Origin of the sequence: Methylomonas rosea, assembly GCF_024505055.1 — a bacterium.
In the GTDB taxonomy this organism is placed as follows: Bacteria; Pseudomonadota; Gammaproteobacteria; order Methylococcales; family Methylomonadaceae; genus Methylomonas; species Methylomonas rosea.
This window is the reverse complement of the sequence record NZ_JANIBL010000037.1, coordinates 1-47,857: the sequence shown is the minus strand read 5'-3', so window position 1 is coordinate 47,857 and position 47,857 is coordinate 1. Positions and strand designations below refer to the sequence as shown.

Annotated in this window: 38 protein-coding genes; 6 read left to right on the top strand and 32 right to left on the bottom strand. The window is 50.4% G+C overall.

Annotated features, from left to right (window positions below; all coding sequences use genetic code 11):
• From NP589_RS12825 to NP589_RS12795, 7 genes are all read right to left on the bottom strand, one after another.
• Window positions 1-509: class I SAM-dependent methyltransferase (locus NP589_RS12825; protein ID WP_256607351.1), on the bottom strand; the 509-nt coding region annotated here is incomplete at its 3' end.
• A 26-nt stretch (window positions 510-535) separates the two neighbouring features.
• A complete protein-coding gene (locus NP589_RS12820; RefSeq protein WP_256607350.1) occupies window positions 536-1,771 on the bottom strand; it encodes an ABC transporter ATP-binding protein in 1,236 nt (411 codons plus the stop codon).
• Between the two features lie 42 nt (window positions 1,772-1,813).
• Window positions 1,814-2,632 (bottom strand): ABC transporter permease, encoded by an 819-nt coding sequence (locus NP589_RS12815; protein WP_256607349.1) that lies wholly within the window; start codon window positions 2,630-2,632, stop codon window positions 1,814-1,816.
• 16 nt (window positions 2,633-2,648) lie between these two features.
• Window positions 2,649-3,266, bottom strand: coding sequence for a tetratricopeptide repeat protein (locus NP589_RS12810; protein WP_256607348.1), 618 nt, complete (start codon window positions 3,264-3,266; stop codon window positions 2,649-2,651).
• 127 nt (window positions 3,267-3,393) lie between these two features.
• Window positions 3,394-4,638, bottom strand: coding sequence for a glycosyltransferase family 4 protein (locus NP589_RS12805; RefSeq protein WP_256607347.1), 1,245 nt, complete (start codon window positions 4,636-4,638; stop codon window positions 3,394-3,396).
• A 53-nt stretch (window positions 4,639-4,691) separates the two neighbouring features.
• Complete coding sequence (locus NP589_RS12800; protein WP_256607346.1) at window positions 4,692-5,648, bottom strand: glycosyltransferase family 2 protein; 957 nt, start codon at window positions 5,646-5,648, stop codon at window positions 4,692-4,694.
• Between the two features lie 37 nt (window positions 5,649-5,685).
• Window positions 5,686-6,924 carry a hypothetical protein gene (locus tag NP589_RS12795; RefSeq protein WP_256607345.1) on the bottom strand — a complete coding sequence of 413 codons (1,239 nt, stop codon included), beginning with the start codon at window positions 6,922-6,924 and terminating at the stop codon, window positions 5,686-5,688.
• A gap of 259 nt (window positions 6,925-7,183) precedes the next feature.
• Here NP589_RS12795 and xrtA point away from each other — a divergent pair, with 259 nt between their 5' ends.
• The 3 genes from xrtA (at window position 7,184) to corA (ending at window position 11,812) form a co-directional block, all read left to right on the top strand.
• Entirely contained in the window at window positions 7,184-8,707 is a 1,524-nt protein-coding gene (gene xrtA / locus NP589_RS12790) for an exosortase A (RefSeq protein WP_256607344.1), read from the top strand.
• A gap of 152 nt (window positions 8,708-8,859) precedes the next feature.
• Window positions 8,860-10,260, top strand: coding sequence for a mannose-1-phosphate guanylyltransferase/mannose-6-phosphate isomerase (locus NP589_RS12785; protein ID WP_256607343.1), 1,401 nt, complete (start codon window positions 8,860-8,862; stop codon window positions 10,258-10,260).
• 274 nt (window positions 10,261-10,534) lie between these two features.
• On the top strand, window positions 10,535-11,812 hold the full coding sequence (gene corA / locus NP589_RS12780) for a magnesium/cobalt transporter CorA (protein ID WP_256607342.1): 1,278 nt from the start codon (window positions 10,535-10,537) through the stop codon (window positions 11,810-11,812).
• A gap of 205 nt (window positions 11,813-12,017) precedes the next feature.
• On the opposite strand, the gene NP589_RS12775 is transcribed toward corA, so the two are convergent.
• Window positions 12,018-13,262 (bottom strand): HlyC/CorC family transporter, encoded by a 1,245-nt coding sequence (locus NP589_RS12775; RefSeq protein ID WP_256607341.1) that lies wholly within the window; start codon window positions 13,260-13,262, stop codon window positions 12,018-12,020.
• A gap of 228 nt (window positions 13,263-13,490) precedes the next feature.
• Between NP589_RS12775 and NP589_RS12770 the strand changes: the two genes are divergently transcribed.
• A complete protein-coding gene (locus NP589_RS12770) occupies window positions 13,491-14,906 on the top strand; it encodes a sigma-54 dependent transcriptional regulator (protein ID WP_256607340.1) in 1,416 nt (471 codons plus the stop codon).
• An 18-nt stretch (window positions 14,907-14,924) separates the two neighbouring features.
• Window positions 14,925-16,145, top strand: a complete 1,221-nt coding sequence (locus tag NP589_RS12765) for a M20 aminoacylase family protein (RefSeq protein ID WP_256607339.1) — start codon at window positions 14,925-14,927, stop codon at window positions 16,143-16,145.
• A gap of 314 nt (window positions 16,146-16,459) precedes the next feature.
• Here the strand turns inward: NP589_RS12765 and NP589_RS12760 are convergent, their stop codons facing one another.
• The 5 genes from NP589_RS12760 to NP589_RS12730 form a co-directional block, all read right to left on the bottom strand.
• A complete protein-coding gene (locus NP589_RS12760; protein WP_256607338.1) occupies window positions 16,460-17,893 on the bottom strand; it encodes an HlyD family type I secretion periplasmic adaptor subunit in 1,434 nt (477 codons plus the stop codon).
• Window positions 17,894-17,897: 4 nt separating this feature from the next.
• Entirely contained in the window at window positions 17,898-20,039 is a 2,142-nt protein-coding gene (locus NP589_RS12755) for a type I secretion system permease/ATPase (protein WP_256607337.1), read from the bottom strand.
• A gap of 146 nt (window positions 20,040-20,185) precedes the next feature.
• Window positions 20,186-30,613, bottom strand: coding sequence for a calcium-binding protein (locus tag NP589_RS21670; RefSeq protein ID WP_305891001.1), 10,428 nt, complete (start codon window positions 30,611-30,613; stop codon window positions 20,186-20,188).
• The gene (locus NP589_RS12735) at window positions 30,610-31,698 is read right to left on the bottom strand and encodes a hypothetical protein (RefSeq protein WP_256607336.1); all 1,089 of its coding nucleotides are present in this window, start codon (window positions 31,696-31,698) and stop codon (window positions 30,610-30,612) included. Before NP589_RS12735 ends, NP589_RS21670 begins: the two co-directional genes overlap by 4 nt.
• A 683-nt stretch (window positions 31,699-32,381) precedes the next feature.
• On the bottom strand, window positions 32,382-33,605 hold the full coding sequence (locus tag NP589_RS12730; RefSeq protein ID WP_256607335.1) for a glycosyltransferase: 1,224 nt from the start codon (window positions 33,603-33,605) through the stop codon (window positions 32,382-32,384).
• Window positions 33,606-34,139: 534 nt separating this feature from the next.
• Between NP589_RS12730 and NP589_RS12725 the strand changes: the two genes are divergently transcribed.
• Window positions 34,140-34,352 (top strand): hypothetical protein, encoded by a 213-nt coding sequence (locus tag NP589_RS12725; RefSeq protein WP_026601140.1) that lies wholly within the window; start codon window positions 34,140-34,142, stop codon window positions 34,350-34,352.
• Between the two features lie 70 nt (window positions 34,353-34,422).
• On the opposite strand, the gene NP589_RS12720 is transcribed toward NP589_RS12725, so the two are convergent.
• The 19 genes from NP589_RS12720 to NP589_RS12630 form a co-directional block, all read right to left on the bottom strand.
• Complete coding sequence (locus tag NP589_RS12720; protein WP_256607334.1) at window positions 34,423-35,169, bottom strand: MgtC/SapB family protein; 747 nt, start codon at window positions 35,167-35,169, stop codon at window positions 34,423-34,425.
• Between the two features lie 45 nt (window positions 35,170-35,214).
• Window positions 35,215-37,485 carry a type II secretion system secretin GspD gene (gene gspD / locus NP589_RS12715; protein WP_256607333.1) on the bottom strand — a complete coding sequence of 757 codons (2,271 nt, stop codon included), beginning with the start codon at window positions 37,483-37,485 and terminating at the stop codon, window positions 35,215-35,217.
• On the bottom strand, window positions 37,475-38,092 hold the full coding sequence (locus NP589_RS12710) for a hypothetical protein (RefSeq protein WP_256607332.1): 618 nt from the start codon (window positions 38,090-38,092) through the stop codon (window positions 37,475-37,477). Before NP589_RS12710 ends, gspD begins: the two co-directional genes overlap by 11 nt.
• The gene (gspM, locus tag NP589_RS12705) at window positions 38,089-38,667 is read right to left on the bottom strand and encodes a type II secretion system protein GspM (RefSeq protein WP_256607331.1); all 579 of its coding nucleotides are present in this window, start codon (window positions 38,665-38,667) and stop codon (window positions 38,089-38,091) included. The genes NP589_RS12710 and gspM overlap by 4 nt, the downstream gene beginning before the upstream one ends.
• The gene (locus tag NP589_RS12700; RefSeq protein ID WP_256607330.1) at window positions 38,664-39,836 is read right to left on the bottom strand and encodes a PilN domain-containing protein; all 1,173 of its coding nucleotides are present in this window, start codon (window positions 39,834-39,836) and stop codon (window positions 38,664-38,666) included. The genes gspM and NP589_RS12700 overlap by 4 nt, the downstream gene beginning before the upstream one ends.
• Entirely contained in the window at window positions 39,814-40,794 is a 981-nt protein-coding gene (locus tag NP589_RS12695; protein ID WP_256607329.1) for a type II secretion system minor pseudopilin, read from the bottom strand. Before NP589_RS12695 ends, NP589_RS12700 begins: the two co-directional genes overlap by 23 nt.
• Window positions 40,787-41,497: a prepilin-type N-terminal cleavage/methylation domain-containing protein gene (locus NP589_RS12690; protein ID WP_256607328.1), complete on the bottom strand. Its 711-nt coding sequence runs from the start codon at window positions 41,495-41,497 to the stop codon at window positions 40,787-40,789. The genes NP589_RS12695 and NP589_RS12690 overlap by 8 nt, the downstream gene beginning before the upstream one ends.
• Window positions 41,497-41,916, bottom strand: coding sequence for a type IV pilus modification PilV family protein (locus NP589_RS12685; RefSeq protein ID WP_256607327.1), 420 nt, complete (start codon window positions 41,914-41,916; stop codon window positions 41,497-41,499). The genes NP589_RS12690 and NP589_RS12685 overlap by 1 nt, the downstream gene beginning before the upstream one ends.
• Window positions 41,903-42,370, bottom strand: coding sequence for a GspH/FimT family pseudopilin (locus tag NP589_RS12680; RefSeq protein ID WP_256607326.1), 468 nt, complete (start codon window positions 42,368-42,370; stop codon window positions 41,903-41,905). Before NP589_RS12680 ends, NP589_RS12685 begins: the two co-directional genes overlap by 14 nt.
• Complete coding sequence (gene gspG / locus NP589_RS12675) at window positions 42,371-42,796, bottom strand: type II secretion system major pseudopilin GspG (protein ID WP_256607325.1); 426 nt, start codon at window positions 42,794-42,796, stop codon at window positions 42,371-42,373.
• Between the two features lie 58 nt (window positions 42,797-42,854).
• A complete protein-coding gene (locus NP589_RS12670) occupies window positions 42,855-44,072 on the bottom strand; it encodes a type II secretion system F family protein (RefSeq protein WP_256607324.1) in 1,218 nt (405 codons plus the stop codon).
• Window positions 44,073-44,159: 87 nt separating this feature from the next.
• The gene (locus NP589_RS12665; RefSeq protein WP_256607323.1) at window positions 44,160-44,390 is read right to left on the bottom strand and encodes a DUF2281 domain-containing protein; all 231 of its coding nucleotides are present in this window, start codon (window positions 44,388-44,390) and stop codon (window positions 44,160-44,162) included.
• A 70-nt stretch (window positions 44,391-44,460) separates the two neighbouring features.
• On the bottom strand, window positions 44,461-44,664 hold the full coding sequence (locus NP589_RS12660) for a hypothetical protein (RefSeq protein ID WP_256607322.1): 204 nt from the start codon (window positions 44,662-44,664) through the stop codon (window positions 44,461-44,463).
• Between the two features lie 15 nt (window positions 44,665-44,679).
• The gene (locus tag NP589_RS12655; protein WP_256607321.1) at window positions 44,680-45,066 is read right to left on the bottom strand and encodes a type II toxin-antitoxin system VapC family toxin; all 387 of its coding nucleotides are present in this window, start codon (window positions 45,064-45,066) and stop codon (window positions 44,680-44,682) included.
• Complete coding sequence (locus tag NP589_RS12650; protein WP_256607320.1) at window positions 45,063-45,293, bottom strand: hypothetical protein; 231 nt, start codon at window positions 45,291-45,293, stop codon at window positions 45,063-45,065. The genes NP589_RS12655 and NP589_RS12650 overlap by 4 nt, the downstream gene beginning before the upstream one ends.
• Window positions 45,294-45,302: 9 nt before the next feature.
• On the bottom strand, window positions 45,303-46,634 hold the full coding sequence (locus NP589_RS12645; protein WP_256607319.1) for a restriction endonuclease subunit S: 1,332 nt from the start codon (window positions 46,632-46,634) through the stop codon (window positions 45,303-45,305).
• Window positions 46,635-46,883 (bottom strand): hypothetical protein, encoded by a 249-nt coding sequence (locus NP589_RS12640; RefSeq protein ID WP_256607318.1) that lies wholly within the window; start codon window positions 46,881-46,883, stop codon window positions 46,635-46,637.
• Window positions 46,884-46,986: 103 nt separating this feature from the next.
• On the bottom strand, window positions 46,987-47,301 hold the full coding sequence (locus NP589_RS12635) for a type II toxin-antitoxin system PemK/MazF family toxin (RefSeq protein WP_256607317.1): 315 nt from the start codon (window positions 47,299-47,301) through the stop codon (window positions 46,987-46,989).
• Entirely contained in the window at window positions 47,289-47,528 is a 240-nt protein-coding gene (locus NP589_RS12630) for an AbrB/MazE/SpoVT family DNA-binding domain-containing protein (RefSeq protein ID WP_256607316.1), read from the bottom strand. The genes NP589_RS12635 and NP589_RS12630 overlap by 13 nt, the downstream gene beginning before the upstream one ends.
• Between the last annotated feature and the right edge of the window lie 329 nt (window positions 47,529-47,857).

Below are 47,857 nucleotides of genomic sequence, written 5' to 3'. Positions count from 1 at the left end.
AATAATTTAATTATATTTTTTTTAGTAAAAAATCGTATGTGGGTATTGTCTAGAAGTCCATATTTTTGATAATCAAATCTCCCGTGAGCAAGTTCCCAGCATATTGCTGAGTGACTAATGTTAGGTATGGATGCAATTACAACACCATTCTCATTAAGAAAAGGAAGTATTTTTTTTAAAGTTGCCAGAGGATCTATCAGGTGCTCTAATACATCAACGAATAGAATGGCATCGAAGTTTTCGTTTTTTAGTGCTAGTGATAAATCAATTTCCTCGATACTTCCAATTATAACGTCTTCGCAATATGGCTTAGCATCTGCTGCAGCTGACGGATCTATTTCGAGCCCTGTAACTCTGCAGCCCAAATTTTCTTTTAAGATTTTAGACTGAATACCGCTAGCACAACCAATTTCAAGTACCTTTGAATTATTTTTTATCCATTTAATAACTTTTTTAGCTGGGTGGTTTTCGTTATCTGGAATTTCATATATATACTTTTTAGAGGTCACTTTTTTCTCTCAATGTAATATGTTGACTAGGCTGCTGCGTATGTCCATGTGCCGGGAAGAGGTACTAATCCCTCATTCCAAGTTTTGTCCGCTAGGTTTTCAGATATTACTTGAAAATGTAGCAGGTTTTCTGCATAAAAAATAGTTCTACTGGCTGATCCTTCAGCGACTCCCGCTCTGATGGAGTACACTCCAGGCATAAATGGAAATGATTCAATCTCAAAGTTAAATTCATATATACCAATATCAAGTTTTTCTATTTTTAGTTGATTTATGCTTTGCTGAGTGGCAAGATAAATAAAGTCAGTGGTGTGAATGCCCACTCCAAACATAGGATGTCGAACTAGATTTTTAACTTCATAAACTAATTTAATGGTAACGGCTTGAGTATGTTTTAATTCTGTAATTGAGTTGCCGGAAGAGTTGATGATTTTAATATCTTTTAGATGTATCTCTCCTGTTGCCCATTCGTTGTTATTTGCCAAGCTTAGTGTTGTAGAACTGTCAATGCTTATTTTTTTATCATTTGCCTGATAAAATTTTGCGCATAAGCTGTTTGCGTCACCGTCACCTATAACTGAGCCTTTACTTAATAATATAACTCTATTACATAACCGTTCAATTTGGCGTATGTTGTGACTAACGAGAAGAACAGTTTTACCTTGGCGCCTAATAAGATCTTCCATTCGATCAAAACATTTCCTTTGAAAAGCTAAATCCCCAACAGCCAATACTTCATCAATAATTAATATATCTGCTTCCATGCTAGTGGCAATGGAAAAACCCAGCTTTACCGTCATCCCGGAGCTATAGCGCTTAACCGGTGTATCGATAAACTGTTCCAATTCGGAAAAATCGATAATTTCATCCAATTTCTGTTGTATGACTTTTTTAGGTATACCCAGGATCGCGCCGTTTAGATAAATATTTTCACGTCCCGTCAGTTCCGGATTGACGCCGGCCCCTACTTCGATCAGCGGTGCTACACTGCCACGCACAATGACTTCACCTTTGGTGGGATTGCTGATATTGGCCAAGTGCTTGAGCAGAGTGCTTTTGCCTGCGCCGTTGTGGCCGATAATGCCAACGACTTCTCCTTCGTCGATATGAAAATTGACGTCGTCAAGTGCTTTGAAAAGTTCACGTTCGTGAACCGGTTGAAAGGCCAGTCTCCTTAAGGTGTTTAAAGCCGTTTCCTTCAAACTGGTGAGGTGGCCGAGCTGGTATTCCTTGGTGAGATGGTTGACTTCTATGATGGCCATATATATTAACTGAGATGTGATTTCGAAAATTTTTGCTGAAGACTATATGACATCGGCGAACCAACTCTCCGCACGTTTAAAAAACCAGTAGCTGAACGGTAGTATCGTCAGAATCAAAATCAGCCCGGGATAAATCACATCGAAATCGGGTTGGGTGGCCCTAATTAAGGCACTTTGAAACCCGTCTATAATCCCTACTAATGGGTTAAGGGTGTATAGAAAATAAAGGTCATTTGACCATGCGCCTGCAGCCTGTTCGATAACTAATTTCTGTTGTACCAAGCTTAGCGGGTAGATGACTGGAGAGCCGTACATTAATAAAGACAACGCTATGGGTATCGCTTGCCCGATGTCTCGGTAGTAAACATTCATGGCTGCACCAAAAAAACTAATTGTTAACGCAACTATCATGGTGTAAAGCACGAAAGCAGGTATCCACACAGCCTGAACTGTTGGCATAACTTGGTAATAAATCATCATCCCCGCCAAAATCGCAAAGCTGATAAGTAACTCCACCAATTTGGTCACCATTGCCGTTAATGGAAATACTTCGCGAGGGAAATAGATTTTCTTAATTAAACTTGCATTGGATGTTACGCTGTTAACACCCTCTGACACCGATTCTTGAAAGAACACCCACGGTATCAGTGCTGCAAAAGTAATAAGCGGATAGGGTAAGCCACCTGTTTCTATGCCGACGAAGCTTTTGACCAAGGTAAATACCAGCATCAGCATGATCGGTTTTAACACCGCCCACAAGATACCTAGGTAAGCTTGTTTGTAACGGATTACAATATTTTTCCAGGTAAGCGCGGCAATTAATTCGCGGTATTTGTAGAGATTTATAAATATATTATGCATATTCCGGATTGAAAATTTATTTTTTGGCTTTCAACTTCTGAATTTTTTCAAGTTTTTTTAATAGTGACTTTTTTTGCGGATTTTGTGTAAGTCCGTCATTAATCGCGTCTTCAGCTTCATCGTATTTGTTTTGTTTTATATAAGTATTTGCCAGCCCAATGTAGGCCGGAACGAATTTGCTGTTTACCTTAATAGCTTTTTGATAGCTGGAGATTGCATCGGAATATTTTCCAATTGCTAAAAAAACATCCCCTCGCTCTTTAGTCAAGAAAGGATAGAGTGCGTAAGATGTGTTATCTCTTTTTAAAGCATAATCGATGTGTTGTATCATGCTCGCCAAGCAGTCATTCTTTTCTGTTCCAGAATAACTATAACAAATAAATTGCTTTGGTTTTGCTTCGCAATAGTGATTAACAAATACGTAGTCGTCACCGTACTCTTTTCGCCAGTCTTTATTCTGGTAAGGCGGTAGTTTGGGTATGCCAACAAAACCTTGGCAAAAGGGAGGTACAAGAGTTGCCGCCAGCATCGGATCAAACGGTTTGGCAAGGGCGTCTTGCCATCGTTCTTTTGCGAAGGATGAATCCATTGCTAAGACTAATGTGAGAGTTAGTATAAACTTAATGTGGCTCATTATATTAAGTGATGATTAAAATAATTTTTACCATAAAATATGGCTCTCGAGTTGCATATTATTCTATTTCGCAAATACCAATAAGGTCCTTGAAGTTAATTTCAAAGTATATTGGATTGTGGTTTTATTAGTTTGTTTGGCGCTTATCAGTCCATAGGTTTTCATAAAGGGCTTGTATTTTATTGGTGTGCGTCTCAACCGAAAAATTCTGCAACGCTATTACCCTGGCGGTGGCGCCAAGCTTTTTTCTCATTTCGGGTGACTCATAAAAAGTGAGTATTGCCTCGGCTAGTGAGTTGGCGTTACCGGGGCTGAACAATAGTCCTGATTCTCCTGCACTGATCATCTCGGCAGCTCCGCCATGAGATGGGCCGATTAAAGGCCGCCCCATCGCCATCGATTCAATTACAACGGTACCTAACGGCTCCGGACTTGTCGAAGCAGAGACCACAATATCCAGGCCATTATAAACGGTTTCCATGTTGGAAATATGGCCTGTAAATATTACTATCTCAGTCAAATTTTCTTCTATTACCCGTTTCTTCAAATCAGTTTCGTAATTAACGTAATCGTTTGGCGTTCCGCCAATTATTAACATCTTCAGGTTTGGAATTTTGCCGATTAATTTTGAGGCTGCGGTCAAAAATATTTCCTGTCCTTTCCAGGGAATGAGCAATCCTACTAAACCTATAACGAAAGCGTTTTGCGGGATGTTGTATTGCTGTCTAAATGCATTTCCGTTGATGTTGATGTCCAGGTTTTCTAGTGCAATGCCATCGTAAACAACACTGATTTTTTGCTGAGGAACGTCCAGATTTTTTTGCATCGCTTCAGCAACCCAATTGGATACGGAAACGAAATGGTCGGGTAGGGCGTAGGTCCATCGGCCTATTCTGGAATCAACCGGATCTCCGCGGACATGGCATATGCTTGGAATTCTTAGAATTTTTGCGACCAAAAGCGCTGCTCGATTGCAAACTGGTTCATTGTTAGCGTGGATCAAATCAGCATCGAAACGCCACGCAGTCCAGAGTAGCTGAACGAAAAAAGGTACAAAATTAAAAATGTCGTCTGCCCTTGCGAGTAGTTGATTTACGAAAAAGCTCAGCGGGGTTAGGTTTTTTAGCCATTGAATAGACGCTGCTTTCGTTTTTAACGACACAATGTCGATGTGCCGGTCCGGTATATGTTTCCACAGCGATTCGTGAGCTATTTCTTGGTATTGCGGGCCGGTTCGGCCTGTGACCACCATAGGCAAAAAGCGGCTGCGATCAATATTTCTGACTAGGTGCCGCAAGCATATTATTGCTCCACCGTAACCGATACCATTTTCCACAAAAATTATTTTTTTTATTTTACTGTTGTTAGTCATGCGAATCAGGTTCGTGAAGTTTATAGGGAAACATTTTAAGAATGCTCTCTAAATCATAAGGACTTTGCTAATTGTTGCTTAATTGCTCTAATGGTCGAGATCAAAGTCTTGGGTAAGAAACTACTTAAAAAAAACACCAAGCTGTTTAGTGAGAATTGCTGATTTAGGCTGGCGGCAAAAGCTTGTGCGGCTTCACGGCGTTTGCCAAAATTAAAATGCCAATATCCCAAAGTCCAATATGCTTCGGCAACCAATTGATCGGGGTTTACGCTTTGTTTTACCAATTGTTGTTTTGCGTAGCAGCGAATGGAATCCATGACTTTGACCAGATCGATCAAGATTCGCTCGTTTGCTTGAGTAGCATTATTGCCGTGTTGCCGGCGCAACATCAAAACATCCGGAAGGCAGGCGATAGGATGAAACGCGGCAATTTTTGCCCACAGTTCCAAATCCTCGCCGAAACGAATCTCGGCATTGAACATGCCTGCTTCAAGCAGAGATTGGCGTTTCACCAAAACCGTACCGGTGGGAATGAAGTTCTTCTTAACCAGCGCTGCAAGGGCGTTGGGAATTGGTTTCCCAGCCAGATGTTGGAAATTTTCCAGCATTTGATGTTTGGCTAATACCGACTGGGTTATTAGTTGGTCGTCATTGTCGATTTCGGTCATGTCTCCGGCAATCAGGTGGAGTTCCGGGTTAGCTTGCAGGGTCTGTATTTGCTTGGCGATTTTGTCCGTTGTCCATTGATCGTCCGCATCCAGAAATGCAATCCAGTCGCCATTTGCCAACTCTATGCCTTTATTCCGCGCGGCGGACGGGCCTTGATTGCTTTGCCTGTGATAAATGATGGTACTGGAAATCTCCTTGACGACTTGTTCGGTGTCGTCGGTCGAACCATCGTCCACCACTATAATTTCATCTACTTTACTGGTTTGCGCCTGAATGCTGTTGATTGCGGCGCGAATGAATTTCGCACTGTTATACGCTGGAATGACGGCGCTGATTTTCATATTTGGCTGCGTAAAGTTTTCGACACTTTCAATGTTTTTATACACTGGTTTTGCAAATCAGCCAGGCCGGAATAATCAAACCGGTACAGTAACCGATCAGCGCTAATTTTCTATGCCGATAGTATAGACGGTATAGAAAAGCGCCGGTTTTACGGTAGGTAGCGGCTAACTTAATTTTTGGCCATTGACGCTGGTTGAAGCGATTGACGATGTTGTCGGTTTTGTTTTGCAAACATTCGCCAAGTTCTGGGGACGCCAAGAAGCGAATGTTGGGCAATTTTTCCCTGATTTGCCGTAAAAGTTGATCGAGTCCGGCAATTGCCTGTTGGCATTCCTCTTGAGAGCGGGTGTAATTGTAGCGATGCGTGGAAATACTGACAGGCAGGGCTTGGCGATATGCAATTTCGGCTTCGGCAAATGCGCTAGCCGGGGTGTTTTTGCCGTCGACAGGCTCGTACATCACGTTGCGGACCAGATACAGTTGTGCAAAACGATTGGTATTTCCAACCCGAATCAGCGGTGGATCCTGAAAATAATGCCCTGTTTCATCGCGCCCGGTACAGCGGTATCCGGCAGTTTGAATGGCGATGATATTTTGCTGTTGCCAACTTTGTTCGATCTCATCGTTCCATAAATAGCAAGGGGCAACCGTGCTGAGGCTGGGATAGCCGAACATGCTGGTGAAGTAGTGCATAGCATCTGCGACCAATGACTTGGCATCTGCCGCGCTAATGGCTTGGGTGGGTAAGTTGCGTCCGTCAACATAATGACCTTGTAGCGGCGAATCGAGTTTTTCCCAATCCCACCAATCCCGAGTCGCACGCGCTATTGCGAGCCGGGGGTCTTGCTGCTGGCACAATTCGGCGAAAGCCTTGCCGTTTAAATGTTCCATGCCGTGCAGCTGCGGTACCAAAGTGTCTTGCTGTATGCCTTGTTGTAGAGCTTGAAAAATGGCTGGGAAGTCTTTGTCCAGCATCCGTCTGTGGTACTGGCCCGTGGCCTCGATCTTCGCGACATCCGGTACGGCTAAGACCATATCCGCAGTGAGTATCGCAGAGCGGTTCTCAGAGTCTTTGTGTTGAGCGAGCATGGAGAGCAGTTGCGTCAAGCGTTCCGCGTGAAAGTCGCCGCCAGGCCCCCAGTCGTCGCTTTCGATTAAAACCGGCGTATCGGCAAAATACGGTTCACGCCATGTGGCGATAAATAAGGATTTCTTCCATAGCCATAACCCCGCGAGGCACGCCAACCAGAAACCCAAAAAAAACAGAATTGCCATAGATTTTGTTTAATAATTAAAAAGCCTGAATATTGTGTCGACCAACGCAGTGAACTTTCATCGTAGCAGAGATTAGCGAACTAGCTGAAAACCACGCCGCAAACTTTAGACCTGGTCGATATATCAGTAGGCTTATGATAGCAGCGGTAAATAGCAATTCGCTAAAATTTGGAATGAGTCTAGGCTCAATAGCATCCAGACCACGCAGGTCTTCATACTCTCGTACCCGTACAAAACTCTAAGCAGCAGAGGAAATAGAATGTTAAAAGTGTTGGCACTACCTGATCACTGGCGTAAACCGTTAATGGGCGTCATGTTGGTCACACTGGTTTCGCTAGCGGTTTTTTTTGAGACTTGGCAGTCAATTGTTGCTATTTGGTCACGGTCGGAAACTTTCACGCATGGCTATTTAGTGGCTCCCGTTAGTCTTTGGTTGATTTGGTTGCGTCGGGATCACTATAGAGATTTACGGCCCGCTTTTAGTACATTAGGTTTGCTTTTTATTGTGGTCAGCGGATTTGGCTGGTTAATTGCCGATTTGGTGCATGTGGCGGTGATTCAGCAATGGGCCGTGGTCGGGATTTTAGTCGGTGGCTTTTGGGCCGCGCTTGGCACTCATGTCATCGTGCAAATGTTATTTCCGATGGTGTTTTTATTTTTGATGGTGCCATTCGGGGAAGCTTTTATTCCGCCGCTAATGGAATACACCGCCACCTTTGTCGTTACGCTGATACGGCTGACGGGAATGAGTGTTTACCGGGAAGGCTTATTTTTTACGCTAACATCGGGTAACTGGTCGGTAGTAGAAGGGTGCAGCGGTTTACGTTATTTGATTTCATCCCTAACCCTTGGTTCGGTATACGCGTATCTAAATTACAGCAGTTATAAGAAGCGCAGCATCTTCATCGCGCTCTCTTTCTTGGTCCCGATTCTGGCTAACGGATTGCGAGCCTATCTGATTGTGATGATAGGCCATTTCAGCGATATGAAACTCGCTGCCGGCGTTGATCATATCGTTTATGGCTGGGTGTTCTTTGGGATTGTCATGTTTGCGTTGTTTTATTTCGGCTCTTTTTGGCACGACAAGGACGCTGGTGGGCCGGCCTCATCTGCCATTGATTCGGCGAGCGACTCCACCCTTACTGATTCCGCAACGATTTACAAATATTATTGGCCGGCCCTAACGATATCTGCTTTATGCATTTTCATTTGGCCCGTTGCTTCGCAAGGCTTATCGGCGCTACAAGCCGCGCACGTAGAGGTGCCCGAGCGTTTTAGTCAGCCCGCTTTGCCTAATTGGCAGCCGGTTGTAGCGCCCGATTGGGGTTGGGAACCTAGTTTTAAGGGCGTGGTGGCGGATGCCAAAGTGTATTTAAGCGATGGTCAAACGATAGCCGGTATGTACTTTGCCAATTTCGGTGATGAAACCCAAGGCGGTGAATTGGTCAATTCGCAAAATTATCTGGTGCCGCAAAAACATCCGGTATGGCGGATACTGCATGATGACGTTATTGCCATGCAGTGGGCAGCCGATAAAAACGGCGATATTGAAGAAGCGGTACTAAGCAGTACGCATCGGAGTTTGTTGGTCGAGCGTTGGTATCGGGTTGGTGACAAAAATACTGCCAACGCCTATTTGGCTAAATGGTGGCAATTGCTGAAACGTTTGTCGGGTGACGCGTCCGCTGAGTTGCTTGTCGTGTTGTATGCCGAAACGCCGGATGGCGATTACGAGCTGGCCAGGCAAAAATTGAAACAACTCGCGGTAGCTTGTTGCAATTAAAAGCTTGGGCCGACGTTATTATGGCAATTTGATGAAAACGTAGGTGCACATTTTGGGCTTAAATCGTGTAAACCAAGGCTTGACCCCAGCAGTCGTCTAAATGTTAGACTAGCTCAACCCATTTTCATTCAGCCCGTAAGGAAAACGACATTATGATCCCGGTAATTTTATCAGGTGGTTCAGGAACACGGCTATGGCCATTGTCTCGTGGTCAGTATCCCAAGCAATTTTTACCCTTGGTGTCCGGCAACACCATGCTTCAGGAAACCATTTTGAGGCTTGATGGCGTTGCCGGCTTACAAGCGCCGATTGCGGTTTGCAATGAAGATCATCGGTTTATGCTCGCAGAGCAAATGCGGGAAATCGGGATCAAACCTGCCGCTATTATTTTGGAGCCGGTCGGCAAAAATACCGCCCCTGCCGTGGCGATGGCCGCATTGAGTGCACGCTCGGAAGACGATGTATTGTTGATTTTGCCAGCTGATCATGTAGTCGGCAATCGCGCTGCTTTCCATCGTGCGGTGGTCCAAGCCGAACTGCTGGCGAAACAGGATCTATTGGTGACGTTTGGAATCGTTGCGACCGAGCCGGAAACCGGCTACGGCTACATCAAACGCGGCGATACCCGTTATGGCGAGGCTTATAAAGTTGCCGCGTTTGTGGAAAAGCCCGATTTGCAAACCGCGCAACGCTATCTGGAAAGTGGCGAATATTTCTGGAACAGCGGCATGTTCGCTTTTAAAGCCGGTTGTTTTTTGCGTGAGTTGGAAAAATATAATCCGGAAATGCTGGAGGTTTGCAGGGAAGCCTTGCGGGCGGCAAAACCGGATCTGGATTTTGTGCGATTGGATAAGCAGATTTTTTCGACTTGCCCGTCCGACTCCATCGATTACGCAGTGATGGAAAAAACCGACCGGGCGGTGGTGATCCCGTTGGATGCGGAATGGAACGATGTCGGTTCCTGGTCCGCACTTTGGGATGTAACCGAGAAAGACGCTGCCGGCAATGCCATCAAAGGTGATGTGTTAACGGTGGATACTTGTAACTCCTATATTCACTCGGCTAACAAATTGGTGGCGGTGATCGGTGTAGAGAATTTGGTGGTGGTCGAAACCGACGATGCGGTAATGATTGCGGCTAAAGATAGGGTGCAAGACGTCAAGGAAGTGGTCGATCAACTGAAAAAATTGAAACGTAGCGAGGCCAGTGTGCATCGTAAAGTGTACAGGCCATGGGGGCATTACGATTTGGTCGATGCCGGTGAGCGCCATCAAACCAAGCGTATCGTGGTGAAGCCCGGTGCAAAATTATCGGTCCAAAAGCATCATCACCGCGCCGAGCATTGGGTTGTCGTCAAAGGCACGGCTTGGGTCGATAAAAATGGTGAGAAAATTTTGGTCACCGAAAATGAATCGATTTATATTCCCTTGGGTGTTATTCACAGTCTGGAGAACCCAGGAGTGATTCCTTTGGAAATGGTGGAAGTCCAATCCGGCAGCTATCTCGGCGAAGACGATATCGTCCGTTACGAAGATCAATACGGCCGCATTTAATTCGGAATTGTTTGCTTATCGCCGCGTCTGTTTGCGCGGCGTGGTGACTTGCATATTGTGTAAATTATCTGTCAGCGACTACTTCAAGCAGATGGTTTGCATCAAGCCATCGTTTGATGTGTCATCAAAATTAAGTGCTTTTGTCTAAATTTACTGAAGTTCGCCGTTCAACGAAGAGCGGCGACGGATTTTTTGTCAGCGTTTTGGTTTAAAGTTAGCCGTTTTATACCCGCCGAATAAAAAATTTGGTGCTTGCTTTATTCCGGAGTTGCTCTTGTCGTTACAAACAATCAACGATTTGTTGAAAAAACATAAGCTTGTCGAAGGTATGCTGAACAATCAGCCCATGCCGCGCCGCAAGCTGATCACCGCTTTGGTACAAAAGCAGCACATGGTGGAGCTGCGTAGTCTGTTGGGGCGGCTGTCTGCTATCGAAATAGGTCAAATTCTGCATGCTCTGGACCTGGAGGATGCGAACTTGGTCTGGCAGCAGGTCGAGGAATCCAGGCAGGACGATGTGCTTTGGGAATTGTCGGATAGCTTGCGCGAGGATTTGGTCGGCGACCGAGAACCGCATTGCGGCGTGGGTCAGATGAGTGCATTCGAGTTGGTCGAAGGTCGCCTCGCCAAGGTGGCGATTACCTGCCGCCACGATTTGTACGCCATCAAGCCGATCTGGATCGATTTATTGGCGCCAAGCAAGGCGCAAAGGCTGCTTATCGGGCAACATTATGGCCTGGAGTTACCCGACCCACTGGATTTGACCGATCTGGAAGCCAGCGCCCGGTTCTACGTCGAGGATCAGCACGAGATTCATATCCATTCGGACTTTTTACTGGATCGCGAAGGTAAGTCACGCAGTGTGCCGGTCGCATTCATATTGCGCGGCGAGATGCTGTTTTCGGTACGTAGTGAAGAATTGCCCGTATTTCGTTTACAGCGTTTACGCGCACGCACGCAGCCGGGCTTTGTCTCGGATTGCAAGGATATGTTGCTGGATTTATACGGTGCCGAAGCCGAGTATTCCGCGGATGCACTGGAGAATATTTACGAACAGTTGGAAATTGTCAGCAAAAAAGTATTAAGCCAGGATATTAGCGACGAAGAAGCTGCGGATATTTTGACGGATATTGCCGAAGAGGAGGATTTGAATGGCCGAATCCGCCGAAATATGCTTGATACTCAGCGCGCCGTGTCGTTTCTGATTCGCCGCAAATTGCTGAATACCACGCAGCTGGAGGATGCGCAGCAAATTCTGCGGGATATAGAATCGCTTAATAGCCACACTGCGTTTTTGTTCGACAAGATCAACTTCCTGATGGATGCCACGGTCGGTTTTATCAATATCAACCAGAACAAAGTGATCAAAATTTTCTCGGTGGCTTCGGTGGCTATGTTGCCGCCCACCTTGATTGCCAGCATTTACGGTATGAATTTTGAGAATATGCCGGAATTGCAGTGGATGCTTGGCTATCCTTTTGCACTCGGATTGATGACTGTCTCGGTATTGTTGCCGTTTATTTTCTTTAAAAGGAAGGGTTGGTTGAGATGAGCGATTGGCAATAACTCTGGGCCATTTAAAGCCCAAATGCAGCCTGCGACAATATGCCACATTTGAATTTGAAATTTTCGCAACTATCATTAACCTAGCTTTTTCGTTCGGTTTGATAGTTAAAAGTTGCGTTATATTTCTTCCTATTGCTTCCAAGGCGGTTATTAAAAATAACCGCCTTTTTTTTGCCTAAAATAAATTTTGGTTAGCGTTTGGGATTGAATTTAATCAGCTTGATTGCGTTTTCATCGCGCTTAATTATTTCAATGATGTGCCCATGTAACTTGACGCTGGTGCCCGGTTCCGGAATGGTTTCCATATATTCGATTACCAGGCCATTCAAGGTTTTCGGACCTTCGGTGGGTAAATCCCAATGAGTGATGCGATTGAGTTCGCGGATGGTTACGCCGGCATCCACCAGGTAGCTACCGTCTTTTTGCATCTTTATATCGGGTTCTTCGGAGACCAATTCGCCGACAATCTCTTGCAATAAGTCGTCGAGCGTTACCAATCCTTGTACGTCGCCATATTCGTCTACCACCAGACCAATACGGAGTTTTTCGGCCTTAAAGATTTGCATTTGTTTATGAATCGAGGTGCTGGCCGGTATGAAGAAAGGCTTGGATAGGCTATTGGTGATATTGTGTTTGTCAAAATCAGGGTCACTGATTTGCGCCAAAATCGTACGTAAATGTAGAAAACCTATCACCCGGTCTATATTTTTTTTGTATACCGGTAGGCGAGTATGTGGGCTGTTTTGTAACTGCTTGATAATATCTTCAACCGATTCTTCCAGATCAATACCGACAATTTCGTTACGATGGGTCATGATGTCGGTAACGCTGGCAGATTCCAGGTCTAAAATACTCAACAGCATATTTTGATAGCGCGTCGGCAAATGATTGGCATCCGAAACGATACTTTTTAACTCGTCTTTATTGAGCGATTCGATAGCCGTATTACTCGTGCTTTTAATGCCGAACGGCCATAATAACAGGCTGGATATAGAGTTAATCATCCATACCAAGGGATAAAATATTTTTAATAATGGAATGTAAATCCAGGAGGACACTAGCGCCAGTAACTCAGGCTTGAGTGCGCCCAAGGTTTTTGGGGTCACTTCGGAAAATACCAGCATGCCGAAAGTCAGCAGGCCGATAGCCGGGGCTATAGCGTTGTCTCCGCTAACGCGGATGGCGATCAAAGTTGTTAAGGAGGATGCCAGGATATTGACAAAATTGTTGCCCAGCAGAATAAGGCCTAGCAAACGCTCCGGCCTTTTCAGGAGTTGATGGGCTTTAATGGCGCCCTTATTATTTTTTTTTACCAAATGCTGCAACCGATAACGGTTCAGCGTCATCAGGGCGGTTTCAGAACCGGAAAAAAAAGCTGAAATGATCAGTAGGGCTGCCAGTATACCGAACAGTATACTCAAGGATATGTCGTTCAAGGCAACAGGGCTCTTGGCTATTAAACATTGGGCTAGTTTCTATGTTGTGGAAAATTTGTCAAGCCGCAAAATTGGATTGCTGATTAGTCAATCGATGTAAACAACATGAACTAAACTATGCAATAGCTTGAAATGGGGCCATTTTGACAATAACCGGATTCGATGCTTAACTTAAAATCAGCAACACCCTTCCGCCTTAAAACAACGTAGTTTGCAGAGATTATACGCATGGCTTTGCCAGAAATTTTGCTCATTGATGACAACACCCACCGCAGTCAGCAAGTGGAAGGTATACTCCGGTTTCTGGAATATCGGGTGGAGACGGTTGCCAGTAGCGATTTCGAAGCGCTGCTCAGAGAGCACGGTGGTTTCGATGCGATATTTGTCGGCTGCGGCGGCGATAAGCAAGCCAGCTTGATCAAAACCGTCACCGAAAGCGTCGGCGATATACCGGTGGTTTTGCTGGTGGACGCGGGTGGGCCGCAAGTGGTTAGCGCCATTCAACAAATGGTCAGCAAAACCTTAGAGTGGCCGACTGTTTACCCGCAATTGATTCAATTACTCGACAGCTTGCCGCAGCCCGCTCAAGCAACTAAAAAATCGCTACCGGATAAGGGTCTGGCGGGTAAAAGCAAAGCCATTCAAAAAACCCGCGCCCAAATTGATCAAGTCGCCAAATCCGACGCCACGGTGTTGATATTGGGCGAATCCGGAACGGGTAAGGAAGTGGTGGCGCAAGCGCTACATCGTGCATCCTCGCGCAGAGACAGGCCGTTCGTGCCGGTCAATTGCGGCGCCATTCCAGGCGAACTGCTGGAAAGCGAATTATTCGGTCATGAGAAGGGCGCATTCACCGGCGCGTTGACTTCGCGGCAAGGTCGTTTCGAAATGGCGGAAGGCGGTACGCTGTTTTTGGATGAAATTGGCGATATGCCGATGCCGATGCAGGTTAAGTTGTTAAGAGTATTGCAGGAACGCACCTTCGAGCGGGTCGGTAGCAATAAAACCATCCATTGCGATGTGCGTATTATTGCTGCGACGCATCGTCACTTGGAACAGGAAATCGCTGAAAAGCGCTTTCGTGAAGATTTATTTTACCGTCTGAACGTGTTTCCGATCGAAGTGCCCGCCTTGCGGGAAAGAGCGGAAGACATTCCTTATTTAATCAACGATTTGGTTGCGCGCATGGAAGCCGCCAACAGGGGAACCGTCAGTTTATTGCCCCGCGCAATCGCCACCTTGATGCAGCACAGTTGGCCCGGTAACGTCCGAGAGCTGTCTAATTTGATCGAGCGTTTAGCTATCATTAGTCCGGATGCTAGTGTCGACGTCGGGGATTTACCTGAAAAATTCCAGGGCTATGAAGTGCCGGAAGGCGTGCAGATTTCCTTGCCGGAGCAAGACATTCACATCGTGCGGCCGGCCGAGCGCGAAGCGCTGGCGATGCCGACTCCTGGCGCGGTCGCGGCCGTACATTTACCAGAACAAGGTATCGATCTTAAGGAATATCTGACCGATCTCGAGAACGAATTGATACGCCAGGCTCTGGAAGAATGCAATGGCGTTGTTGCCCATGCGGCCAAGCTGCTGAATATGCGTAGAACCACTCTCGTGGAAAAGCTGCGCAAAACCGATGCGGCTTAGACCGCTTAATGGCTCCCAATGAATACAATCGATGCAGAATCGTCGTCAGCCGCTCTGATACCGGAAATTGTCGCCAATATTGCCGGCATCCGCGAATTGCGCCGCGATATACACGCCCACCCGGAGTTGTGCTTCGAAGAGGTTCGTACCGAGGAGTTGGTGGCGGCAAAATTGACCGAATGGGGGATCCCGCTTCATCGTGGTTTGGGTAAAACCGGTGTAGTCGGGATTATCAAAGCAGGGAGTTCCGGTAATGCTATCGGCTTGCGTGCCGATATGGACGCCTTACCTATGCACGAGACCAACAACTTTGCGCATGCCTCACGGCACCCAGGCAAAATGCACGGCTGCGGGCATGACGGTCATACGGCTATGCTGTTGGCTGCGGCGCAATATCTTGCAACCCAGCGGCATTTTGATGGTACCGCCTATCTGATATTTCAACCCGCAGAAGAGGGTGGTGGCGGCGCCGATGAGATGATCAAGGACGGCCTGTTCGAATTGTTTCCGATGCAAGCGGTTTACGGCATGCATAATTGGCCTGAATTGCCGGCCGGACAATTTGCCGTCAGTCCCGGACCGGTGATGGCATCCTTGAATACCTTTCGCATCGTCGTCCGCGGCAAGGGCTGTCATGCGGCATTGCCGCATTTAGGATTGGACCCGGTACCGGTGGCGGCGCAAATGATTATGGCGTTTCAAACAATCTTGACTCGCAGCGCCAATCCCTTGGATAACGGTTTGATTTCGGTAACCATGGTGCACGCGGGCGAGGCAACCAATATCATCGCCGATACCTGCGAACTGGCGGGCACGGTACGCACATTCTCCACTCAACTGCTGGATTTGATCGAAACCCGCATGCGGGAGATAGCCCGGCATATTTGTCTGGCACACGGGATGGAATGTGATTTTGAATTTAAGCGTAGCTATCCGCCGACGGTTAATCACGGTCTGGCAGTCGAAACATCCCGTAGCGTAATGACCCGCATTGTCGGCGAGCGCCATGTTCTTGAGCAAAAAGCCACGATGGGTGCCGAGGATTTTGCGTTTATGCTGCAAAAATTACCCGGCAGCTACTGCTTCATCGGCAACGGCTCCGGCGATCATCGTAGTATTGGTCATGGCGCAGGCCCTTGTACCCTGCATAACACCAGTTACGATTTTAACGATGATATTTTGCCCTTGGGAGCGACGTATTGGGTGAGATTGGTGGAAGCGTGTCTGCCAGCTGAATAATAGGTTTCAAACGGCTTTTGCAGGACGTTATTCGGTGTCACACCGTGAAATACATTGGAGGCCCAGTTTAAGTGTGTGACACATGGCCGCTTAAAAAATAAATACCTTATCGACTCAGTTAAAACGCCTTTCGGCTGAGAAAATTGAGTAATAAAGCATCATACTGATGCAAATAGCACATAGACGGTACGGCATCGACCATAGCAATTTCATACCGCCCTGGAACTGCCATAGTTAACGATGCATATTCCGATACCAAACAGCTGGCGGCGCCGATGCGATTGGCTTTTTAGCCACGGCTGAGCCATTCAAACTTACCGCTCCCGCAAACTTTCTCCCACGTGTTCGATCAATGGGCTGAGGAAGTACTCGATCACTCGTCGTTGCCCGGTTTTGACTTCCACCGTCACCGCCATACCCGGTGTTAGGTTGACGGTTTTGTTTTCGACCGCCATGGTAGTGCGCGGCAGTTTGACTCGGGATGAGTAAATCAGGCCGCGCTTTTCGTTGTTGATGGCGTCACTGGAGACATGCGACACTTCGCCGTGCAGGGTGCCGTATTTGGTGTAAGGGAAGGTTTCGATTTTGATTTCGGCTTCCTGGCCTGGATTGACGAAGCCGATGTCCTTGTTTTCGACAAAGGCTTCGATTTCCATCGCTTGGTCGGCCGGGACCACGATCAGCAGCGGTTGCGCCGGGGTGACCACGCCGCCGACGGTGTGAATCGCCAGTTGCTGGACGATGCCGTCCACCGGTGCGGTTAGGGTCAGCAGTTGGCCGCGCTGGCGGGCCTTGATACCGGCCTGGGTGTAGGTTTCGATTTTCTGTTCGCTGTCGTGCAGCCTATCCAAAGCGGTTCGGCGGGCGGCGGCCAGCAGTTCGCTTTGTTGCTTGGCGGCTTCCTGAATCGCGGCGCCAAGTTCCTGTTGCTTTTCCCGCTGCGTCGCCAGTTCGCCTTCCTGCTCTATCCTGGCCTGTTCGCGTTCCAGGTAGTTGTGGCTGGAGACGAATTTTTTGGCTTGTAATTGTTGATAATCCTCAGCCAGTCGGCGGGCAATCGGTGCGGACTGCGCCAGTTTAGCCACAGTGGCCTGCACCGAACGCAAAGCCGCTTGACGGCTGGACTTGTCGGCTTCCAGGCGTTCCAGCTTACTGGTTAGTTCCTGCCATTCGCCATCCAACAGACGTTGTTCGTGTTGGACTTGTGCCGTAGGCATCGCGTCCGGCGCCTGGAGTTGCGGCTTTTGTTGTCTGCCGCTTTGCATGGCTGCCAGACTCTGTAAAAAGGCGCTGTCACGGGCCGCCGTCAGTTGGGCGGTGCGTAAATCGTTGGCAATACTAGCGGTATCGGCATCGGCAGCGGTCGCGTCCAGCTCGATCAGCACATCGCCGGCCTTGATCGCTTGGCCATCGTTGACGTGGATGGCTTTGACCGTGGCGGTTTCCAGTGGCTGGATGGTCTTGACCCTGTCGTTGGGGACAATCTTACCCTGGGCAGTGGCGACGATGTCGATCCGGCCGAAACAGGCCCACAGTACTGCCAACAGCGCAAAGCCGACCAACAGCCAGATCGCCACGCGGGGTGCCGGTGAGACGGGAGTTTCCTGTAAGGCCAGTGCAGCGGGCAGAAAGGCGCTTTCGTGCGCCAGACGAGGAACGCTGTCCAGTTCAGCGCGACGAGCCCAGACGTTTCGGAAGGCTTGTCGGTAGCGATGTAATAGATCCAGGCTTGCTTGAAGTTTCAACATCGTATTATCCCATCTGTAAGCGATTCAGCCGGCTGTAATGGCCCAACTCGTGGGTCAACAGTTCGCTATGGCTACCGGCTTCGACAATTTGGCCTCTATCCATCACCACGATGCGGTTGGCATCGCGTACCGCACTCAAGCGGTGGGCGATGATGATGACGGTACGACCCTGGCAGATGGCTTTCATATTGTTCTGGATGATGCGCTCGGATTCGTAGTCCAGCGCACTGGTGGCTTCGTCGAAGATCAAAATACGCGGATTGCTGATCAAGGCTCGGGCAATGGCGATACGTTGGCGTTGGCCGCCGGACAGGGTGGAGCCGTGTTCGCCGACCATGGTATCGTAGGCTTCCGGCAATTCCAGGATAAAATCGTGGGCGCCGGCCAGTTTGGCGGCGGCGATCACTTGCGGTAACGGTGCGCCGGGATCGGTCAAGGCGATGTTGTCGCGGATGCTGCGGTTGAACAACACGTTTTCCTGCAACACCACGCCGATCTGCCGGCGCAGGGACGAGACGTCGGCCAAGGCCAAATCCATGCCGTCCACCAACACCCGCCCACGTTCCGGTACGTACAGGCGTTGCAGCAATTTGGTCAAGGTACTCTTGCCGGAACCGGAACGGCCGACGATGCCGATAACTTCGCCGGCGGCGATGTCCAGACTGATGCCGCGCAGCACTTCCGAGCCGTCCGGGTTGTAGCGAAACACCACTTGGTCAAACTCGATTTTGCCCTGTATCGGCGGTAAGCTGCTCTTGTTCCCGGCCGCTTCGCCGCGGCTATTGAGAATATCGCCCAGCCGTTGCATGGAGATGCCGGTCTGCTGAAAGTCCGTCCATAGCTGCGATAGCCGCATCACCGGTTGCGCGACGTGGCCGGCCAGCATGTTGAAAGCAATCAACTGGCCGACGCTGAGTTCGCCGTCGATGACCAGGCGGGCGCCCAGCCACATCGTTGCAACAGTCACCAGTTTGCCGATCAAGGTCACACCGGCGTTGGCGAACAGGCCAACACTGGCGGTACGAAACCCGGCTGAGACGTAACCGGCCAGTTGCTTGTCCCAATGCCGTGTCAGTTGCGGCTCAACCGCCATGGCCTTGACGGTACCAATGCCGGAGATGGCTTCCACCAGAAAGGCCTGGTTCTCGGCGCCGCGATTGAATTTCTCGTGCAAGCGGCCGCGCAATAGCGGCGTGTATAACAGCGATAATAAGACGTAACAGGGCAAGGACACCAAGACGATCAAGGTCAGGTCCACGCTGTAATAGGCCATCACCGCCAGAAACACCACCGAGAACAACAAGTCCAACACCACCGTTACCGCATTGCCGGTCAGAAAGGCCCGAATGTTTTCCAATTCGCGCACCCGCGCCACTGAATCACCGACCCGGCGGGCTTCGAAGTAGGCCATCGGTAGATTCAACAGATGTCGAAACAGCCGGGCTCCCAGTTCGACATCGATGCGGCTGGTGGTGTGGGCAAACACATAGCCGCGCAAGCCGGTCAGCAACACTTCGAATAGGGTCACCACCAACAAGCCTATGGCGATCACGTCCAAGGTGGTAAAACCTCTATGCACCAATACCTTGTCCATCACCACCTGGAAGAACAACGGTGTGACCAAGGCAAACAGCTGCAAGACCAGACTGACCAGCAACACTTCCAGTAACAACTTGCGGTATTTGACGACGGCCGGGATAAACCAGGTGAAATCGAACTTGCCCAGTTCGGCAGCCAGCGAAGCCCGCGAGGTAAACAAGATCAGGGTACCGGACCAACGCTTAGCGAAAGCTTCTAACGGCATTTGTTCGGGGCGGGCAGCGGCCGGGTCGTGGATCAAGACTTGACCGTTATCGACGCGGGCCAGGACGAAAAACGTCCCATCAGATGAAACGGCCACCGCCGGCAGCGGTGTCTTATCCAGGCGGGCCAGTGAGGTCTTGACCCGCTTGGCCTGCAAACCCAACGTTTTGGCCGCCAGTAGAATATCGTCATCCCCAAATAGCTGACCACTGGGCCGAAACTGGTGAGCCAGCTGATCCGGATCGACAGCAACGCCGTGCAGACGGGCCAGCATCGCCAGGCAGGCCAAGCCGGTATCGAGGGGAGCGGCCGGAGCACCGCTAGGGGGAGAGATGGTTGTCATTGGATGTGCACTTTAGCTTGAAAGTAAAGAAAGAACAGTAAGTGGGATGTTGACGACCGGGGACGCTAGATAAAGGCTAAAGCAGAAATGAGTCAGACTGACTCATTTCTGCTCTTTACTGTTATCCAGCGCTTCACGCCTGTCGTTTAATGCCAATTCGCCGCAATCACCGGCGCCAGCGCGGTTTGGTAATCGGTCGGCAAGGTGGTTTGACCGGCGGCCGGCGGGGCAAACGCGGCCATCGCCGACACCAGGTTTTCCACCTGACTGTCCAGCAAGGTCAACGCACCGTCAGTAGTTTTGAACTGCTCGACGTGGTTGGCGGTGCCGGTATACCAGTCTTTCAACACTAGCTTATCCGAGGTACCGATGATATTGGCTTCCAGATTGTTACCGGAGTGGATGAACCACAACTGATCAGCGGTGATGCCGGACAGGAATTGGGCGATGTCGGTATTGCCGGCCGTGACATCGTTCTCCACGACCGTATCCGCAGCGTAGCCCCGACCCAGGACATAGGTATCGTTGCCGGTGCCGCCGGTCAGCGTATCCGCGCCTGCGCCGCCATCCAGGGTGTCGTTACCGGCCGCGCCGGATAGGCTGTTGACGGCGCTGTTACCCTTGAGCTCGTTGTTCAACGCGTTGCCTGTACCATTGATGGCTGTTGAGCCGGTCAAGGTCAGGTTTTCCAATTCGGCACCCAAGGTCCATGAGACGGAAGACTCGACCGTATCGATACCGCTATTGGCGTTTTCCACTATCACATCGCTACCGTTATCAACCACGTAGGTGTCGTTGCCGAGGCCTCCGGCTAATCGGTCGATGCCCAAACCGCCATCCAGCCGGTTGTCCGCCGCATTCCCCAGTAAGGTGTTGTCCAACGCGTTGCCGATGGCGTTGATGATGGTCGAACCGGTTAAGGTCAGATTTTCAACATTGGCGGCTTGACTCAGATCGTAGCTGATGCTGCTCTGCACAAGATCGATACCCGCATTTGCCGCTTCGATCACGCTGTCGCCAGCTTCGCCGACGATATAGATGTCGTTGCCTAAACCGCCGGCCATTGTATCCGCGCCGCTTCCGCCGTCCAATCGATCATTGCCGTCCAGGTTGAAACGTAGCGCGCCGTTCCACGGCATCACCCCTTGGCCGGCAATCAGATTTTTACCGTCTAAAGCCCCCGTACCCGCGCCGATATCGTAATAAACGCCGTCGGCGGTATTCGCGATACTCTGCCCGTTAACTGTGATGGTATTGATATACAAGTTGCGGTCCTGATGTGGCGAGGCTATCGCGGCATCGTTGCTAAAGGCGATATCGATAAGATGCGCGCCGATACCCAGTAAACCAGGATCAACGATGTAATCTTGATAAGCAGCGGTGTTGGTAACGCTGAAGGTGGTTTTCAACACACCGTCGATATACACGTCCATCCGGGCTCCGATGCCATCGTTCAACAAATTGGCCTTGGCGTTGATCACCAATTGGTTAACAAGCGTGGCCGGCACGGCATCGATGACATCGCCGCCGTATAGCACATCATTACCGGCCCCACCATTAACGCTGTCGTTACCGGCTTGACCTTTCAGGGTGTCGTCGCCGGCATCGCCATTCAGGGTGTTGTTGCCGACGTTGCCTTCCAGGATATTGTTCAGCATATTGCCGGTCGCATTAATTGCGGCAGTGCCGGTCAAGGAAAGATTTTCGACGTTGGCGGACAAGCTGTAACTCACCTCTGACAACACGGTATCGGTGCCTTCGCCGCTGTTTTCCACGACGACATCGCCGATGTTGTCGACCATATAGTAGTCATTGCCTTGACCTCCGACCATGCGATCAACCCCCAGATCACCGTCCAGCCAATTGCCAGCCATGCTGCCAAAGAGGGTATTGTTTAGTGCATTACCGGTGCCATCTAGCGCATCTGCTCCCACCAGCATAAGGTTTTCAACATTAGCGGCGTTTTTCAAGTCATAGTCTATGGTGCTCTGCACCATATCTATACCGCTGTCGATATGTTCATCGATTACATCGGCAACATCGTCAACGATGTATATATCGTTCCCGAATCCGCCTATCATGGTGTCCGCGCCTATGCCGCCATCCAGCCGGTCGTTGCCATCCAGATTGAAGCGCAAAGCACCGTTCCACGGCATTGTCACTTGACCGGCCAACAAGTTTTGACCGTCCAGCGCCGTGGTCCCAGCGCCAATGTCGTAATAAACGCCGGCGGCAGTGGTGGCAATGGCGACGCCATTCAGAACAATACCGCTCACAAACAGATTGCGGTCTTGCGCCGGCGTGCCCGCAATGGCGCTATCGTTGCTGAAAGCCACCTCGATCCGGTGTCCTTCGACACCCAGCAATGCCGGGTCTACCGTGTAGGCTTGATAGTTTTGGGTATTGGTGACACTAAAGCTGGTTTTAAGTAGGCCATCGATATACACATCCATCCGCGCACCGACTCCGTCGTTCAGTAAACTAGCCTTGGCATTGATGACTAACTGAGTGATCGGTGTGGCCATCGCACTGTCTTCTATATCACCACCGTAAAGCAGATCGTCACCGGCTCCACCATTTAATATATCGTCACCTAAACCACCGATCAGCTTATCGGTGCCTGATCCGCCATCCAGTTGATCGGATCCGACCAGACCGATTAATTCATCGGCCAGAGCCGTTCCCAACAGACTGTCGCTGCTCGTGGTCCCCGTGACTTTATTAATAGGATTTGCGGTTAACATAAAGCTATTGCTGATCGATGCGCCGAATCGATCAGTGGCAGTAACTTTAACGTTCCACCAATCGCTGGGTGAGTAAAGATCCGTAGCGCCGCTAAAAGGCGGTGTTCCGCTAAAGGTCAAGGTTTCCGGATCAAAATTCAACCACCCAGGCCAGCCATCATAGCTATAGCGCAAGCTGTCTCCGGCATCGAGATCGACAAATGCATTCTGTGGAATAGTGTAAGAAAAAGGCATATCTTCCGTAGCCACTTGATCGGCCAACGGGGTGTTAATGAGGGGGCTATGTTCAGGGGATGGTCCGGCTAGCGACAGCATTTGTGCCATTGTCATCTGACTACCATCGGCAAATTTGAAGTATTCAATGCCTATCTGCTCGGCGTCGTTTCTATCGGCGCGCGGTATGACAATTCTGACGGTAGAATTCGGTTGCCAGGTAATATCCAAGGTTTGATACCACTGAGTGCCGCCATCAACCGCCGAGATCAATGCCTCCTCGTTCCAAGCAAAATTGAAGTTAGATAGACTGACACCGTCACCGAACACAACAGTATCGTTATTTCCGCCATAATCTCCACCATAGTCACCGCCATAGCTTCCTCCATAACCGCCGCCATAACTTCCTCCATAATCACCGCCGTAACCGCCGCTACTGTATCCACCGTACCCCAAGTCATACAGCAAATCTGTCCCGACTTCATCCGCAAGAAAGTAATAGCTGTCATCACCAATCCCACCCTCCAGGCGGTCATCACCGGCTCCGCCGAACAGCCAATCGTCGCTGGCGTTGCCAATTAGCGTATCCGCGCCAAACCCACCATACAAATCGTCGGCCCCTGATAATCCTTGCAGCTCGTCAGCGCCCACCGTACCCACCACAATATTGTCACCTGGACGGCCCAGAGTAGGTCGAACCGGCACATTGGCAGACGCCAACATTTGCGTCATTCTCATGCGGCTGCCATCGGCAAACTCAAAATACTCGATGCCGGTTTGCTCCCAATCGTTGCTGACAACGGTGTCTCCGCCACTATTGAGAAATGGTGTGGGCATGACTATTCTGGCTACCGAGCCGGGTTGCCAGGTGACGTCCAAGGTTTGAAACATCCGGACGCGCGATTCGTTGTAACTACCGTAGGTATAGCCTGGCAATGCTTCGCTGCCCCAAGAGAAACTAAGATCGGCCAGTGTGATACCTTCACCGAACACTACGGTGTCATTTTCTACCGGGCCACCATAGCCCACGTCATACACCAGATCGGTGCCGGTGTCGCCTGCGAGAAAGTAGTAACGATCATCGCCGGTTTCACCGCGTAGCGTGTCGTCGCCTCTGCCGCCGACGATGGTATCTCTACCGAAACCACCGACAATCAAATCGTTACCCACACCACCATCCAAGAAAAGTTGGCTACTGAACGACTGATTGCCAATCGAAACACCATAACCATATACCCGAATGGTGTCATTGCCGGCCCCGCCTTGCACAATGCCTAAGTCGCCCGAATATCGAATGGTGTTATCACTATCGCCTGCCGTGACCTGGTCGATGATGATAGCCGAGTTCGCTACGGACATGGACAGCGTAGTCGGATAGTTACCCAGTTGGAAAAAGTTTTGCGCCTGAACATTGTCGGCACTGTAACCCGTACCGTCCGCGGGCGTCATCGACCGTACCGTGCCGGTATAGTGGGTCGTCGTGGTGGTGGCGGTATACAGCGGGGTTTCGGTAAACACATAAGGATTTTCCATACCGCTAACCCCTAGCGATAGAATAAGACTAACTAATTGCTCCGTAGTGTACAGATAGTGTCCGGTTGTCGAGGAGTAAACGCGTGAGCTTGAAGCCACTTCCGGCCCGCTCCAGTCGACGATTAAGTTCTTAACAATGGAAGCAGATGAACCGACTTCATAGGTAATATTGGCGCTGTCGCTTACATAAGGTATAAAATTGACGCCACCAATCGCCACTGCCGGCCGATTAAATGTGTAGCTAGCCTCATTCGACGGAACCCATCCGCCGTAACCGTTGGCCCGCGCATAACTGGTCACCGTTTGGCTAATGTCAAATTGAAAAGACATCTCTCCGGAGGTGGTTACGATACCTGCCGCTTTTTGCGCCTGAGTGACGCTATCTCGAACATCCGCGAGCCAATGGTCCTGCAACGCTTCCATCTCACTACGACTGGCCAGATAGGCTGCGTTGTTGGATAGCAGCTCGGCAACGCTAAGCGATGTACCTGACTGTGTTTTAACTTGCCAATCGTGATTTTGCGTATAAAAATCTTTCAAGATCATGCTGTCGCCGGCACCGCTGACGCTCAGTAATAAGTCGTCGCCGACGCGGGTACCGGCCAAACGCGATAAATCGTAATCGTTAAGTTCGATGATAGAGGTTTCGCCGGCCACTTCGAATATTTGATCTGCGCCGCTGTTCATGGCAAACACGTAGCTATCCGTACCCGTTTCGCCATACAGTTCGTCGTTGCCGCCGTTACCAGCCAACAGATCGTTGCCGTTGCCGCCTCGCAGAATGTCGCGAAACGCACTCCCGACCAAACTGTCATCGTCGGCACCGCCAAGCTGCGGCGCTAACGGCAGTGCCAGCAGACTATCGGCATTGACTTGCTGGCCATCGGCAAACACGAAATTTTCCACGCGCTGAGCGGGATCCGCATACCAGCCGACCACGGTGATGGCATCGGCCAGGCCGGCGACGCTGAGCGACAAATCTCCATTGGCCCGGTGGCTAAAGACCACGTCGCTTACCTCAATGCCGGGACCGAACACGACGCGGTCTTGCGAGCTTTGGCCGGCATTGGCGCCATCGGTTTCTTGAATGATGTCGTGGCCGTCGCCCAGTCGATAGTGGTAGTCGTCGGACCCCAAGCCGCCGAGCAATTGGTCGTTGTCGGCACCGCCCCACAGTGTGTCGTTGCCGGCATTGCCGGAAAGACTGTCGGCAGCGCGTCCGCCGAACAAAGTGTTATCGCTGTCATCGCCGGTTTGGGTGACGATATCGGTGCGAAAATTCAACACGAATTCCTCCGCACTCATTTGGCTGCCGTCGGCAAATTCGAAGCGGTATGTCGTCAGTCCTTGGGTGAGGGTGGCCAGTTCGACGCCGGCCACTTTCAAGGTCAGCGCGGCTTGGCCGGCAATAGTAACAACCGCAACATTTAACTGAGCCCGGTCGAGGTCGGTGCCGAAACGGATCAGATTTTGGCCTTGGCTATCGGTAATCAGATCGGGAGCGGCATTGGTATCCAGTTGATACACGTCGTTACCGGCACCACCCAGCAGCAAGTCCTGGCCCGCGCCGCCGATCAAGGTGTCGTCACCGTCGCCACCATACAGGATGTCGTTGCCGGCCCCACCGTTCAGGGTGTCATCGCCTGCGTAGCCATAGAGTTTGTCGGCACCCAAAGCGCCGCTGAGTGCGTCGTTGCCCGCACCGCCGTGGAGTGTGTCGTTGCCAGCACCGCCGTATAAGCGCCCGCCGTTGTCGTCCAGCCCCAGCGAAACGGCAGTGGTGAGGGTGTTGCCAATCATGGCCTCAAGATCAATGATCGCGTTATTTGCAAATTTTAAGTTGTAATGGGTACCGTAAAACACATTGGCCAGGTTCAGCACGTCGCCGTTATCCAGCTTGACGGCCAAGCTTGAGTTTCCGGTTTTGCTGAGGGCGCCTGTCGCAGCCAGCCCGTTTGCACCTAACAGTTCGATAGTGTCGCTGCCTTGGTTGTCAAAGATCACGTCCTCCGCAGTGAGATCCGAGTAAGTGTCGTCGCCTGCACCGCCATCGAAATAATCCACACCGGCGCCGCCGGTAAGCGTATCGTTGCCTGCGCCGCCGAGTAAAGTGTCGTTATCGGCACCGCCATCGAGTAAATCATCGCCACTGTCACCGATCAAGGTGTCGTCACCTTCTTCGCCGAATAATTGGTCATTGCCTTGATATTGGCTATCAATACCTTCGGCATCCCCTTGTAGATAGTCATTTCCCGAACCGCCATAAATCGTATCGGCACCGCCTTCGCCAAAAACGGTATCGTTACCGCCCTTGGCATCGATGAAGTCATTGCCGTGATAATAGGCGGTGTAGCCCACACGCATATCGTCGCCTTCGATGATGTCGTTAGTATTGCCACCCATAATGGTATCGCTGCCACCACCACCGCGAGCGAATTGTTGGATTTGCCCATCCCCCAAATCCAGGTAGTCGTCACCGTGTTGGTCCGGACTGGAGTTCAGGTCGCCGTCCAAGCCATCGTCGTCGGCACCGCCGTAGACCGTATCGTTACCGGCGCCGCCGTCGAGGGAGTCCATGCCGTTCTCGCCGTAAATGACGTCGTCACCGCGCCCGCCCATGACCCAGTCGCCGCCGTCGCCGCCGTAGACGATGTCGTCTCCGCCCAGACCGGTATCCAATAGACCGGTCACCGGACTCAATCCTGTGCCGATATTCCAAGTCGGCGAGGTTTCGTCGGCGGCCGGGTAGGTTTGGTCGGTGTTTTTGAACGTCCAGTCGTTGGTATTCGTTATGAAATCCGCATCGGCGAAGATAATGTCGTTACCGGCGCCGCCTTCCAGCCAGTCGCTGCCTTCGCCGCCCATCAAGGCATCGGAACGACCGCCGCCGATCGTCATATCGTCGCCGCTGCCGCCGCTGAGGAAGTCGCCCAGGCGGTCGGCCGGGACCGAGCCGAGAACGGATTCGGCGTTTTGTTCGTCGGCGTAGAGCACGTCGTTGCCTGTGCCGCCTTGCAGGATGTCGCGGCCGGCGCCACCGTCCAATACGTCGTTGCCCTTGCCGCCATCCAATAAATCGTTGCCGCTGCCGCCGTACAAAATATCGTTACCGCCCAGTGCCGCCGCCTGAACGACGGCCCCGTTGAGTTGCTGGCGGTGATGGGTCACTCCGTCTTCGTCCAGCTCGGCAATACTGGTCACGGACCAAGCGCCGCTCGCATTGGCGATACCGCCATCGCCGTAGAGCAAATCGTCGTCGCCGCCACCGAGCAAAATATCCGCGCCGTCCCCGCCGGCCAGGGCGTCTCGGCCATTGCTGCCGTAGAGTTGATCGCTACCTGCACCGCTGCTCAACAAGTCGCCACGTTGTCCGGTTCCCGTTGCGGATTGGCCTTGGTTGTATAGAGTTTGGAAGTCTTGTTGTTGATCAGCGTAGAGTTGATTGTCGCCGCCGCGATTGGCTAGCAGGATGTCGCTGCCGCCCAGGCCTTGCAGCAAGTCGTTGCCGGTGTCGTCGTACAAGGTATCTTCTCGGCCGGGATCGGCTTCTGCACCAACGATGACGTTACCCAGGGCATCGGTGCCAATCTGAATGCCAGCGGTGTTGGGGTCTTGGTCTAGGGGTTTGAGGTCGCCGGACAGCTTTAAACCATTTGGCGTAGTGGGTACTTGACCCGCGCCGAGACTAATGCCCAATTCGCCTTCGGCCCAGTTTTTGACGATTAAGGTATTACTTGCCGTGGCGATCAATAAGTCCTGGGTGCCATTGGCATGAACTACCAGGTTATAACCGATGTTGTGCTGGAGATCGTTCCACGTGTTACCGGCATGCAGCCATTGGCTGGCATCGATACCGGTCTGGCCCTTGGCCTGAATCCCATCCAGGGTAATTTTGCCTAGGCCATCGGTGTCCAGGACGGTGTCCATGCCATCGCCGGCGATGAAGGCGTAGATGTCGCTGCCAGTACCGCCTTCCAGGTAGTCGTTGCCCTTGCCGCCGGTGATTAGGTCGTCGCCCCCGCCGCCGTATAGCCTGTCAACGGCATCGCTACCGAAAAGTTGCTCTGCGTTCTTTGAACCGAAAACGATTTGATGATCGTCCGAGAATAAATTTAAGTCGTCAATGACAAGTTTTAGCGGCTCGCCATCGACAATCGAGGCATTGTCGGTATAAGTCCAATTACCTGAAAGTTGCAGGCTATCCCATGCATCGCTATAGGATTTATCCTTATAAAGTTTGAAAGCCTCACTCGCTAAATAGGCGCTAGGAATGAACGGATTGCTCGCTGTTACTAGAGTGACTGCGGATAGGAAATTGGCTGCAATCAAATCGTTGTAATCGTGTTTACCACCGTCGTATTTGAGTTTCCAATCCAGCATCGCGGCTCGGTCTCTAAGATACTGCTCGGTAAGCTCGCCGGTACCATTGGCCGGGTTATACAAATCCAGCTCGCCGTTTGCATTTGCCGATGCATAATCGAGGCCGGTCACGATGAAAGGATTGAGTTCGACCAATGCAAAACGGTAGGCCAAGCCTTCGGCATCGTTTTGAGACGCTTTGCTTATGATGCCGGAGGTATCCGCGTCGCTTAGCACGGTCAAAGCGAAACTCTTACCTGCCGCTGTCAGTAAGGTTATTTCTTGTCTAATGTCCGCCAATTTCTGATGCAGAGCATTGCGCGAAGCAATGTTTGCCCAGGAATTGCCGTCGGTGATGTTAACCGTGGCGCCGGTCGCGTCGTCGGTGTAACTAGCATTGCTCAACTTTGGGTCCTTACCGAGAATGGCTTTGGATAACTTATCGACCAAAATCTCCAAGGTGTCGCCTTCGGATTTGCCTTGCGTACCCAATAAAGTTTCGGTATTACGGTTGTTGGCCGATTGGATCAGGCTGTTCAATTGTTCCAGAGTGATATTGGAATCGAGCGCCGCGAAGGTATCCATCACCGTCAACGAATCAATCATCAACACCAGGCTGTGCGTATCGCCGAAATCGTTGACGTCCCACTTATCGGTCAAGGTCAAAAGTTTCAAATTCAAGTGGAAGTTATCGATCAAGTCGGCAGCGTGTTCGGGCGTGCCTCGCAACAAGGGTTGATCTTCGATCTGAACAATGGCTTGATCGGTGGTATGCCGATAACCGCTGACGGCCACGGCCGAAAATCCTGAGCCCGCCACTTCGGTCATTTTATCCGACAAGTTCGGATTGCCTTGTAACACATCCGTAAAAGGCACGGAGCCGCCCAGCGGCGCGCCGGTGGTCGCACCTTCCTGAGCCAATAGCATGGCAAAATGAAACCGCCAATCGCCCATCACGCCTAAAGGCGATTGGTTGGCTTGACCTGCGCTGCTGTGCAAGTCTGTAACCCGGTGCCATTCTTGTATGACATTGTCAGCGGCGGTAAGCGCTTTGGCGTACAAATCGGGCCTTAATCCGATTTTCTCGGCCAGCACGGCATTGTCAGGATGGCCGTCTTGCCACAGTTGATCGAAAGTCTGCATGACTTGGCTGAGACTGGCGCCATTGTTTAAGCCCCCTGTGCCGGCTGAGTTGAACAGATAGGCATGGTCGATTGTAATCGGCAAATTTCGTTCCTGGGCCAACATCGCAAAGGCGGTGGCCAAGTGGCCGCCCAAGGAATAGCCGGTGAGGGTGACATGCGCATCGGCAGGTAAATTCAAGCCTTCGAACCATTTCATCATGTCGCTGATCTGACCGAAGGCCCAGCCGTAATCGCTGATCGAATTATTGGTGCCGAAACTGTCGCGGATGTTGTCGTCGACGAATTCGGTGCTGCGGAAGGAGATGACGTATTCGTTGGCAGTATCCTTGCTTTGGAACAGCGTGCCGCTGAAGCCGGTGTCGGTGTTGGCTTGTTGGGCCAGGACATTCCAGTTGGTTTTGAAATCCTTGATTTCAGTTTCGGTGAGTATGCTGGTGTGTTTATTGCCTTCTTTCAACGCCTGATTAAGTTCGTCAGAACCTGGTAAATAGATATTTCCAAACTGATCGGTTAAAAATGCCTCTGCAACTACTTGCAGTTGCATATATTTCAAATACGTCGTTATTGGCGATGCGGTCATTGGCTTTCTCCTGATCTGGGATGTAATATTTTTAATATGAAATCATGCTTGGAATGTCCTACCACTCTTTGTGCAGGACACGACCAGCCTCGTTCTGTTTTTGCAAATGACCAAGGCTGCCGGTATGCGGCCGCGCTGCCGCCGCCGCGATCATGCAAATAACCGATGCGCTGGCCCAGCAATTCGCCGGTTTCAAGATCGATCACTTTCAAGGCACTGCCGGCGATCCACATCTTGCGTTCTTCAGGGGTTTCCAGATCGTCGTAGGTCACGCCATAACGCGGCGGGGGATTGCCGGCAGGTTCGCGGCTCAATACGAATTGGACTCGGACGCTGTCTATCCAATTAACCGGTTCCAGCATCTCTCGGGGGATGTATCCCCATTGATCAATCAGTTTGCTCCATTTATTCCAATCATTCGTATCGACTTTTTGCCAGCTGCCGGTATAGCGGTAGCGTTGGTGGTCTGCCGGATCGATGGCTTCGACGTAGCGGAATGCCGGTAATGGTTTGATGTTTTTGACATCTTCAATTGTCGACCGGTCGGAAATCGCTTTGTCCCGTAAAAATGATGCTATGTAGCCGTCGAAGCTCATATAGCCGGTCTCATGGCTGTTTTTATAGAGCCCACTTCTGTCGAAATCCCCCAAGCTTTCATAAGGACTCTTGGCATCGTTGCTGTACTGACTGATGCCGGAATTTTCATCGAACTCGAGCTTCATCAAAAACACACCGTCGACATCGTCAACCGTCCGGTAAATCTTCTCACCGGCGCCTTTACACAGTTCGTGATAACGCTCCAGCGCCTTAGCCATCGTGGTGCGTTTGGCGGCGCGCTGAGTTTCAATCAGTTGGTGTCTTTGGTAGTTTTGATAGAGCTTGTAAGCCACCGGCACCAGGAATATCAGCAACAACACGCCCATCGCCAGGTGTCGGAGCTTAGGGTTGGCGATATTGCGCCGGGCGGCCGAAACGCTTAACCACAGCACAACCAAAAAAGTAGCGACACCGCCTATCGCCACTGCCCAGACGATCAACCGCAGGGTCCCCGGGGCGATAAACAAATTTAAAAGTTCCCAACCCATATCTTAATCTCAGTAATTGGCAAGGCCGTAAGGCGAAAGAAGCAGCCGCACCGTATGGATGCTTTTGCCGTCGTATGCAATTTCATATTAATCTCGGTTATACCCGTCGACATCCAAAGCGTCACCACTTCCGAAAGAAGCAGAATATATCGTGCAAAGGCGGGTAAGAGTCTGGCAAGCACGCTCCCTGTTGATAACCGGTTCCATAAAATGTAGTTAGAGGCTTAAGTGGGTTGCGGTTGTGTTTTATCGGGCCAGCCCGTTGTTGCCGGTAACAATCCGCGTTAGCGCATTATCCAGGAAAGCTTTTTAGGCTACGCCTGTCCAAAAGTCCAATCAGCGGCCATTTATTTAAAATATCTTTGAGACAAGTCACGGTTTTTGGCCTAACGAACCACGCTTGTGTGATTGGCTTTGCTTTTTTGTTGGGCTTTTTCGGTTAGGCATTTCCGTCGTAACCCCAAACGTTAGGCATGTTGAATTCTAAGTAAGACGTTTCACCGACTCGAATCCCTCAGCACTGAACATTCAATTCGTTGAATATGTCCAGGATCGGAGCATGACTATCTAGGCTATAAAATCAGCAGCCAGTGAACTTGGGCTTGAAAAACATCCGGACAGCACTGGTTATTTTGGCAAGAAATTCAGAACTACGCGCACCTGCAGTTGAACTGCATATTGGCTTAGTGAGAGCCTATTGGGTTGACATTACATGCCAGCGTTTTTAAGGTATTGTCAATCAACTGAATGACACTGTCTATGGTGCCACTGGACGTGTAGCCGGCGTACTGTTGGGCAAACGCTTGTGCGGATTGCCGATAACGTGATTTTTTTAACAAGTCTTCCATTAGTCCGGCGAAATCTTGTTCCTGACGATTATTCCTGATCGATATGCCGGCACCTATGGCCTCGACGCGCAGGCTCATTAGGAATTGCTCTACATTTTGCGGAACGAGCAACAGCGGGATGCCGGCCAACAGACATTGGCTAACGGTACCAGTACCGCCGGTGGTCACGACACAGTCTGTCAATTTAAAAAGCTGTTCGGTTTGGACGGGTTGAGTGAGGATGCGCAAGTTAGGTTTGGCAAATGCCTGAATGTGAGCGGGTTTGGTCCCAGGCGCAACCACAACGATCTCCGCCGAGAGTTTTGATAGGGCTTTAAGCATGTTGTCAAAACCCGGCGTATCAGGCCGTAAATAGGCGAAGACATGCGGTTGATCGGTCAGGCGCCAGTCAACGGGCTGACCTGTGGTACCTGTAAATAAGGGGCCAAGGTAATTTTCGCCTTCACGTACGCCGTAATGGTCTAATTCTGCAAAGGTTGCCAATACTTTGCGAGAGCCTTGGAATACATCGGTGATGCGTTCGATAGCACCGCCCTTTAAAACGGTCGAAAGGGCATTAAGCCGTTCCAGGACGTATTGTTCAGCTCGTAACAGCCGTTCTGTCGGGATGGTTTCCCACGGACGAATAGAAGGCAATGGCAAACGGTCGGGCGGTATTTCAAAACCGGTGCCGATAGTGATGGCAGGCAAGCCGATCAGGCGGGCGGTCACCAGGGCAGTGGGGGCGTGGTCTACGACCATGAGATCGGCTTTGAACAGCTGGATTAAGCTGAGCCAGCCCTGCACCAAACCCAATAAAACCGCCGGGTCGGCATAGCCCGACGCAATCAGGATTTCGGCGTAATTGACCGGATGGGGCAGCCGCTTCTTGTCGACGTTAATGGGTGCCTGAGTGTAGGCGAATCTGTCTGGCGTGAGCAGTTGGGCAGCCAAGGCGGTGTCCCGGACTACAAAGAAGATTTGGTGTCCCTGTTGCCGCAGTTGCCGGGCTATCGGCAGTTGGCGGGTAATATGCCCTAGGTTACCGCCCAGTTCCCAAGCAAACAGGATACGACTCATGTCAGTTTTACCTTATCTATATCTTTGCAAGAAGCAATTCTTTGCGTTGAATAGTGGAGTCCCAGTGAGCTTTCGTAGATCAGGGCCTGTGAAACTCGTATTGCCCGGTTAAATCCATTTTTGGATTGTTACTTCTGTAATTGCGTAAGATTTTTTCGCCGTAAAATTGCCGCTAAGTCCTCGCTCTTAATAAAAGTCTAGACTTAGCAGTTTCAGCACGCAACTATATTGCCTTCTCAGAATATTCTTTGAAAATGCCGGTTCTGTGACAAGTCTGGCAGTTTTTGCGACAAAATTGCCATGTCAGCACACAGTTTCCAATGCACCGCTACCTGGGAAAAGTTGTTCCCTTGCAAGCGTTGACTCAGGAAAGGAATAAGCCTGGATTCCTTTTGTTGCAGAGATAGTGGGATTTTTCAGGTACTTGGACGGTTTCCCGTTTGTGTTAAGAGTATTGAAGCGTAATCGCTGAATGAATTGGCTTGGATCATGCTGCTTAGTTGTTGGGTTTAACCAGCAAATTAGGTGGGTGTCATGAAAACCTCAAGCAACGAAATCACACAACTCAGCAACACACGCACGCTGTTCGTTGAAACGCTGAGTCAGCAATTTATCGCACTAACCGGCTGCGGAGTTTATGTCTATCTCAACCCGGTTGATATTAACGGTTTATTCAATCAATACTTAAGCGATACGCTGTCGATTAATACTTTCGCCAGACAGTGTGTGAAAAACGTATTGGAATAACCCGGACATTTTGACCAAGAAAATCGGCTAGGGAAGCAGGGCATCGCATTGATTTCCTGCTTCCTGACGCTCAGTTCCGCGCAAAGGCGACTTGATAACCGCTGAGAAAATCGCAGCGTTCCAGGCTTTCAGCAATAGCAGGAATCGATATTTTATGATTACCGGTCGCAATAAAAACCAGATGCCACTCTTCGTGTTTATTGTTGCTGATTACCGTAATTGAGCCTTCAGCCAGGCGATACCCTAGTGCATTTGCCAAATCGTTAATGTCGGCCTGATTGGGCCGATAACCCGTTTGAAAACGTAAAATTACCGACACTGCATGACGGGAAGGCAATGCCGCTTCGATTTGTCCGCCCCATATCATGGTTGCCGACGCAATTAAAGCCAACACAATGGCCGCAAAATAAAACCCGGCGCCGCATAAAATACCGATGGCCGAAGACGCCCAAATCGACGCGGCGGTGGTCAGGCCGCTGATGTTCAGACCCTCCTTCATGATCACGCCGGCACCCAAGAAACCGATACCCGTCACGATGCCCTGAATGACACGAGTGGGATCGGCGGTAGCGGTGAGCGGCAATAAGCCGCCAAACCAGAACTGCGGGTAACCGACGATAACCGTTACCGCCGCAGAAGCCATGCACACCAGTCCATAGGTACGCATGCCGGCGGCCCGGCCGTGATAGGAGCGTTCATAGCCCACTACCATGCCCAAAAACAGCGCACCGACGATATTCATCAGAATCACGACGCTGGCTTCCAATTGGGCAATCGACCAAAACGAAATCAGCCTGTCCGGCGAGATTGGATTCATGTTTTACCGTCCGGTTTTGGGCGGATAAGCGCTACAGGCTTGGGCCTATTGCACCGTTTCCACGTCAACATTGATTTCGATAGGCTTTTGATAATAGATGCCCGATAGTTTCCGTTTGAATTCGTCGGTGATATCCCGAGCATCTTGGCGACTTTTCATCACGCGTGGGGTGAGCAGCACCACCAGTTCGGTTTTGTCCTTGTTACGCGTCGTACCGCCGAAGAGCGGCCCGATTAATGGAATCTCGTGCAGCAGCGGCACGCCGTCGCGCAAATAGTCGTTGTTTTCCTTGATCAAACCGCCCAGGACGATGGTTTCGCCGCTTTGTACCGCAACACTGCTTTCTATCTCTCTTTTTTGAATGGTGGGCGAGTCGATGGTGTCGCTGGTCGTGGTTTTGATAGCCTGATTCACGCTTTGCAATATGTCCATCAGCACCAGTCCCCCAGCATTAACCCTGGGTCTAACCGATAAATTGACACCGGTGTCGATCATTTGGATCGAGCTGGTCTGCACAATGCCGTTGTTAGTATTATTACTGCTTAAATTACTGGAAACCGAGGAGCGTATCGGCACCGAATCGCCAACTTTTATTGTGGCTTCCTGATTGTTCAATACCATCAAGGACGGTGACGATATGACGTTTACGTTATTGTTTTTAGCGCTGGCGTTCAACACGGCTTGAATATCCTTGGAGCCGCTGGAAAACGCATAGGAAAAACCGCCGGTGGTTAAGGCTTTTGCGGTTTCCTTGGTCAGATCGATCACATCCAAGCCTTGGCTGCCGCCGCCGTTTATCTGGTTGGTACCGCCATTATTGTGGCTGAAATACCATTGCAAACCGTATTTCAAGTCATCGTTTAACGTCACTTCCACTATCGTCGCATCGATCATTACTTGTAGTGGCAGCACATCCAGTTGTTTAAGTACGCGTTCGATTACCGCGTACTCCTGGGCGGTCGCCACAATAATCAGCGCGTTATTGCCTTCATCGGCGATGATTTTCACATTCGGCATGTCGTTGTTATTGCTGCCGCTAGAGCTGCTGCTTAAGCTGCCGCCGAGTGCGCCGCTACCGCTGCTGTTTTTGTCTTTGGTTCGGTCGCTAAGCGTTCTATCGCTCATCGAATCCTGCTGGCGATTTGCGCCGCCCGCACTGCTACTCGATGAACTGTCGGACTTTTTATTGGTGGCCGATAATGATTTGCGGCCGGAAGCGATAGAAGCCTTGCTGGATTTACCGGAACCGCCGCTACCGAAAATATTGCTTAAGGTATCGGCCAAATCCGTAGCGCTGACGTGTTGCGCCCGGTAGACATTCACGCCGCCGGCTGCCGCCGTGTTGATCCGGTCCAGCCGAAATACCCAGTTTTCAATATCCTTTAAATAATTGGCTTGATGGGTGACGGCTAATACCGCGTTAAGCCTTTCTATCTCGATAAACCGGAAAAAGCTGGCTTCGTCGTCTTTGGATTTTTTAGTGTTGAAGATTTGTTCCAGCTCTTCGATGATTTTGCCGGCGCTGACGTTAGCCGGGGTAAACAACGCAAAGGAACGGCCTTTCAATATGTCCACATCAAAGGTATTGACCACATCCAGCGCCCTGGAGATTTCCGCGCCGGAACCGGCGATCAAAATCAGATTGCGGTTTGGATCGACATGCAGCAACGATTTTTCCGGTAGCAGCGGTTTCAATATGTCCGCCAATTCCGAGGCCGCGACATTTTTTACCGGAATTACCCTGACTTGATAACCATTGGGCATTTTGGCGCCGGACAGAGAACTGATCGAGCTGCTGTACAAGGCTTCGTTGGACGGCTTGATTAAATACATGCCGCCTTGCTCGGTCAGTGCGGCATTATTCAAGCTCAGCAGCATATCCAGCGTTGGGATCAGTTCGTCCTTGCTTAACGGTTTGGAGGTTTGCAAGGTGACCTTGCCGACCACTTGCGGACTGATGGTGTAGTTCCGGCCCAGAATGTCGCTGAGTATCACTTTAGCCACTTCGCCCAGATCGGCGTCATCGAAGTTCAAACTGTATTCGCCCTTGCCGCTACTTTTGCCGCCGCTATGGTGGCTGGCTTGCGGGGCGATACTCGCTTCGCCGCTAGGGTACATTTCGACTTTGGTGATTCTATTTTCGGCGTTTTTATTGACATCGTTAGCCAGTTCCGGAATCAACAATGTGTCTTCTTGAGCCGGTTTGCTATCGGCAATAGCCAGTTTTTCATGCAATTGCGGGCCGATAAATTCGCAGCCGGTCATGGACAGCGCCAACGCCAACATTGGAGGAATGTTGATTTTTTTAGTTGTCATTGATGTTCTCGGGATTTTCATTGGGTACTGGTTCTATAGGTTTGGCAACGGCGTTGGGCTGCGGCAGTCTGGGTGGTACTGGCGGCTTGCCGGGCACGGGAGGCTTGACTTGCGCACGCGGCTTTCTCAACACGACCGATTTTTCCTGGCCGGCTTGCTGAAGCAGCACACGGTCGGCCTGTATTTGCTTCAACAGCCAACCGGATATGCTTTGTTCTGCGGTAATTTTTAAAAACTTTTTGGCTTCGTTGCGTTTTCTGAACAAGGCGGTCGGCTTGTTGTCTTTGTCGTAAACGCCGATTAATTCCCAATCGTCGATTTGTCCGGAATCTTGGGTTTGCAAGTTATCGGTTGGACTGGTTTCGGCGATAGGCTTTCGGCCTTCGACAAACAAAGGTCTATCGACAATATCGCTGTACGTTTCCGCAGAGCCGCTACTATCGGCGATATTGGGCAGTTGCTCGGCGGGGGAATCGGTTTGCGGGCGCGGCTCAAGCAGCATTTGCAATTGCTTTAAGGTAAATTGACTATAAGTCCATTCCGCCGCCAACAGCAGGCTAAGCGCGCCGCAACCCACTAATTGCAATCTGATCAGCTTTTGATTCATGAGGTTTTGGCTCGCATAAAACTGATTACTTCAAAACTGACATTCAACTGCGAACTGGGGTCCATTTTGTTAGTGCTGCGATTGCGCGCGCCGCGTACCGGCGAAATGTCCAATTGATCGACCAGCAACAAGGGCATATTGGTATCCAGGCTGTGCAATACCGCGCGCAATGCTTCGATGCTGCCGCTCATCCGCACTTTGACGGCGATGCGGACAAAATCCTCTTCGGCCTTACCCGGTAAACCTTGCGTGCTGGTCAGTTGGCCGCCGGCTTCCGTTACCGCGGTTTTGACGATGTTTTGCAGCTCCGCCGAGGCCAGCGCTTCAGTATCGCTGTCGCTCAGATAGCCTTGCTGTTGGTATTGCTGATTCAATGATTCCAGGTTTTGTGCAACGCTGTCGCGGCGGGCGACAATAGCTTGTTGACGTTGCAAACGAAATAGCAGGTCGTTTTTTTGCTCGCGATAATCCAGCCAACTGCTGAATAAAGGCAACAATACCAGAAATATCACGGTAAATAACACAAACCCCAGCAGTGATAGCGCCAGCCAGCGTTGATAACGCGCGTCATTCATTGCTCGGATTCTCCGTTTGCCGCAGGTTCAGATGGGTCGGGGTCGCTAGCGGTCGTCGCATCGGTATCCGAACCGGGCTCTGCCGGTGGCGGACTAACATCCATACTAATTTGAAAGCGCTCTCGCCCGGTGGCTTTATCCTGGGTCAATGGCGAGACGAAACTGACATTACTGAAAAATCCGGAACTTTCCAATAAACCGATTAAGGAAGAAGCGGCCGGCGATTGACCCTGGATTTGCAGCCGTTTGTCCGCAAATTGAAAATGCGTCAACCAGCTGTCGTCTTTTAACAGCGTGCTAAGCTCGTTCAATACCGCTACCAAGGCGGGAGACTGGGTTTTAATGTCTATCAAACGCTGGGTTTGCTGGCGTAAGGCATCGATTTCATGCTGTTGTTCTTCAATCACCCGAGTTTCTTTTTCCAGCGTTTTTATGTGATTTTTCAATACGTCGACGGCTTGGCCTTCCTGCCACACCGGCCAGATCAATACCGCCAGAAACAACAGTAACAGCAAGCCGTTCAGCAGCCAGTGCATGGCTTGGGCTAAGGCGTTGCCGCGCGGCCGGTAGCGTTCCGGGAGTAAATTGTAGGCAGGCGCATCGGTAGGGCAGACGGTGCTGGCGTGGCAATAATCCACGCGCACCGGCTGTATCCCTAAAGCCTGGAGTTTGCCTAGTTGCTCATCCAGCAAGGATTTGGGCGTAAATACCAGCAATACTTCAATTTGACCATGCTCGGTTTTGCCGAGCGGGATTGCGGCAAAATAGACCTGCTCGGCCTTGAACGGCGTATAACGGTCTAATTCAAAGCCGACGACTTGTTGCAGATTTTCTTGCGCGGCAGAGGGTAAATAGACGATCTTTTTTAGTGCCTGTGTAGGGTCCAGGCGCAAGATACATTCGGCTTTTTCAAAGTCCGGATTTTGGGCTTTTAAAGTTTGATAGCTATCTGCGATGTTACTGTCCAACCGCCAGGTCATGGGGGTTCGCTGTTCGGCCTCGCGGTAAAAATTGATTTGAAAATCAGCGTCGGCGGCGCTGAATACAAGTGCACCGCTGCTGTCTGTCAGCAAGGATCTGAGACGATTCGGTACCAAAAACGCCAATTCCCGTCCCCACCACTGGAAGAAACGTTTCAGATCGAAATCAATGCTCGTTTGTAAATTCATCTTGAACGGTAATTAGCTGGGATTCCTTTGCCGAGTCGAATAAGGCCAATACTTGCTGACCTTGTTTCCAATCCAGGATTTGGTAGGGCGCTTGGCTGGGGTCTTGGTTCTGGATTCTTACCACTGCTTCGATAGCGGCCGTCGCCTGATCTTCCAACAGGGTTTGCACCATAATAGTATACGTTTGCTCTTCATCCGCCAATGCCGGATCGATCTGCTCGGTATTGTTATCATCCGCAGTAGCCGATTCAGACAAACGTTTGTCCAAGTATACATCATGGATATTCTGTTCCTTGAGGCTGTCACCAACCATTTGCAGCAACTCCGGCGGAGCGAGCCGCGTATTTAATTCCGCTTGTCCGGAATAAATGGTAATCCACGGTTGCAGCTGCTCGAAAATGTCGGCATTAAAACCCAGCACCAATTGCAATTCTTCCAGGGATTGAAAAGGCTGATTGCTGGGCTGATAAGCCAGTCCAGCCTGCCGATATTGTTTTTTTTCGGCGCCTTGCGGTCGCGGTTCATCGTCGGCATCCCGCCAATCCAGCAGGGCGTCCAGTAAGTTCTGCTGTAGTTTTTCATCGTCGCTTACCGAATGAATCAAGGCCTTTAGCAAGGGTTCCTCGGCGGCGTTGATATCGACTTTGCCGGATTCGGCGAGGATTCTGATACGAATTTCGCTATCGTTGCCCGGTATCCGATAGACGCTGCCATCCGCGTGCCAGCGTTGGTCGGGATCGGCTTGTTGCAACATGAACTGGGCAATGCTTAAACCGGTTTCCGCCAGGGCCTGCGCTTGGGCATTGTTTTTCAGTGCGCCGGCGACGCTGCTTTCCCGGCGCATACTCAGTGCAAAACTGCCGGCCATCAGGCTCAGCAGCGTTAAGATCCAAATCACGATCACCAGCGCCAGACCGCGTTGCCGAGTGACTGTCTGTGCGCGAGGCATGCTAGTCATTGGCAATGCCGGGTTGGTTTTGTTCGCCGAGCAGCGCTTCTGCATTCGGTTGACCGTTGATTTTTAATGCAAATATCATGTCCGGCCAAAAACTGTCGTCGTTTAGCGCGATGCTGATTTTTACGAGTTTGGGTAACTGACCGGTTGCTTGTCCCTGCCATTCGTCCAGCCAACCGCTGGTACCGTCACCGTTGTCAGTTGAGGAGCCGAAGTAGCTGATTTTGAGATGCCGTAAATTTTCCAATAACACGACCGGTTCGGCGTCGGCCGGTGTCGATTCGGTTTGCCGGTAGGGGGTTAACGCTACTTTGAGTGTCGACGGTTGTCGCGGGTCCAGGCCGACATGAAATACCTGCAAGCCCTTGCGCGCCGACGCGGCCGGCAGGGCAGAGACAAAACTGATGCTTTGCGGCAAGCCTTCGAAAGCCAGTTTCGGCGTCTCTTGCAGTTCCTGTTGTTGATTGCTTTGCGGCTGGTTTTCCTGGATGACAGGGAAGGGTTTGGTATTGCTCAAATGCCGTTTGAAGAACTGGTAAACCACGGCTTTTTTATTTACTTCGCTGATTTTGGCTTCGCCGCTGTTCCAGCTTTCCGCGGCAATCCGCAAACTGGCGAATAGCAAGACCACCATAATGCCCAGCAGGCTGATGGCAATCAGCATTTCGATCAGCGTAAATCCTTTTACGGGCGAACGGTTCAGCACTAGCCCGGACCTTGTTGCTGTAGCTTTAACGTATGCAATTCCACGGAACGCGGTTGATCTGCCTCGCCCCAGGCAACCACCACCCGCACTGACATCAGCTCCGGCGCTGACTGTTGCAGATCCGGGTTCGTGTCTCTCAGGCTGGGACGCGCCGGCGCTTGCGCCGAAGGGCTGATGATGATCTGCCAGTCGTATTTATCGCCTTCCGTACCCTGGCTTTCGCCGGCTGTCAGCTCGGTTTCCACACCGGTGCGAGCCATCAGCGATTCGGCGATTTGCACCGCGATAGTGTATTCCTCGGAAATAACCGCGTTGTTAACGCCGGTGCCGAAGATGCGCAGCAGCACGGTCAGCGCAATCGCCATGATGGAAAAGGCCACCAGAATTTCCAGCAGGGAAAAGCCTTTATGCCGCTGCATCGGAAATACTGACCTGGCCGGTAATCCAGTTCACGTCGATGCGGCGTAATTGATTGCCCCATTCCAGCGTGATTCTGCCGCCGGTGGAGGAACCGTCGCCGAAGAACCGAATAGCGCCTTGTTCGCCTTCGCTAAACTCTTCCTCCGCAACCACCAGCGACACGTCGATGTCTTCGGCAAACGGATAGGTCTTGTCGCGATTGCTGATGCTGTAGCTATTGTCTTGCAAATCGATTGCCACGCTGACCGGCTTTTGCGTCATCAAGGCCTGGCCGTGAGCGTAACGTAGGGCCGATGCCATATCCCGGGCGACGGCTTGCAGCTTGGTGCTGCGATTGCCGGAGCCGATATTGCTGCCGATTACCGCAAAACCCAGCACGCTAATCAGCAGCACGATAATAAGCTCGATTAACGTGAAGCCTTGCATGCGTTTATGGGCGGGCAGGGCGGTCATTTATTCCCAGCTGTTGATGTCCTGATCTTCGCCTTCGCCGCCTTCTTTTTCATCGGCGCCATAGCTGAACAAATCGAACTTACCGTGCTGGCCGGGGAAGACATAGTGATAATCCTGATTCCAAGGGTCTTGCGGGATCTTGTCCTTGCGCAAATAGGGCCCATTCCAGCGCTTGGCGTCGGCGGGTCTTTCCACTAATGCAGCCAAACCTTGCTGCGCCGTGGGATAGCGGCCTTCGTCGAGTTTGTACATGTCCAGCGATGCCGCCAGATCCTCGATTTGTACCCTGGCGGCCTTGGTTTTGGAGGCGCCCATGTGTTTCATCACCTGCGGTCCGACAATCCCGGCCAACATGGCGATAATGCCCAACACCACCAACAGTTCCAGCAAGGTAAAGCCGCCGTGGCGGCGTAACATGTGTTTCATTTGCAAAACTCCTTCTATTAAAATTGGATGGTACGGGTGAATTTATTCGTCCGTAGGCCTAAACAGCCAAATCGTTAACGCTCAAAATAGCCAATAAAATGGAAACGATGATGCCGCCTATCATCAAGCCTAACGAAATAATCAAAGCCGGTTCCAGCAGCGCCAGCATCCGCTGGATGGTGGTCTTCAGCTGCTTGTCGTAAATGGTGGCTACCCGCATCAGCATTTCCTCCAACTTGCCGGTTTCTTCCCCCATTTTAATCATTTGCACCGCCAGTTTGGGAAACAGGTTTTGCTGGGCTAGTGCATCGGACATCGTCCGGCCTTGCTTGAGCTGCGCTTCGGCATTTTCCAATAGATCGGCCAAAACCATGTTGCCGACAGTTTCCCGAACGATGCCCAGCGATTTTAAAATCGACACGCCGTTGCCCAATAAAGTGCCGAAGGTACGGCTGAAATTTGCTATTTCCAGGGTCAGGATGATGTCGCCGAACAGTGGAAATTTCAACAGCCGGCCGTCCCAGGCTTTCTTGCCGGCTGGATCGGCCAACTGCGATTTTATAATTTGTACACTGCCAAGAATAACAGTCAGTAGCACCCACCAATAACTTTGCAGAAACTCGGCCAGGCCGATTACGATCTGAGTCGGCACCGGCAAGGCCTGGCCGGCGCTATCGAACATTTCCTTAAATTGCGGTACCACGAAGGTCAGCATGACGAACAGCGAGGCCAGCGACATCACCAACAAGATAGCCGGATAAATCAGCGCGGTGCTGACCGTATCTTTCAGTTCTTGCGACCGCTCCATATACTCGGATAAACGCATCAATACGCCGCCGAGATTGCCGCCCATTTCCCCGGCGCGGATCATGTTCAGATAAAACTTGGAAAATACCCCGCTCTGGCTTTCCAGGGCATCGGCCAGCGCCTTGCCCGCTTTGACCTTTTCCAGAACTTCGCCGACCAGTTTATTCAGTTTCGGGTTTTCTTCGGTCAACTGCATCAGAATGGTCAACGAGCGGTCCAGCGGCAAACCCGATTCCAGCAAGGTCGCCAATTCGCCGGTCAGCATGCCGATTTCTTTTTGCGACAGTTTGACGGTGGCCGACTTTAGTTTGAACCCCAGGAAGGTTTTGTCCTTTGCCAGCTCGATGCGGATTGGAATCAAACCCTGATTTTGCAGTTCCAGCAGCAAGGCCTGTTCGTTGGCCGCATTACGCACACCTTCCTCGGCGATGCCTTGATTATTGACGGCTTTGTAGGAATATAAAGGCATGGAATGATTTAACGATTGGCGATTAGCTGGATTTGCGGTTGGTATAAAGCAAAGTTTTCGTCGGCGGAAATAATCGACATATTCTCGCTACATGTATTCCTTTAAATCGTCCAACGGATCATTAAAGTCATCCGGAATACTGTAGCCATTTCCTTGCAACGAACCCAAACGATTCAAATTGCCTGGTTGCCTCTGCGTTAACGGGGCTTCGGCTTCTTCAAGAAAAATGATCAACACCTTCATATTCTTATTCGTTGGCGGCGTTTCTTCAAATATCACCTGGCCGTTTTCATATGTACCTTTAATTGCGGTATACATAATGCCTCCTTGAGTTGGGTAATGATCTTTTTAAATCGCTATTTATCCGATTTTCGAGAAAATCTCTTACCTACAAGGCAACACGTCTGGCAATTTCAATATCTTTTCTTAGCAGATCATTTACCAGTGTTTGCAGGCCTTCCGGGTTTGCTTGGCATTTTTCCGAAAGATAGCTCACGATGTCCTTATCCAAATAGATAGGTATTTGAATGTCTTCCACGGGCATATAAAACTTACCTTGCTCGGCATTGGAAAAATCATACTCGTCTTTCATTCGACCACCTTATCATCACCAAATCAAATCGACATCATAATGGCTGAAAGCTTTGTCTGCGGTGATAAGAGAAATTTTTTCCAATCTTGCCTGAGTCAAAATCAATCGGTCGAAAGGGTCTTTATGATGAAATGGCAAGTCGTTCAGCGCATATATATGCCGGGTCTCCATGGGTAAAATCCTGAGTCCATTATTCACGCATTGCTCATCAATCAGCTGATTCAATGGTAATTTGAGTTTTAACTTGCCTAACTGTTGTTTGATTTGCATTTCCCATACACTTGCCATGCTCAAATACAAATCGTTATTGTGATTCTGGCAAATAGTTAAAGCCGTCATGCCTAACTTTTCCGGCTCGCTGTCCAGCCAAATAAAAACATGAGTATCCAATAAAAATTTCATGTGTCTTCGCCCAGCCAAAAACTATCCGGTAAAGGGTCATTAAAATCATCGCTCATTTCAATTAAACCTCGATGCTCGCCAAAAACTCTCGGTTTAGCACCGATACCGGGAGACTCGGCTTCATACATAACAATGACTTTTGCCATTTTCGCATTAATGGATTGCGGCAATTGCAAATGTATTTGCCGGTTTTGATCGATCTCGGCGGATAATTCTATGGCTTGCATGACTTTCTCCTATAAATACTTCTGCATGATCGCCTGTTTTTGCGCTGGAGCGGCGGTGATTATAGCTTGCGCGGTGGCGATGGTTTGTTCGAGTTTTTCGATTTCGGCGACTAGGCGTTGTTGTTCCGGCAATGGAGGCACTGGTGTGGTGACAGTCAAAATATTTTTGACGGATAACCCTGGTTGAGCGACTCCGGTTGCGTATTGATTTAGATTTAATGCTTTGAGTTGGTAATAAAGCCAATGGACATCAATGTCGGCATTGGGCGCTACGACTACCGCGTGTTCCGTGGCGTGAAATTGACCCGTTGCCATATTGATGTTGCCACATAATGCGCCTTGGCGACCGATTAATGGGAGTATGCCTTCATGGGTAAAGGTTTTGGTATAACCGCGTAAACCGTTGCCACCAAAGCAGGGATATAAGCCATCGGACTTTTCTTCTGCAATATCGGAGGCGGATACAAATTTACCCGCCTGCATTCTACAAATTTCGCTGAGTTTCTTTGTATTAACACTATCGGAAGTGACTCTAATCAACTGTTCAATTTGATCATTCGAGTTTTGGATTTTTTGCTGCGCAGCATTAACGTCTTGATCAATCGCTTCGCATTCGGCGACAATTTTTTGCTGAATATCAGAAGTGGGCAGAGGAACATCTTTTTGATAAGCATCGTTCCTATTCAGTCCAGGCACTCCTGTTCCAGAACGAATTTTATTAAGGTTTAACAAACCTAATGCTAAATACAGATATTTAAGAGTTATATCTTTGTTTTTAAGCTGAATATAAAAAGTTGTATCAATGGGGTAGCAGCTATTTTCCTCCCAAATTACCTCACCTGCCGAACCTTTACGGCCAACAATAATTGCGGGGCCGCTGACAATAAATTCGTTATGAAAACCAATTCGTCCGTTCGATCCCATGACCGGGTAAATGCCTTGAACTCTTTTTTCCTCGGGGAGTGGTTTGCCGTATTCAAATGTACAAACCGATCCGAGCTTAACTATCGGCCATTTGCTTGTAATTTCTAGCGATTTTTTAACCACCAGCGACAACTGCTTTTCAAAATTCACCCGCGAAAAATCGAGTATATCAATCAATTGAATCGGCGTTGCCAACTCCGCTAATTCGGTCGGAATCGTGCCTAAGCCGGCTTCAAAATTAGCCGCAATATAGGGGTTTAACTTCTCCGGATTATCCCGCCAGGTTTCGTCATACAGCATCGTTAGATGATGGCCGTCGGCGTCCTTGTCCAGCTTGATGCCTTCGTTATACGTGTGCCCTTGCGATTTGAAACCGAGCTGTATTAACAGTTGCGTAAGGTTATCCTGGTTAATCATTTACTCACTTTCCCCTATTGAAAGGCCGATCAGCTTCAGATTACCTGAGAGTTGCCGCAAAGTGCGAAAATGGAACAGTTGCACAGGTAAAAGATTGGCATTCAGCGCCGCATCGCGCTCGATGGCGTTGGCTTCCCAGTACAGCCCGAGTTTTTGCTTGGTGAGATGCTCGACCAGCAAGCGGCGCAATTGCTGTTCGTTCAATCCGTTGAGCTGCGACAGCAGGTCGCTGTGGTGGGTGGAGGTCATGACATTGGCTGGTTAAGTTTTTTGCAATCCATTGTAGGTTGGGTTAGCCGATAGGCGTAACCCAACATGTCGGCCTAACCCAAGCTACGATTTTTGATCAGTGTTACGACAGCATTTCCAACAAACATGCATGCCATACCTGAGTTTCAATTTTGCCCATCTTGGTCCCCAAGCGCCGCTTGTCGACGCTGCGAATTTGATCCAGCAAAATTCTTCCGGGTTTGCCGTCAAATACTACTTCCGGCCGACATCCCAGGGCTTGGCCCTTACTGGTCAAGGGTGCGATGATCACGCGCGGCAGGACGGCATTCATGTCGTCGGGGGAAACGATTAAGGCCGGGCGAGTTTTCTTAATCTCTGTACCGATAGTGGGATCAAGATTAACCCAATACACTTCGCCGCGCTTTACCAGCTCCATTCTTCATCGTCTTCGTCTGGGGGTAGCTCGGACCAAACATCGTCGTCCGCTTGCTCGGGCTTGAAGGCGGTAAACCAGTTTTGGCGTGGAGTTCTCAGTGCTTCGATGATAAGGGTTTTACCTTGCACCGTAAGTTCCACTTCGTCGCTGAGTTCACAAGCCGCCAGCAGGGCAGCGGGAATAATGACGCCGCGTGAGTTGCCTACTTTTCGGATGTTGGTGCGCATGGGACGCTCCTGATAAGAATAATAACAATGTTATAACTATCTTCCTGGTCAAGCAAGCGCATAACGGTCAGTCAAGGGTGGGCACGATTTTGTGCCAACGCGGAACCAAAGCTACAGCCACAGCCACAGCCCAAATCGGCGGGCAGAAAAGCGTTGCTCACCCTTTTCTTCGGTAGTTCCGCTAAGTCCTAAAGTCAAGCAGCCCGCTCAAACTGTTCCGTGCAGGCGAATTTGTAGAGGGTTTTAGGTTCGATATCGACCAATCCGCCGTTGAATTCCAAACAACCCCACTCAGGATTCAACCGGGCGGAGCAGAGTGCATCGATAGC

Bases quoted from the DNA above. Each gene is read 5' to 3' on its own strand.
- NP589_RS12820 (WP_256607350.1), bottom strand. From the start codon at position 1,771: ATGGCCATCATAGAAGTCAACCATCTCACCAAGGAATACCAGCTCGGC.
- NP589_RS12815 (WP_256607349.1), bottom strand. From the start codon at position 2,632: ATGCATAATATATTTATAAATCTCTACAAATACCGCGAATTAATTGCC.
- NP589_RS12810 (WP_256607348.1), bottom strand. From the start codon at position 3,266: ATGAGCCACATTAAGTTTATACTAACTCTCACATTAGTCTTAGCAATG.
- NP589_RS12805 (WP_256607347.1), bottom strand. From the start codon at position 4,638: ATGACTAACAACAGTAAAATAAAAAAAATAATTTTTGTGGAAAATGGT.
- NP589_RS12800 (WP_256607346.1), bottom strand. From the start codon at position 5,648: ATGAAAATCAGCGCCGTCATTCCAGCGTATAACAGTGCGAAATTCATT.
- NP589_RS12795 (WP_256607345.1), bottom strand. From the start codon at position 6,924: ATGGCAATTCTGTTTTTTTTGGGTTTCTGGTTGGCGTGCCTCGCGGGG.
- xrtA (WP_256607344.1), top strand. From the start codon at position 7,184: ATGTTAAAAGTGTTGGCACTACCTGATCACTGGCGTAAACCGTTAATG.
- NP589_RS12785 (WP_256607343.1), top strand. From the start codon at position 8,860: ATGATCCCGGTAATTTTATCAGGTGGTTCAGGAACACGGCTATGGCCA.
- NP589_RS12770 (WP_256607340.1), top strand. From the start codon at position 13,491: ATGGCTTTGCCAGAAATTTTGCTCATTGATGACAACACCCACCGCAGT.
- NP589_RS12765 (WP_256607339.1), top strand. From the start codon at position 14,925: ATGAATACAATCGATGCAGAATCGTCGTCAGCCGCTCTGATACCGGAA.
- NP589_RS12760 (WP_256607338.1), bottom strand. From the start codon at position 17,893: ATGTTGAAACTTCAAGCAAGCCTGGATCTATTACATCGCTACCGACAA.
- NP589_RS12755 (WP_256607337.1), bottom strand. From the start codon at position 20,039: ATGACAACCATCTCTCCCCCTAGCGGTGCTCCGGCCGCTCCCCTCGAT.
- NP589_RS21670 (WP_305891001.1), bottom strand. From the start codon at position 30,613: ATGACCGCATCGCCAATAACGACGTATTTGAAATATATGCAACTGCAA.
- NP589_RS12735 (WP_256607336.1), bottom strand. From the start codon at position 31,698: ATGGGTTGGGAACTTTTAAATTTGTTTATCGCCCCGGGGACCCTGCGG.
- NP589_RS12730 (WP_256607335.1), bottom strand. From the start codon at position 33,605: ATGAGTCGTATCCTGTTTGCTTGGGAACTGGGCGGTAACCTAGGGCAT.
- NP589_RS12725 (WP_026601140.1), top strand. From the start codon at position 34,140: ATGAAAACCTCAAGCAACGAAATCACACAACTCAGCAACACACGCACG.
- NP589_RS12720 (WP_256607334.1), bottom strand. From the start codon at position 35,169: ATGAATCCAATCTCGCCGGACAGGCTGATTTCGTTTTGGTCGATTGCC.
- gspD (WP_256607333.1), bottom strand. From the start codon at position 37,485: ATGACAACTAAAAAAATCAACATTCCTCCAATGTTGGCGTTGGCGCTG.
- NP589_RS12710 (WP_256607332.1), bottom strand. From the start codon at position 38,092: ATGAATCAAAAGCTGATCAGATTGCAATTAGTGGGTTGCGGCGCGCTT.
- gspM (WP_256607331.1), bottom strand. From the start codon at position 38,667: ATGAATGACGCGCGTTATCAACGCTGGCTGGCGCTATCACTGCTGGGG.
- NP589_RS12700 (WP_256607330.1), bottom strand. From the start codon at position 39,836: ATGAATTTACAAACGAGCATTGATTTCGATCTGAAACGTTTCTTCCAG.
- NP589_RS12695 (WP_256607329.1), bottom strand. From the start codon at position 40,794: ATGACTAGCATGCCTCGCGCACAGACAGTCACTCGGCAACGCGGTCTG.
- NP589_RS12685 (WP_256607327.1), bottom strand. From the start codon at position 41,916: ATGCAGCGGCATAAAGGCTTTTCCCTGCTGGAAATTCTGGTGGCCTTT.
- NP589_RS12680 (WP_256607326.1), bottom strand. From the start codon at position 42,370: ATGACCGCCCTGCCCGCCCATAAACGCATGCAAGGCTTCACGTTAATC.
- gspG (WP_256607325.1), bottom strand. From the start codon at position 42,796: ATGAAACACATGTTACGCCGCCACGGCGGCTTTACCTTGCTGGAACTG.
- NP589_RS12670 (WP_256607324.1), bottom strand. From the start codon at position 44,072: ATGCCTTTATATTCCTACAAAGCCGTCAATAATCAAGGCATCGCCGAG.
- NP589_RS12665 (WP_256607323.1), bottom strand. From the start codon at position 44,390: ATGTATACCGCAATTAAAGGTACATATGAAAACGGCCAGGTGATATTT.
- NP589_RS12660 (WP_256607322.1), bottom strand. From the start codon at position 44,664: ATGAAAGACGAGTATGATTTTTCCAATGCCGAGCAAGGTAAGTTTTAT.
- NP589_RS12655 (WP_256607321.1), bottom strand. From the start codon at position 45,066: ATGAAATTTTTATTGGATACTCATGTTTTTATTTGGCTGGACAGCGAG.
- NP589_RS12650 (WP_256607320.1), bottom strand. From the start codon at position 45,293: ATGCAAGCCATAGAATTATCCGCCGAGATCGATCAAAACCGGCAAATA.
- NP589_RS12645 (WP_256607319.1), bottom strand. From the start codon at position 46,634: ATGATTAACCAGGATAACCTTACGCAACTGTTAATACAGCTCGGTTTC.
- NP589_RS12640 (WP_256607318.1), bottom strand. From the start codon at position 46,883: ATGACCTCCACCCACCACAGCGACCTGCTGTCGCAGCTCAACGGATTG.
- NP589_RS12635 (WP_256607317.1), bottom strand. From the start codon at position 47,301: ATGGAGCTGGTAAAGCGCGGCGAAGTGTATTGGGTTAATCTTGATCCC.
- NP589_RS12630 (WP_256607316.1), bottom strand. From the start codon at position 47,528: ATGCGCACCAACATCCGAAAAGTAGGCAACTCACGCGGCGTCATTATT.